At 57.3% G+C, this 57671-nt stretch carries 45 protein-coding genes and 1 pseudogene (1 of these 46 running past the window's edge); 22 read left to right on the top strand and 24 right to left on the bottom strand.

The features are described 5' to 3' along the window. Positions 1-1690 carry the start of an FAD-binding and (Fe-S)-binding domain-containing protein gene (locus JMF94_RS00230; RefSeq protein ID WP_240823225.1) on the bottom strand. Its footprint begins 1862 nt before the window's first position, so 1690 of the gene's 3552 nt are visible here — the first part of the coding sequence; it begins with the start codon at positions 1688-1690; its stop codon lies off the left edge, out of view. Between the two features lie 452 nt (positions 1691-2142). Between JMF94_RS00230 and JMF94_RS00225 the strand changes: the two genes are divergently transcribed. After that, positions 2143-3033, top strand: a complete 891-nt coding sequence (locus JMF94_RS00225) for a hypothetical protein (RefSeq protein WP_240823224.1) — start codon at positions 2143-2145, stop codon at positions 3031-3033. A 410-nt stretch (positions 3034-3443) separates the two neighbouring features. On the opposite strand, the gene JMF94_RS00220 is transcribed toward JMF94_RS00225, so the two are convergent. Beyond that, complete coding sequence (locus JMF94_RS00220; protein WP_240823223.1) at positions 3444-3965, bottom strand: hypothetical protein; 522 nt, start codon at positions 3963-3965, stop codon at positions 3444-3446. Between the two features lie 272 nt (positions 3966-4237). Here JMF94_RS00220 and JMF94_RS00215 point away from each other — a divergent pair, with 272 nt between their 5' ends. Continuing rightward, complete coding sequence (locus JMF94_RS00215) at positions 4238-4918, top strand: hypothetical protein (protein ID WP_240823222.1); 681 nt, start codon at positions 4238-4240, stop codon at positions 4916-4918. 485 nt (positions 4919-5403) lie between these two features. Here the strand turns inward: JMF94_RS00215 and cydB are convergent, their stop codons facing one another. Both cydB and JMF94_RS00205 read right to left on the bottom strand, forming a co-directional pair. Beyond that, on the bottom strand, positions 5404-6429 hold the full coding sequence (gene cydB, locus JMF94_RS00210; protein WP_240823221.1) for a cytochrome d ubiquinol oxidase subunit II: 1026 nt from the start codon (positions 6427-6429) through the stop codon (positions 5404-5406). 2 nt (positions 6430-6431) lie between these two features. Then, a complete protein-coding gene (locus JMF94_RS00205) occupies positions 6432-7748 on the bottom strand; it encodes a cytochrome ubiquinol oxidase subunit I (RefSeq protein WP_240823220.1) in 1317 nt (438 codons plus the stop codon). Between the two features lie 310 nt (positions 7749-8058). On the opposite strand from JMF94_RS00205, the gene htpG reads away from it, so the two are divergent. Beyond that, positions 8059-10035, top strand: coding sequence for a molecular chaperone HtpG (gene htpG / locus JMF94_RS00200; RefSeq protein WP_240823219.1), 1977 nt, complete (start codon positions 8059-8061; stop codon positions 10033-10035). A gap of 107 nt (positions 10036-10142) precedes the next feature. Here the strand turns inward: htpG and JMF94_RS00195 are convergent, their stop codons facing one another. From JMF94_RS00195 to JMF94_RS00185, 3 genes are all read right to left on the bottom strand, one after another. Further along, positions 10143-10853: a flagellar motor protein MotB gene (locus JMF94_RS00195; RefSeq protein ID WP_240823218.1), complete on the bottom strand. Its 711-nt coding sequence runs from the start codon at positions 10851-10853 to the stop codon at positions 10143-10145. Positions 10854-11023: 170 nt separating this feature from the next. Beyond that, positions 11024-11872 (bottom strand): flagellar motor stator protein MotA, encoded by an 849-nt coding sequence (gene motA, locus JMF94_RS00190; protein ID WP_240823217.1) that lies wholly within the window; start codon positions 11870-11872, stop codon positions 11024-11026. 277 nt (positions 11873-12149) lie between these two features. Next, complete coding sequence (locus JMF94_RS00185; protein WP_240823216.1) at positions 12150-14192, bottom strand: AsmA family protein; 2043 nt, start codon at positions 14190-14192, stop codon at positions 12150-12152. Positions 14193-14536: 344 nt separating this feature from the next. Here JMF94_RS00185 and JMF94_RS00180 point away from each other — a divergent pair, with 344 nt between their 5' ends. After that, entirely contained in the window at positions 14537-16108 is a 1572-nt protein-coding gene (locus tag JMF94_RS00180) for a cobyric acid synthase (protein ID WP_240823215.1), read from the top strand. 9 nt (positions 16109-16117) lie between these two features. Here the strand turns inward: JMF94_RS00180 and JMF94_RS00175 are convergent, their stop codons facing one another. Next, positions 16118-17053: a DMT family transporter gene (locus JMF94_RS00175; protein ID WP_276612799.1), complete on the bottom strand. Its 936-nt coding sequence runs from the start codon at positions 17051-17053 to the stop codon at positions 16118-16120. 169 nt (positions 17054-17222) lie between these two features. Between JMF94_RS00175 and JMF94_RS00170 the strand changes: the two genes are divergently transcribed. The 9 genes from JMF94_RS00170 to JMF94_RS00130 all read left to right on the top strand — a co-directional run bounded on the left by JMF94_RS00170 (position 17223) and on the right by JMF94_RS00130 (position 28570). Continuing rightward, positions 17223-20054, top strand: a complete 2832-nt coding sequence (locus tag JMF94_RS00170) for a response regulator (RefSeq protein ID WP_240823213.1) — start codon at positions 17223-17225, stop codon at positions 20052-20054. Further along, on the top strand, positions 20051-20875 hold the full coding sequence (locus JMF94_RS00165; protein ID WP_240823212.1) for a glycosyltransferase: 825 nt from the start codon (positions 20051-20053) through the stop codon (positions 20873-20875). The genes JMF94_RS00170 and JMF94_RS00165 overlap by 4 nt, the downstream gene beginning before the upstream one ends. Positions 20876-21119: 244 nt before the next feature. Beyond that, the gene (locus tag JMF94_RS00160) at positions 21120-21587 is read left to right on the top strand and encodes a chemotaxis protein CheW (RefSeq protein WP_027180850.1); all 468 of its coding nucleotides are present in this window, start codon (positions 21120-21122) and stop codon (positions 21585-21587) included. A gap of 157 nt (positions 21588-21744) precedes the next feature. Then, the gene (locus JMF94_RS00155; protein ID WP_240823211.1) at positions 21745-22884 is read left to right on the top strand and encodes a DegT/DnrJ/EryC1/StrS family aminotransferase; all 1140 of its coding nucleotides are present in this window, start codon (positions 21745-21747) and stop codon (positions 22882-22884) included. Positions 22885-22911: 27 nt separating this feature from the next. Beyond that, positions 22912-23448 (top strand): GtrA family protein, encoded by a 537-nt coding sequence (locus JMF94_RS00150; RefSeq protein WP_240823210.1) that lies wholly within the window; start codon positions 22912-22914, stop codon positions 23446-23448. Continuing rightward, entirely contained in the window at positions 23445-24419 is a 975-nt protein-coding gene (locus tag JMF94_RS00145; protein ID WP_240823209.1) for a glycosyltransferase, read from the top strand. The genes JMF94_RS00150 and JMF94_RS00145 overlap by 4 nt, the downstream gene beginning before the upstream one ends. A gap of 173 nt (positions 24420-24592) precedes the next feature. Further along, complete coding sequence (locus JMF94_RS00140) at positions 24593-26233, top strand: L-lactate permease (protein WP_240823208.1); 1641 nt, start codon at positions 24593-24595, stop codon at positions 26231-26233. A 204-nt stretch (positions 26234-26437) separates the two neighbouring features. Next, on the top strand, positions 26438-28252 hold the full coding sequence (locus JMF94_RS00135; protein WP_240823207.1) for a KUP/HAK/KT family potassium transporter: 1815 nt from the start codon (positions 26438-26440) through the stop codon (positions 28250-28252). A gap of 42 nt (positions 28253-28294) precedes the next feature. After that, a complete protein-coding gene (locus JMF94_RS00130) occupies positions 28295-28570 on the top strand; it encodes a hypothetical protein (protein WP_240823206.1) in 276 nt (91 codons plus the stop codon). A gap of 264 nt (positions 28571-28834) precedes the next feature. Here the strand turns inward: JMF94_RS00130 and lepA are convergent, their stop codons facing one another. From lepA to JMF94_RS00075, 11 genes are all read right to left on the bottom strand, one after another. Further along, entirely contained in the window at positions 28835-30640 is a 1806-nt protein-coding gene (gene lepA / locus JMF94_RS00125) for a translation elongation factor 4 (RefSeq protein WP_240823668.1), read from the bottom strand. A gap of 293 nt (positions 30641-30933) precedes the next feature. Further along, entirely contained in the window at positions 30934-31335 is a 402-nt protein-coding gene (locus JMF94_RS00120; protein WP_022658958.1) for a F0F1 ATP synthase subunit epsilon, read from the bottom strand. A 97-nt stretch (positions 31336-31432) separates the two neighbouring features. Further along, positions 31433-32854, bottom strand: a complete 1422-nt coding sequence (gene atpD / locus JMF94_RS00115) for a F0F1 ATP synthase subunit beta (protein ID WP_240823205.1) — start codon at positions 32852-32854, stop codon at positions 31433-31435. Between the two features lie 10 nt (positions 32855-32864). Further along, positions 32865-33749, bottom strand: a complete 885-nt coding sequence (locus JMF94_RS00110) for a F0F1 ATP synthase subunit gamma (protein WP_240823204.1) — start codon at positions 33747-33749, stop codon at positions 32865-32867. A 26-nt stretch (positions 33750-33775) separates the two neighbouring features. Continuing rightward, positions 33776-35284 (bottom strand): F0F1 ATP synthase subunit alpha, encoded by a 1509-nt coding sequence (gene atpA / locus JMF94_RS00105; RefSeq protein WP_240823203.1) that lies wholly within the window; start codon positions 35282-35284, stop codon positions 33776-33778. Positions 35285-35287: 3 nt separating this feature from the next. Continuing rightward, positions 35288-35839 carry an ATP synthase F1 subunit delta gene (gene atpH / locus JMF94_RS00100; protein ID WP_192113070.1) on the bottom strand — a complete coding sequence of 184 codons (552 nt, stop codon included), beginning with the start codon at positions 35837-35839 and terminating at the stop codon, positions 35288-35290. Further along, the gene (locus JMF94_RS00095) at positions 35836-36417 is read right to left on the bottom strand and encodes an ATP synthase F0 subunit B (RefSeq protein ID WP_192113069.1); all 582 of its coding nucleotides are present in this window, start codon (positions 36415-36417) and stop codon (positions 35836-35838) included. The genes atpH and JMF94_RS00095 overlap by 4 nt, the downstream gene beginning before the upstream one ends. Before the next feature lie 106 nt (positions 36418-36523). Continuing rightward, the gene (locus tag JMF94_RS00090; protein ID WP_192113068.1) at positions 36524-36943 is read right to left on the bottom strand and encodes an ATP synthase F0 subunit B; all 420 of its coding nucleotides are present in this window, start codon (positions 36941-36943) and stop codon (positions 36524-36526) included. Positions 36944-37369: 426 nt separating this feature from the next. Next, on the bottom strand, positions 37370-38389 hold the full coding sequence (locus tag JMF94_RS00085; protein ID WP_240823202.1) for a glycosyltransferase: 1020 nt from the start codon (positions 38387-38389) through the stop codon (positions 37370-37372). 87 nt (positions 38390-38476) lie between these two features. Continuing rightward, entirely contained in the window at positions 38477-39022 is a 546-nt protein-coding gene (gene aroL, locus JMF94_RS00080) for a shikimate kinase AroL (protein ID WP_240823201.1), read from the bottom strand. Between the two features lie 9 nt (positions 39023-39031). Beyond that, positions 39032-40105: a Xaa-Pro peptidase family protein gene (locus tag JMF94_RS00075; RefSeq protein WP_240823200.1), complete on the bottom strand. Its 1074-nt coding sequence runs from the start codon at positions 40103-40105 to the stop codon at positions 39032-39034. Positions 40106-40304: 199 nt separating this feature from the next. Here JMF94_RS00075 and JMF94_RS00070 point away from each other — a divergent pair, with 199 nt between their 5' ends. The 7 genes from JMF94_RS00070 (at position 40305) to JMF94_RS00040 (ending at position 50361) form a co-directional block, all read left to right on the top strand. Continuing rightward, a complete protein-coding gene (locus JMF94_RS00070) occupies positions 40305-41114 on the top strand; it encodes a dihydroorotate dehydrogenase electron transfer subunit (RefSeq protein WP_192113064.1) in 810 nt (269 codons plus the stop codon). A gap of 175 nt (positions 41115-41289) precedes the next feature. After that, complete coding sequence (locus tag JMF94_RS00065; protein WP_240823199.1) at positions 41290-42216, top strand: dihydroorotate dehydrogenase; 927 nt, start codon at positions 41290-41292, stop codon at positions 42214-42216. Between the two features lie 3 nt (positions 42217-42219). Further along, complete coding sequence (locus JMF94_RS00060) at positions 42220-43350, top strand: hypothetical protein (protein ID WP_240823198.1); 1131 nt, start codon at positions 42220-42222, stop codon at positions 43348-43350. A 2-nt stretch (positions 43351-43352) separates the two neighbouring features. After that, the gene (locus tag JMF94_RS00055) at positions 43353-44438 is read left to right on the top strand and encodes an NAD(P)-dependent oxidoreductase (protein ID WP_240823667.1); all 1086 of its coding nucleotides are present in this window, start codon (positions 43353-43355) and stop codon (positions 44436-44438) included. After that, positions 44435-46435 carry an ATP-binding cassette domain-containing protein gene (locus tag JMF94_RS00050; protein ID WP_240823197.1) on the top strand — a complete coding sequence of 667 codons (2001 nt, stop codon included), beginning with the start codon at positions 44435-44437 and terminating at the stop codon, positions 46433-46435. The genes JMF94_RS00055 and JMF94_RS00050 overlap by 4 nt, the downstream gene beginning before the upstream one ends. Before the next feature lie 121 nt (positions 46436-46556). Then, positions 46557-46964, top strand: coding sequence for a (deoxy)nucleoside triphosphate pyrophosphohydrolase (locus tag JMF94_RS00045; protein WP_209818312.1), 408 nt, complete (start codon positions 46557-46559; stop codon positions 46962-46964). A 340-nt stretch (positions 46965-47304) separates the two neighbouring features. Further along, entirely contained in the window at positions 47305-50361 is a 3057-nt protein-coding gene (locus JMF94_RS00040; RefSeq protein WP_240823196.1) for an EAL domain-containing protein, read from the top strand. An 89-nt stretch (positions 50362-50450) separates the two neighbouring features. On the opposite strand, the gene JMF94_RS00035 is transcribed toward JMF94_RS00040, so the two are convergent. Both JMF94_RS00035 and JMF94_RS00030 read right to left on the bottom strand, forming a co-directional pair. Continuing rightward, positions 50451-51800 carry a sugar transferase gene (locus JMF94_RS00035; protein ID WP_240823195.1) on the bottom strand — a complete coding sequence of 450 codons (1350 nt, stop codon included), beginning with the start codon at positions 51798-51800 and terminating at the stop codon, positions 50451-50453. After that, positions 51797-52954 (bottom strand): glycosyltransferase family 4 protein, encoded by a 1158-nt coding sequence (locus JMF94_RS00030; protein ID WP_240823194.1) that lies wholly within the window; start codon positions 52952-52954, stop codon positions 51797-51799. The genes JMF94_RS00035 and JMF94_RS00030 overlap by 4 nt, the downstream gene beginning before the upstream one ends. Before the next feature lie 226 nt (positions 52955-53180). Here JMF94_RS00030 and JMF94_RS00025 point away from each other — a divergent pair, with 226 nt between their 5' ends. Beyond that, complete coding sequence (locus tag JMF94_RS00025) at positions 53181-54203, top strand: NAD-dependent epimerase/dehydratase family protein (protein WP_240823193.1); 1023 nt, start codon at positions 53181-53183, stop codon at positions 54201-54203. Positions 54204-54458: 255 nt separating this feature from the next. Here the strand turns inward: JMF94_RS00025 and JMF94_RS00020 are convergent, their stop codons facing one another. The 3 genes from JMF94_RS00020 to JMF94_RS00010 are packed head-to-tail and all read right to left on the bottom strand — an operon-like array spanning position 54459 to position 56424. Continuing rightward, positions 54459-55169: a septal ring lytic transglycosylase RlpA family protein gene (locus JMF94_RS00020; RefSeq protein ID WP_240823192.1), complete on the bottom strand. Its 711-nt coding sequence runs from the start codon at positions 55167-55169 to the stop codon at positions 54459-54461. Further along, a complete protein-coding gene (locus tag JMF94_RS00015) occupies positions 55160-56158 on the bottom strand; it encodes a hypothetical protein (protein WP_240823191.1) in 999 nt (332 codons plus the stop codon). Before JMF94_RS00015 ends, JMF94_RS00020 begins: the two co-directional genes overlap by 10 nt. Then, positions 56155-56424, bottom strand: a complete 270-nt coding sequence (locus JMF94_RS00010; protein WP_240823190.1) for a hypothetical protein — start codon at positions 56422-56424, stop codon at positions 56155-56157. Before JMF94_RS00010 ends, JMF94_RS00015 begins: the two co-directional genes overlap by 4 nt. A gap of 569 nt (positions 56425-56993) precedes the next feature. On the opposite strand from JMF94_RS00010, the pseudogene JMF94_RS00005 reads away from it, so the two are divergent. After that, positions 56994-57671 (top strand): annotated as a pseudogene (locus JMF94_RS00005) (sulfite reductase, dissimilatory-type subunit alpha); the annotation flags it as partial.

Below are 57671 nucleotides of genomic sequence, written 5' to 3'. Positions count from 1 at the left end.
GTTCCATATCCGAAATTTCGGTGGCGGCAACATCGCCCGAGGCAGCTTTGGAGGCCTGCGAAAACTCGCGGTTAAAGTCCTTGTCTTCCATGGGGAAGCCCGGCAGACGCCCCACTTCCTGCAAGGCGTAACGGTAGGAGGCCGCCGTGCATTCCAGATTGATCTGCTCGAGGAACAGCGCGAAGTCGGGGATGCGGTCCATGGGGATGACCACGTCCTCGTTCATTTTAAAGCCAGAGGTGCGTTTGGCGATGGCCGAGAGCCTGTGGCGATCTTCCCAGAAGCGTTCGCCTTCCTTGTCATCAGCGGCAACGATGATGTCCACGTTGTCCTGCTGTTCCACAACGCTCACGATGTCGCCCACGCACTTGTCGAGCAGGTAGGGGTCGTCGCCATCCACCTGAAGGATAATGACCGAAATGGGCGAGCCTTCGTATTTCTCGGACTTGCGCTTGTATTCGATGGCCTGCACGTACTTGGCGTTGAATTCCTCCATGGCCGACAGGTGGGCGTAGTCGCCTTCCTGCCGGATGCGGTTGCGCAGGGCCACCAGCTCGCGCACGACGATGGCGGCGGGGTGCATGGAGCGGCCAAAGAATTCAAGCACCATGACGCGGCTGTGCTTGGGCTTGGGGTGAACGATAAAGCAGGCTTCGGTAATGATACCGTCCACGCCTTCTTTCTGCATGCCCGGCAGGCCGCCCAAAACCTTGTTGGTCACGTCCTTGCCAAGGCCCGGCAGGCGGATTTCATCGCCGCGCAGGTGTACCACGTTGCGTACGCCGCCGCTCACGTCCTTGACCACAAAGACGGCGGTTTCGTCAGGCAGAATCTTGTGGCGGGGGTGGTTTTCACGCTCAACGGTAATGATTTCACCCGTGGGCGTGACCATGCGCCACCACAGCAGGTTATCCAGCGTAGTGCCGTATTCAAAGGCGCTGGGTCCGCCTGCATTTTCAGAGATGTTGCCGCCGATGGTCGAGGCCTGCTTGGAAGCAGGGTCAACGGAAAACAGCGCGCCCTCGGTGTCCACCGCGTTGATGACGGCCTGGGTGATGGCCCCGGCCTGACAGGTGACTGTCATGGCTTCAAGGTCAACGGGCCCGATGCGCGTCAGCCGGGTGAGGCTGACAATAACCGTTCGCTTGCGCGCGGGGACTGCACCGCCGGTCATGCCGGAGCCGCCGCCGCGCGGAATGAGCGCAAACTTCATGTCGTTGGCAAGTTTCACAAGCTCGGCCACCTGCTCGGTATTGTCCGGCTCAACCACCAACAAGGGCAGTTCCATACGCAAGTCGGTGGCGTCTGTTGCCGATTCCACCATGGCTGCGGGATTGGTCAGAATGCATTCATCGGGCAAAACGCCGTGCAGGGCGTCCACCAGTTTGGCGCGGAAGGCGGTTTCGGCCTCATGGGCCGACCAGAACATGGTGAGGCCTTCGCTGATGGCCGTGGCGTAATAGTGCGCCAGGGAGACCGATTCTTTGTCATAGCTTTCACGCACGCTGGTGCGCACGGTTTCCGCATTGATAAAGGGGTTGTAGGCCACCAGAAAAAGTTCTTCGGCTATGGCGATGGCCAGGTTGCGCACAGATTCGGGCCATTCTGCAAAGTCATCAATGTTGATGCGCAGAATTCTGTTCACCACATAGTCGGGAGAAATGGAGATATGCGGACCCTTGTGGGGCATGACGTTCTACCTCGTAAAGCTCGATGAAGCTCTTGCGGCGTTGCCGCCGGTCAAATCCGTGAAGACAGGCGGGGCATGCTCAATCCACCCCCTGTTTTCCCGCGCATCTGCGAGCAGCCCAATAGCCGACCATGCCGAACCGATGCCCGTAGTGATGCGGGGTCGGGCGGCATGGCAGTTTGGAAAAAACTCGCGCTCTCGGCAGGCCGCAGGCCGCCGACACTGTTCAAACCCATCGGACAAGCCGAAGGTCTGCAACGCGGGGGAAGCCTTTTCTCTACGTTCTATATTGATGGATGGCAAGTGCGCAGGGCATTGGCCCAAGCCCGGCATACACCATCCCGCCTGTCATAACAGGATTAGTAGTCTTTGACATTTGGCAAGCTGTAGATATTCTTCTGCCAGACGGAGCTTTTTGGGGCCTCCGGGTATTCATCTATGGAGCTATTTGCATGCTTATCTTAAGTTTACAGCCAATTACGGATGTTTTTGACTGGCTTCACTCAGCCTGGGAGCGCGCCGCTACCCAGCGCCGCGTGGCCCTGTGCATCCTCTGGGTATATCTGGTCTCCCTGCTTGGGGTGGAACTCAAGCGCATGGGCATCCTGCCCCCATGGCTGGCCGCGATTACGCCGCACAGCCATTTTTACGCCATCCATCTGGCCTTTACCCTGATTCTGGGGCTTGAGGTCATGAGCCTGATTCTGGCGATCCCAAGTTCCCTTTCGCAATCCATGGGCAAGCAGTTTGAGATACTTACCCTCATTTTGCTGCGTAACGCCTTTAAAGAGCTGGCGCATTTGCCGGAGCCAGTCAGCGTGGTTGACGACCTGCTGCCGGTTATCAGCATCGCGGTTTCCGGCGCTGGTGCTCTTGCCGTGTATCTGTGCCTTGGTCTGTACAAGCGCATAGCACGGCAGCATCTGCATTTTATCGCCACGGCCGATCTGCGCATGCGCTACGTCATGAGCAAAAAAATGCTGGCTTTGGCGTTGTTTATCATTTTTTTGTTCATAGGCTCCCGCGACTTCATGCATTTTGTGAAAACAGGCGAAGACCTCAAGTTCTTTGAAACCCTCTACACGGTGCTGATTTTTGCAGATATCGCCATGGTGCTCATTGCACAGCGGTATATGCCCGCCTTTCACGCGGTGTTCCGCAATTCGGGTTTTGTCATAGGCACATTGCTCATGCGGCTGGCCCTTTCCGCAAGCCCCTTGTGGAGCCCCGCCATCGGTCTTTTCGCCGCGCTCTTTGTGCTGGCCGTGACCTGGGGCACCAACTACTTCACGCCGTTGCGGCATCAAGGCTACTGTGTGCGCGAGGTGGAATCCACCGATTAGAGCCTGTTTACAGGGAAAGCCTGCACGGCGAATCAGCTTCGTAGCGTAGCCCTTTTTTATGGCGCAGAGGTTTTCCCGCAGACGTGCCAGCAGGACATTGTCGGCAATCATTGTTGGCAACGTCCGTACGTTGGTTGGTCAAATTAACGCCAACGCTGCACCATGTAGGTAAATAGGACCCCCCGGTCGTCGAAAGATGATCGGGGGGGCGTGATCGGCTCTACACCAAAGGCGGGGCATAGCGTCTCCGGCCTGAACAACCATTCCTATATTTCCCGTCTTTCAGCCCAACAAAGTATGTAAAGATCAGGATAACGATGATAGGCCAGTGAGCCCGCACCAAGCCAAAAAAAATTTGGTTTAGTTTCCTCGCTTGTTGGGAATACCATGTAAAACTCTAACCCCTTAAACTATAAAACATGAGGCCCAAAAATCCCGGTGACGCTCAAAAGGAGCCAGAGAAAAAAGAATGCGGGGATCAGCGCTGCAAGCAAAAAAAACACGCAAATGGGTACTTTGAACAATAGGGAGGCGCGGCCCTGCAACCTGAAAATGAACACATGCACCAGCAGCAAGCAGACAAACGAGACCGCAGCCCCCTGAACAGAAATAATTGCCGTACTGGCCGTCCAGGCAGTTATTTTCTCAAAACCCGTGAAAGTAGTGATCCACTGGGTACCTTCCGGCCATATTTTGCCTGCACCGCTCAGAAAGAAAACGGTGACATAAAGCCAAATGTTTTTTTGCAGTTTAAACAATGGCAAAAAAAGCATGACTCCAACGGCTCCAATTAACTGAAAAAAATAACCATCGTCCTTGCAAAGCGAAAGCCATCCCAGATAGGTAAAGAGCAACGTGATGAAAACAGGCCAGTATTCTTTCCAGCCAGCCCGCATACCTGTTTTTATTTCCGCGCATGTTGGGAACGTCATGTAAACCCTCAATTGCTGTTCATGTGCTTTGCTCGGTCGGACTCAAACTTTGGCAGAAAAAAATAAGTTTTCATGATTTGCAAAAAAATTCAGCTTTTCTGCCCTGCCATAGCCTCTGCACGAAATCATAACAGTCTGAAAATTTTATTTTTTTACATTTTCAAATACACTTATTTACCAAACTAAAAAGGACAAATAACTACTGAAACATTTCAATCTTACAAAAACGCCCGCCTCTGCTATATCTCCTCCAAACCCTTTAAGGAGGAAACATGGCAGGGAACAATTTCAACGCCAGGAGCATGGGCCACGACGTTTCAGACCAGCCGCGTTTGGGCAACGGCCAATTCACTTTTAAAGGTTCGCCAACAGCAGCTACCATCCCCTTACACAGGCAACAGGCAGCGCTTGAGGCCCCCATGCCTGTTTCGCAAAACGCTCCGCTGGAGGAGCGCATGTATCCGGCCAGAGTTGCTGACGTAGTAAAAAAGCACGCTCAGGGCGACCACTCAACCTTGCAACCGTATTCGCCAGAACCTAATGCGGCTGTTCTCTACTACCGCATGGGGGTGAGTGAGCTTGCCATTCCCAATGGCACAGAGCGGTATGGACAAAGAATTCCATCAACAGATTTACATTATGACCACATGCACTTTGTGGGCAGCGAAGGCAGTAACTTTGGCCTGTCCTTAGGTGGTGTTTTCTCTGAATCACTGCCAGACCTAAACAACTATCAAGTAGAAGCCCCAAAGTACCGCAAGGAATATATTGACCGGGCAAAAACAGATATTGATAACGCGTGGAAGGAACGGAAAATATTGGAGCGATTCAGCCAGGAATATAACCCCTTTATCTACAAGATAACGACCTACAACTGCCAGCACTACTTTGCTGAAGTTCTCCAGCAGGCGCAAAAATACGAAACAAGGGAAAAACCGCTTGTGTTGCCCTAAAAGGCAAAGATCACTGCCAGTGGAAACAGGCTAAATCCCTTGGATAATGGTACGTTACGGGCTTGGGTGCGGCAATAAGAATATTTGTTTCTACATAATCAGCAAACCATAGCAAAGTCCCCGGTCATCTCATGATGCTGGGGGCTTTATGCCTGCCCTTGCGCACGCACCTTAACCAATGCCAACCCTTATTCCCTTTTTGGGGGAGGTTGAACGAGAACTGTGTCCAATCATCATGCTGATTTTTATATGTTGTGCTGTGCGGCGGTTGGCCTCATTTGGGCTCCACTTCGCTTGGAAAATCAATGCAGGGCAAAGCCGAAACCAGCACTCTGATTGAAGAGTACACGCGTTTCTACAGCATTGAACGATCCCGGAAAAGGTTCGGCCAGCTTTCCCCGGTAGAATACCGGGGAAAGCTGGCCGCTTAATCATCGCCACTGGGGCGTTTTAACTGTCTATTGGAAGGGGAGAACAGCCTGGGTTTAGTAGGCGTGTTCGTCCTTGAGATCCTCGTGCGTCACAGGGGAGGAGAAGGTCTTGTACAGCCAGAACTGGTACGCAAGCACGATAGGCACCATGACCAGGGCCACGCCCAGCATGATCTTGAGCGTCAGCTGGCTGGAAGCGCCGTTAAAGGCCGTGACCGTAGCTGCAGGATCAATGGAAGATATGATCATGCCGGGGAACATGCCCGCCACGCCAAAGAAGGTAACGCCAAGAATGAACACGGCGCTGCACGCCCAGGCCAGCCACAGCTTGCCCGCACCCAGCATGACGCGCGCGCCCACAAGGCCCGCCAGCGCCAGCAAGGGCAGAACAAACAGAACAGGCATGGCCAGAAAGTTTGCATACAGCTTGGTGTACATGGCGGTGAGAACCAGAAAGACCACCAGCAGCAACAGCATGACAGGCCACAGGAAGGTGGCCGATGCCACAGCGCGGGTTTGCAGGCTGCCTGTGCTCTTGATGGCCAGCCACAGGGAGCCGTGCAACAGGAACATGCACAAAAAGAACACGCCGCCCGCAAGGCCGTAAATGTTCAGCAGACCAAGCAGGTTGCCGTGGTAAACGCCCTTGACGTCAATGGGAATGCCCATGAACAGGTTGGCGAAAGCCACGCCAAGCAGCACGCAGGGGATCAGGTTGGCAAGAAAGTGCACACCGTCCCACAGGGCGCGCCAGCTGTCGTGTTCCACCTTGTTGCGGAACTCGAAGGAAACAGCCCTGAAAATAAGGGCGAAGAGCAGCAGAAGCAGCGGGGCGTACAACGCGCTGAACATGACCGCATAGGCCTTGGGAAAAGCCGCAAAGGTCACGCCGCCAGCGGAAATAAGCCACACTTCGTTGCCGTCCCAGAAGGGCCCGGCAGCGTTGTACATGATGCGGCGCTCAGATTCGTTTTTGCCCAAAAAGGGCAGCAACGCGCCAAGGCCCAGATCAAAACCGTCCAGAATAAAGTACACGGCCCACAACAATGCCCACAGCACAAACCAGATGGTTTCCAACATGGCTATACCTCCTGGGCGTCAGGGCCCTTGATGGCGTATTTACGCAGCAAGTAAATGTCCAGAAGGCCAAGCAGGGAATACACCACTATGAACGCACCCAGCGAAATGGCGACATTCTCGGCTGGAACTGGCGAAACCGCGTCGGAAGTGCGCATGAGACCATAAACGATCCAGGGCTGGCGGCCAATTTCGGCCACTGCCCAACCCAGCATGATGGCAACGTAGGGCAGGGGGATGTTCCATACCAGCGCCTTGAGCAGCAGGGGGCAGGGTTCGTCCTTCTTGCGTTGCAAAAAAGCGCCCACGGCCAGCAGCACAAACAGGCCAGCCATGGCGATCATGCCACGGAAGCTCAGGAAGGTAGGCATGACCGGGGGGCGGTCTTCCTTGGCAAAGTCTTTGAGCCCCTTCACTTCGGCGTTGGCGTCGCCGTAGGCAATCCAGCTCAGCAGGCCGGGAATGCCAATGGCCTGAACCTTGTTGCCTTCATTGGCTTCGTCAGGCCATGCCAGCAGGTAGAAGGGCACGTTGCGCCCGGTTTCCCAGTGGGATTCCAGCGCGGCCAGCTTGGCAGGCTGCACCTGGGCCACCGTCTTGCCCTGTTGATCGCCAGAAAGGCCCAGCAGCAAAACAAGAATCAGGGTGAAAGGCGCGGCCATCTTGAAGGAGGCCCTGAAAAAGTCCACCTGGCTCTTGCGCAGCAAATGCCAGGCCGAAACGCCCAGCACAAAAAAGCCGCCCAGCGCCCACGATGCCAGCACCGTATGCGCGTACATGCCCCAGGCGTAGCCATTGGTCACTACCTGCCAGAAGTTGGCAAGCTCAGCGCGCCCGATGGTCTCATTGATGGTGTAGCCCACCGGGTGCTGCATAAAACCGTTGGCAAGAATGATCCACAGGGCGGAAAGGTTGCCCGCAAATGCCACAATGTAAATTGAGGCAAGATGCATTTTTTTGCCAACGCGGTTCCAGCCGAAGTGCCACACTGCAAGGAACGTGGATTCCAGAAAAAAGGCCACCGTGGCTTCAATAGCCAGCAGGGAGCCGAAAATATCGCCCACGTATTCCGAGTAGCGGGACCAGTTGGTGCCGAACTGGAACTCAAGCGTGATGCCCGTCACCACGCCCAGGGTAAAGTTGATGAGAAAAAGTTTTCCCCAAAATTTGGCTTGTTTTTTCCAGAATTCGTCTCCGGTGCGCACATAGCGGGTTTCCATCCAGGCGAGAATGACGGAAAGACCGAGCGTAAGCGGTACGAATATGAAATGGAAAAAAACGGCCACAGCGAATTGCAAACGCGAAAGCATTACAACGTCCATGTAGGCCCTCCTTGAATATCCTTCAGGCGAGATAGCTTTTTTCCCATCAAATGGCAAGTAGTTACGAATATCATTTTGCCCGTATGAGTATGAATCCTGCGGGCTTGATGTTTTATCCCCCTTTTATATGAAATATGGGATTGGAATGCCCGTGCGTGCCTGTCGGCCTGTTTTACAGGATGCCGGACGCGCGGCTTTCCCTGCGTTGCCACCAGCCGCGCCGAAAAATGCCGTAAAATTTGGCAAATCCCCCTTGAAAATTCAGTGGGGGATATTATTTTCAACTATATCTTTTTTCAGGAGGTTTGTCATGGCAGAGGCTGGTAAGAATTCCCGCCAATTCCGCGCTGAGGTGCGCAAAGTCCTGCATATCCTCACCAATTCGCTCTATACAAATCGCGAAATTTTTTTGAGGGAACTTGTTTCCAACGCCTCGGACGCGTTGGATAAATTGCGCTATCGCATGAACAGGGGCGAAAGCCCGCGTCTTGCGGATATTCCCCTTGAAATCCGCATCAGTCTGGACAAGGACGCCAAGGTTCTGACCATTGCAGATACCGGCGTGGGCATGACCGCAGATGAACTGGCTGAAAACCTTGGCACCATTGCCAGGTCAGGCTCCGAGCAGTTTTTGGCCGATATTGCGGCTGAAAATGCAGCCAGCGGCAGCGATGCGGCAAAGCCCGAAGCCGGGGAGGAGGGCGAAACCTCCGGTCCTGCGGATGCCGCCAATATTATCGGCCGTTTTGGCGTGGGCTTTTATTCCGTCTTTATGGTGGCCAGCAAGGTGGAAGTTACCTCGCGTCCGGCTTTTGGCGATGATGCCGAAGCCAGCGTTTGGGTAAGCGATGGGCTTGGCACCTTTACCATTGAACCCGCAACCGGGGATGAACCTGCGCGCGGCACGGTCATCAAGGCATGGCTCAAGGACGATGCCGCCGAATTTGCGGAGAAGTTCCGCGTTGAGTCGGTTATCCGCAAGCATTCGGCCTTTGTTCCCTTCCCTGTCCTGGTGGACGGCGAGCGGGTCAACACCCAGCCCGCGCTGTGGCGCGAGCCCAAGTTCTCGGTCACCAAGGAACAGTACGACTCCTTTTACAAAGCCTTGACCTATGACGCCAAGGAGCCGCTGGACACCCTGCATCTTTCTGTGGATGCGCCCGTACAGTTTAATGCCCTCTTGTTCACGCCCGATTCGGCGCAGGATTTTTTTGGTGCCGACCGCGAATTCTGGGGGCTCGATCTCTATGCCCGCCGCGTGCTCATCCAGCACCGCAACAAAGAACTGGTGCCTGAATATCTGGCCTTCCTCAAAGGCGTGGTCGACACGGAAGACCTGCCCCTGAACATCTCGCGCGAGACGCTTCAGGAAAACGTGGTGCTGCGCAAGATCAATCAGGTGCTGGTCAAACAGACCCTGGGGCATCTTGAAAAGCTGGCAAAGGACGATGCGGAAAAATACAGCCGCTTCTGGAAGCTGCACGGCAAGGTTTTCAAGCTGGGTTACCACGACTACGCCAACCGCGAACGCATTAGCGCCTTGCTGCGCTTCAATTCTTCGTCCCTCGCTGATGCGGATGCGCTCACCAGCCTTGATGAGTACATGGCCCGCGCTCCAGAGGGGCAAAAGACCATCTGGTATGTGGCTGCGCCCAACCGGGAGGCTGCCCGGCTTAATCCGCACATGGAGCGCTTCCGCCGCAAGGGTATTGAAGTGCTGTGGCTGTATGAGCCTGTGGACGAATTTGTCATGGACGGCCTTGCCAAGTACAAGGACTGGGAATTCAAGTCGGTGGAAACAGCGGCGGACGATGCCCTGAAAGACTTTGCCGACAAGGAGCAACCAGAACACGAAGCTGCCGCGCCGCTCTCTGACGATGATTCGGCAAGCTTTGACGCCCTGCTTGCCAAGATGAAAGAAATCCTGGGCGACAAAGTAACGGACGTACGCGTTTCTCACCGTCTGGCAGACAGCCCGGCAGTGCTGGTTTCGCCTGATGGCGGCCTGTCATCCTCCATGGAAAAGCTGCTCAAGGTCATGCAGAAGGATGACTCAATCCCTGTGAAGGTGCTGGAGGTCAACCGCGATCATCCCCTGCTGCGCAGCATGTTGCGTATGTTCAAGGCAGACGCGGACGACAGGATTCTGGCCGACATGACGGGCTGCCTGTTTGACTCCAGCCTGCTGCTTGACGGCTACCTCAAGGATCCTCAGGCATTGGCGGCCCGCACGGGCAAGCTGCTTGAAGAGGCTGCCGCCTGGTACACGGAAGTCCGTAAGATATAGCTCTGGCCGGGATGCCGAAAGGCCTCTGCGTCAGCGAAATAAAGAAACGGCCCTTGTGGATTGTCACAGGGGCCGTTTCTGTTGCAACTCACTGGCAGAAAGGCGGGCTAGTACACCACGCTGTACGACATAACTTCTGGCCGATGGAAGAAAAATTCCACCCGTCGGTTCATGGCGCGGCTCTGTTCGTCAATGCCCGGCTTGAGGGGGCGCGTATCGCCGTAGCTCACAGCGCGCATGCGTGTGGGTTTGATGCCCTTTTCAGCAAGAAAATGCACCATGGCCGAGGCGCGCGCGCCTGAAAGCTCCCACGCGGAGGCAAACGGCGGCCTGGCTTCGGTGGAGTCAGCGTGCCCGCGTACCACAAGGTAAAGATTGTATTCGTTCATGAGTTTCAGCACCGCTTCCAGCACCTTGGTGCCTTCGGGCAGCAGGTCAATGCTGCCGGGGCGGAACATGACGTCCGAATTGACGCGCAACTGCACGCCCACATCATCAGCGCTGATGCCCGAGGAATTTTGCGGCACGGCATCTGCCATGAGCATCTGCTTGATTTTTTGCGCGATGGCGTAGTGCGACTTTTCAACCTCGTTGATTTTGAGGTCGCGCGCGTCAATTTTATCCGTGTTCTGGATGAACGGATTGTTTGATATAGGAGACGTGGAGCTGGAGTCAAAATTGCGCTCGCCGCTGAAGTACGCGGCAAGGCCCGCCTTGGTGTCGGGCGGCACCATGCTGAGGATCCACAGCAGAAGGAAGAAGGCCATCATGGCCGTAACAAAGTCGGCATACGCCACTTTCCATGCGCCGCCGCCCATAGGCTTTCTCCTTCGTAGTATTCTGCGCCGGGCCTCGCGCTTTTGCTGACGGCATAAAAATCAGCCGCCCGCGCCCTTGATGCACAAACCATAGCAGGTTTTTACAGAAGGGCAAAATATCTGCGCCCGCACTCCCTGATCAGGGAGGCAGCCAGCCCGTTTGCCCAAGCTTAGCCGCTCTTGAGCCGTTCTTCCATTTCGGCAAACGAGGGACGGAAGGGGTAGGGTATGGCCCTGCGCCCATATTCCACAGCGATCAGCGGCGTTGATCCGCGAATGGCGGCAGCCACGGCTTCCTTGATGGCATTAAAATAAAAATGTTCTTCGGCCACGTAGTTTTCAAGCTTTGCGCCCATGGGGCCAAAGAGACCATAGCAGGCAAGAATACCAAAAAACGTGCCGACAAGTGCTGCCGCGATGTAGTGGCCAAGAACTTCCGGCGGTTCGTTGATCTTGCCCATGGCCAAAACCACGCCCAGAACGCAGGCCACAATACCCATGCCCGGCAGTGATTCGGCCATGTGCGCCACTGCGTGGGCAGGCAAAATACCTTCTTCGCGCATGGTTTCGATATCCACGTCCATGAGGCTGTCAATATCTGCGGGGTCGCCGGTGGTCAGGTACACGCGCAACGTGTCGCCCACAAAGTTCACCAGCACGGTATCTTTGGAAATATTGGGATATTTGCTGAAAATCGGGCTGGATTCTGGTTTTTCAACATCACTTTCAATACTGATCACGCCCTCGCGGTGCATTTTGGAAAAGAGCGCGTACAGCAGGGCAAGGGTCTCAAGATAGTGGTTTTTGCTGGAACCTGGGTCGGCAAACAGGTGTTTGAGGCTTTTGACAACCAGACCAAAGGTGTACTTGGTCTGCGAACCAAAAAACGCTCCAAGGCCGCAACCCAAAATAATGATGAACTCGGCGGGCTGAAAAAGAACGCCCCATTCGCCATGGGCCATGGTGTAGCCCGTGCCGACTGAAGCCGCAACAATGACCAGTCCTATAAGTAAGTACATACTGCCGCCTGTTCGCTCTATGCCTTACCGGGCAAAGAAACCCCGTAAAGCTCGTGTGTTGCCTGGCTGGCGGAATTTTGACCGCTCCGCTCACCACTCGCGCCTTTAAAGCGCGTTCAGGCCTTCTTTAATGCTTAACGCCCGTGATGCTAATAGCTTTAGCCCATGACGCCGAAAAGGCAAGCCCCAGGCAAAATACCTTTACCCGTGAACCGGAGCTGTTTGCCTTGCCCTTTGCCCCTGGCAAGTATCTTTGTCCGGGCCATCGCCATGCCTGTTAGCGGCCCAGGATGCCGCGAACCAGCCCTTCAGCGCCCTTTGCCGCATCCTTGGTGGTGCTCCCGGCTTCCTTGCCCGTTTTCAGCAATGCGCCCGGCAAATTTTTTGCCATATCAAGGGCAAAACGCGGGTCAACACCATACGAAATGTCACTCAAAGGCCCCTTGGCCGTCACAGGAATTGTCAGCCCCATGGTTTTGATGTCCAGAGCCGCATCCATGTACTGTTTGGGCAGGCTGATGCGCGCCTTTCCCGTAGCGTTGAGGGTGGCGGAGGTGACAGTGATGGGGCTTGCGTTGATTTCGCCATCGCGGGCAGTAAAGGGCGCACGGGCCAGATCAAAGCGGTCGGGCAGCGGCCCCCCCTTGCCGGTGAGCGAGGGGATGCTCTTAGAAAGCTCTGCCATGGCCGGAACATGCAGGCGGCGTATTTCCAGCAGCCCGCGCCCGCCAAGGCTTTGGCGAATATCATTGGCGTCCGCGCACTTCATGGTCACGTCCGCATCCAGCGAGGCCTGCCCGTCGGCCAGCTGTCCCTTTCCAAGGGCAACCAGCAGCGAACCAACCTCCACATCTGCGGCTTGCACCTTGAGAGCGCAAGTTTCAGTCGTCATATCCATGGTGCCGGTGGACTTGATAAGCCCGCCGCTGCCAAGGCTGGCGGTTAAGGATGTCAGGGCGTAGCGTCCTTTTTCTCCCTTGATGGCCAGCGCAATGTCTTTTACCTGCAACCCGTCCTTGGTAATGCCAGCCACTTTGGCGCGGATGTCCAGCCCCGGCATGCGCCGTGCGGCTTCCGCATCCGGCTTGGCGCGTTTGCCGCTGATTGCTGCGCCGTCGCGGCCCGCAGGCTTGGTTTCCGCCACATTTTTGCCGGATTCTGCCTGGGGCAGATAGGGATCAAGATTGAGCATGCCGGTCTGCACGTCAGCAGTCACAAGCATGGGAGCGTTTTCGGGCAGGTCAAGGCGCAGACCGCCGCGCATGGAAAGATCGTCGAGTTGCAGAAGCATCTGGCTGAGATTCAGGGCATTGGCGGTATAGCGCACCATTGTTCTGAAGCGCAGATCGTCCTTGGCAGAGGGAGTCGCCAGTTTATGGCCTGCCAGCGCGGCAAGTTTGTGGGGCGAGCCTTCCATCTCAAGAGCGCCGTTGAACGCCAGGGGGGACAGCCCACCTTCGCCGGATGCGCTCACCCGCGCCTGGGGCGTATTGAGCAAGGCCTTGCTCAACTGGAGGTGCAGATCGCTCAGCCGTAACGACCCTTCACAGGTAAACTGCAACGGCCCAGCTTCCTTGGGCAGCGCTCCGGTGAGCGGGGTGACTGTCAGCGCGGTCTGCCGGAAAAGCAACTGAGGGGGCGCGTAGCGCAGGCGGGAAGAAAATGCCAGCGTCCCCGAGATGCTGCTTGCCCCAGGCTTGGCGGCGGGGGCAGATGGTTCGGCGGTGCTGTCACCAAAAACAAAGGCAAAATCGCACTGCACCACGGCTTCCTGTCCGGTGCGCAGATTCTCTACAGACAAGTTTACATCATCAACGCGCAGTGTTTTACCATTTGCGCTTGCGTAGGTCACAACACCCTGACGCAGTACAAGGCGTTTTAGCTCAATGGGAAGGGCTGGCGGAGTCGAAGCGGCGGGCTTGGCTTCATCTGCGGGTTTTTCCGCGTCCGGCTTGGCAGCGGCAACGGCTTTGCCTTCGCGGACTTCAATCATGGGGCTGTTCAGCCGTACTTCACGCACGATAACATTGCCCGTAAGCAGGGGGCTCAACTCCAGTTGGGCCATACCACTTTTGACGGAGATGACCACTCCCTGCCCATCGCTGGCGCTGCCCCAGTGCGCCTGTCCAAAATTGACGCCGGGGGGGAAAAAGGAAATTCCGGGCGGGCTGTCAAACGTTAATGGCTGCCCAGTGGCTTTGGCCGTGGCATCGGCGATCTGCCGCACCACAAAGCCAGCGTCGACCCTGCTGAGCAGAACAGCCGCCGCCACTGCCAGAACCGTGGCGCCACCCAGAATCCATAAAAATACACGCTTCATTGAAACTCCGCAGGTATTTGCGGCCCTGGCGGCCGCGTAAACCGCCGTGCCCTTCAGGGCTGCGGCGGGTATTTGTATGACCACCATTTCTTTTATACGAAAAGCTGGCAAGCAGTGCAAGGCGAAGAACTCGCAGCGCAGCAGGTCAGCTTTGCACTTTGGCGGACTGCACAGGCGCATCGGTTGCGGTAGCTTCCCTCAATCCATATATTGCCGGAAAGATATCATAAAAGACACAGCACTGAACGGGCATTGCCGCAAGTGCAGGGAGGACTACCGCGATGGCGGCCAGACCGGTTCACACGGCACAATCAGGGTCGAGGCGTTTTTTTCCCCCGGCTCTCATGATTCAGGGAACATGCTCAAACGCGGGCAAAAGCCTGATTACGGCGGCTGTGTGCCGCTTGCTGGCGCGCAGGGGGCTGCGGGTTGCGCCCTTCAAGGCGCAGAACATGGCGCTTAATTCCTTTGTAACCAGCGACGGCAAGGAAATGGGCCGCGCTCAGGTCTTGCAGGCCGCCGCCTGCGGCCTTGCGCCAGACGTGCGCATGAACCCGGTGCTGCTTAAGCCCACGTCCAACGTGGGTTCCCAGATCATTGTGCTGGGCGAAGCCGTGGGGCACATGCGCGTGGGCGAGTATCTCGCCTATAAGCCAGAAGCCTGGAAGGCCGTGCGCCGTGCCTACCGCAGTCTGGCCGCAGATATGGATGTTATGGTGCTTGAAGGGGCGGGCAGCCCGGCTGAGATCAACCTCAAGGCACATGATATTGTAAACATGCGCATGGCCCGCTATGCCGGGGCGCACGTGGCTCTGGTGGCGGATATTGACCGTGGCGGGGCCTTTGCGGCCCTGGCGGGCACCATGGCCCTGCTCACCCGCGCGGAAAGAGGGCGGGTGGGGGGCTTTATTCTCAATAAGTTTCGGGGCGACGCCAGCCTGCTGGATCCCGCCCTGTCCATGATCCAGAAACGCACGGGCAAACCCTTTTGGGGTGTGGTGCCCATGCTGGAAAACCTGCGCCTGCCCGAAGAGGACTCCGTAAGCTTCAAGGAAGGTCTGACCCCTGGCCTGTGCCTGGGGCAAACCTCTGGTGCCCCCGGCTTGCTGGATATCGTGGTGCCCGATCTGCCGCATTTGAGTAATGCCACGGATCTTGACGCCCTGCGGGACGAACCGGGGGTGCAGTTGCGTATTGTGCGCCAGGCGGATCAGTGGGGTGCGCCGCATGTTGTCATTCTGCCAGGCAGCCGCAATACCGTGGGGGATCTACGCTTTTTGCGGCGCACCGGACTGGCCGGGCGGGTTCAGGAATTTGCCCGTCAGTGCCTGACACGCGGTACTGGGGCTCTGGTAGGCATCTGCGGGGGATTGCAGATGCTTGGAGTTGAAATAGTCGACCCTCTGCAGATTGAAGAAGGCGGATGCGAGCCGGGGCTTGGCCTGCTGCCACTCAGTACAAGGCTGCTGGCAGCCAAGCGCCTGTGCCGCGCCGCCGGATGGGCGGATGCCTGTGTGACCGGGGCAGAACGCCAGGCCGTGACAGGCTATGAGATCCATCACGGCGAGACCTCCTCCTTGCACGGAAAATTGTCGGATATAGCTGGTGAACCCGCTGCGGGCGATGCCGCGTCTGCCGTCATGCGGGTTGTGATGACCGACTCCGGGGGCCGCCCCGTGGGCTGGGGACGGTGCGATGCTCGCGGCTGTGCCCGTGTGTGGGGCAGTTATCTGCACGGTCTTTTTGACGAAGACGCCTTTCGCCATGCATTTTTGCGTCGTCTGCGGCATGAGGCGGGTTTGCCGTCAGCGCCGGAAACAGCCTACAGCCTCGGTCCTGAGCTGGACAGGCTGGCCGATGCTGTAGAAGCCGCGTTGGATATGCCGGCCATACTCAACGTGCTGCAACTGCCTTGAGCAGAAAAATCATACTGTCGGTTTTTGGGCCAGGGCGTTGCGGCTTATTCCCCGCCATTGGCTCAGCAGTACGCCAAGCACTATAAGCAAGGCTCCTCCATATTGGGCGGGCGGGAGCTTCTCGCCCAACAGGGCGACGCCGAAGAGCAGGGCAAAAACAGGTATGAGATTGGTGTAGGCGGCGGCGCGACCAGCAGAAAGGCGCTTTACGCCAAAATTATACAGACCGTATCCTGCAAAGGTCACAATGCCGCCCAGATAGAAAACGCAGGCCCAAGGAACCCATGTGGGAAAATTCCTGCCAAGGCTGATGAGCGTGTCTGATTCCGGCACCACAAGCGCCAGCAGACAAAAAAATATCATGCCCACAAAGGCCTGAACAGCCGTGATGCACAGGGCGCTGTATACGGTTGAAAGGTGGCGGGCCAGCACGGTATATCCGGCGGCGCAGCACATGGCGATACCCTCAAGAATATTGCCCAGCAGGGGATTGGCGGCTTTTTCGTCCGGCACAGCGGCAAGAGTGAGCCACGTGACGCCGCAAACAGCCAACAAAAAGCCCAGCCACATGCGCAGGCCCGCGTGTTCGCGCAGGGCGACAAAGGCTACTGCCGCCACCAACAGGGGCAGCAGGGATGTTATCATGCCCGCCTGCGAGGCCGTGGTCAGGCGCAGCGCGTGGGTTTCAAAGAGAAAAAAGAGGCAGGGCTCGCACAGTGCCATGAGCGTCAGCGTCCCCAGATTGCCGTGTTCCTTGAGTTCGCGCCAGAGGCGCGGCCACAGGGGCAAAAAAACAATACAGGCCACCAGCATGCGCCCGGCCATGGTTTGCAGGGGGGTCAGGGCGGTCAGGGCGATGCGCAGCACAACAAAGGTGGAACCCCAAAAGGCCATGGCTGTCAGTAAGGCCGCGTGGGGCAATAAATTCCGGGCGGTGGGGGACATGGGGATTTTCAGTTTCTCCAGAATGGTCGCGGGTGATTTTTGCGGCAGCCTATGGTAAGAATGCCAATACTTCAAGGTATGAGGCCATCCGTCAGTCGTGCGGGGGTGTCTGCCTGTCCGGTTCAAGCTTGACGAAGGGCACTGTCCGCTGCCTGCGGGAGCAAGAAGCATGAGCATCAGAACCATTATCAAAACTTCCAACCTCGCGCAGTTGCTGCTTCTTCTGCTGCTTGGGCTTTGCCTGGTATCTCTGGGGCGCGGCCTGAATGAGGGCCGCAGGGTACTCGAAAACTACTACAGGCTTGATTCCCTCCTGGTGGATGTGGAAACCAATACCCGCCAGAGTTACGAAGAAGCCCACGCCTTTATTTTTACGGGCAATCCAGAGCGTTATGCCAAGTGGCAGATGCTGAATCAGGATCGCGTCCACGAGATGCAGGACGCCGCCGGTCACGAGGGAACCTTTGAACATATTGCCCGCACTCTCAATGTGACGGGAGGTCTGCAAGGGCAGGTTCAGGCGCTTCTTGCCCAGCGCAGGCACCTCGACAATCTGCTTGATACCGCCGTGAACATGGCTGTGGGCAATAGCGGGCCGCCCCTGTGGGACAGGGACGGGCTTGACCTGAAAGGCGCGCAGATCTGGGTAGACAGGGTCAATCTGGACAGTGAGGCGCAGCAGGTTCTTTTCAGCGCGCAGGCCCTGCGAGAAGTGCAGTACCGCAGCTTTCTGGAACAGGTGAGCAAACAGGAGTCGCCGCTTGTCCAGATGGTCTGGGCCATGTTTTTTGCCTTGTTGGCCCTGGGAGCAAGCGCGGTTGCCAATATTTATATCTTTCAGAAGAGGGTCGCCAAACCGCTGGGCGAGGTCAGTCAATACGCGGAAGGCGTGGCGGCGGGCGAGGACCCCGAACCATTGAAGCTCAAATACCGGGATGAGCTGGCTGTCATGTTCGCTTCCCTGCAACGCATGAAGGGAACGCTGTTTTCCCGTATCCGCGAATTGAAAGAGGCCGAAAGGCGTGCCCGCAAAAGCAAGCAGCAGGCCGTGCTTGCCCGTGCGCAGGCCTTGTCGTCACTGGAACTCGCCCAAAGGGCCTCACACGTGCAGGAAGATTTTTTGCGCCGTATGAGCCATGAAATCCGCACGCCCCTCAATGCCATCATCGGCATGAGCTATCTGAGCCTGCAAGCTGGCCTCAGCGGCGTGCAGCGCGACTATCTTTCCCAGATCAACAAATCCGGCAGCCTGCTGTTGGACATGGTCAACAGGATTCTTGATTTTTCAAGCATCAACGAGGGTTTGCTGCGCCGCGAAAACCGGGCATTTCAGGTGCCCCGCCTGCTGGAGCTGTTGCGGCAGAGCGTGGCGGGCAGCGCCCTTGAAAAACAGTTGGAGCTGATTTTTACACTGGATCCGGCTGTGCCAGCAGTTGTGGAAGGTGATGAACGGCATCTGGAAGAAGTGTTGCGCATCCTGCTGGACAATGCGGTCAAGTACACCCGCACTGGCTCAGTGGAATGCAGTGTGCAGCTTGCCCACGGCGACCTGGAAGATGGCGGATGCCGTCTGCTTTTTGTGGTGGCCGACAGCGGCCCCGGCATGGATGCTGTTCTTAAGGACAAGCTTTTTGAACCCTTTGCCCTGGGCGATGAGTCGTTGACGCGATCAAACAGCGGCCTCGGCCTTGGGCTTGCGCTGGCGCGGCAACTGGTCAACCTTATGGGCGGGGAGCTTTCTGTGGCAAGCGCACCCGGCAAGGGAAGCCGTTTTTTCTTTGAACTGTCCTTCGGTTGGGTGCAACAGGGCGAAGCCATTACGGAGGCTACCTCCGCTCAGGAAGAAGCCGCCGCTGTTGTGGACAGTGCCCTTGGCGTTGCGACCACGGTGCACCGCACTGTACTTGTGGTGGAAGATAACGATATCAACGCCCAGATCGCCAGCGAGTTGTTGACCCAGGCCGGGCTTGACGTGCGTGTGGCCTCCAACGGTCTTGCGGCGGTTGAAGAGGTTCGCGGCGGCGGCGTTGACCTTGTGCTCATGGATGTGCAGATGCCTGTAATGGATGGCCTTCAGGCCACCATGCGCATCCGCGCGCTGGGTTTTTCACCTGCGGATCTGCCCATTCTTGCCATGACTGCTCATGCCGATGCCGCTTCCCGTCTGGAAGGCAAGAACGTGGGCATGAACGACTATCTCACCAAACCGGTTGATCCTGCCGCCCTGTATGCCGCCCTTGAAACGTGGCTTCCGGGCGGATTGCAGTCCAATCCGCTGACCGCAGATGTTGGCCCGGATGTTTTTTCTGCCGCCGCAGACGCCGAAATCCGTGTTCAGGAGGGCGAGGAACGGCATTCGCTGGACGTTATGCGCGACCCGGCCACAGCCTCTTCAGTCCCGGAGGGGCAGGCGGTCAATGTGGAGGCTGGCCTTGCAACCGTAGGCGGCAACCGCGAATTGTACAGGGAACTGCTGCTGCGTTTTGTGGATCACTACGGCGAGAGCGCCAGAGAGCTGCGCGGCCTGCTTGCCTGCGGTGATCTGCGTGGTGCGGCCCGTTTGGCGCATACGGTAAAGGGCGTTGCCGCCAACCTTGGCGTGGAGCGGGTATGCCGCCTCACGCGGCACATGGAAAACTCTTTGCCCCTTATTCCGCCGAGCGAAGAACTGATGGACGAGTTTGAAGTGTGCATGAACGAGGTGCTGCTGCGCGTACGCTGTCTTGAAGGCGATGGAAGCATGGTCACGGCAGGCACCATGCATCTGGAAGGCGAGCACAGGGACAACCTGCTGGCTCTGCTTGCCGAACTGCCCGAATTGATGGAAACGGACTGGGGAAATGCGGAAAGCGCCCTTGAGCGGTTTATGCCTCTTGTGAACGGCACCCCCTATGCAGAAGACCTGACCGCCATTCTTGCCTCGGTGAAGGACTTTGACAATGCGGCCCTACAGGGGCAGGCGGCAGCCCTGCAACGACGTCTGCGCGGAGAAAGCCTGTGAAGACCGTTTTTTGCCTTGACGACAAGATCAAGTACCTGACCCTGCTCAAGGTGGCGGTGCGGTCATTGCGTGCAGTGCAGGGCAAGGATGCCCCCTGCCTCTGCATCTATGCCGGAAGCGATGCGGCCTTGCTGGCAGAACTCGCTGCGGAAAATATTCCTGTTGCGCGCTATACGCCGCGCCTTGACCCAAGCGGTTTCACGCCTCTGGGGCAGTCCTGCGCCGGATGCTTTCTCAAACTTGAGCTGGCTCTTGTGCCCGAGCTTGCCCAGGACGACCGTGTGCTTTACTGCGATACGGATGTGCTTTTTTATCGCCCGCTGGACGAACTTTTTGCACAACATCCGGCTTACGTGGGTATGGCAAGGGAATACACAGCCCCATTTTATCATCAGCATCAGCAGCTTTTTTATGAATACAGGGGCGAACAGTACACCGTTCCCATGCCTTTTCCCATCTGGACATATTCCAGCGGAGTGGCGCTGTTTAATCTTGAGCGGCTGCGCAAGCGCGATCTGATAGGGCATTTCATGGCTTTTTGCCAGGAAAATGAATCGCGCATCGGCAATCTTGATCAGTCGCTGGTGAATTATTTTTTTGGCAAGCGCATAACGCGGCTGGATGACTGCTGGAACAGCCCCCCCTATAGAGAGGAATGCAGGGATGAAGCACGGATAGTGCATTTTCACGGTCCCAAGCCCTGGGCATATAAACAAACCGACCTGCCTGAACTGTGCATCAATCACTATGACTACATGCGGGGAATCTGGATGGAATACCTAAATCCCCAGGAACGCGCGCTTGTGGAAAGCTGGGCGTAACCCGGCCCGAAAGGATTGTTTTTGTCACCCACTCTGAAGTATTCTCCGCTCTGTCCGATAAGGTTGAAACCGGGGCCTGAACGCTCCAGTTAGCGGGATCGATCCCGGCGCAGATTGCAGCGGATTGCATATGACGAATTGCCGAAAAAGCGGCGATTCATGGGCGGAAAACGCCCGCTTATACCATGGAGGCCATCCCATGACGGATACAATGGACGCGGCGCAAGCGACTAGGCAGGACATGCTGCAAGGTTCCGGACAGGAACATGAAGGCGATCTGCTCCAGCTGGTGACATTCCGCATTGGCGAAGAAGAGTTCGGGGTGGACATCCTTTCCGTTCAGGAAATCATCCGTCTCATGCAGATTACTATGGTGCCCCATGCCGCAGCATTTATTGAAGGCGTAATCAATCTGCGCGGCAAGGTTATTCCGGTCGTCAACATGCGTACGCGCTTCAGCATGCCCGCCCTAGAGCACGATGGCAACACGCGTATTGTCGTGATGGAATTTAACCAGAAAATAGTGGGTTTTCTGGTGGACGGAGTGTCCGAAGTGCTGCGCATTCCCGCCTCCACAGTGGAGCCCGCGCCACCGGTGGTTTGCGGCATTGGCTCCGAGTATATCCGGGGCGTGGGCAAGCTTGAAGACCGCCTGCTCATTCTGCTTGACCTCGACACGTTATTGAGCGACATGAACGCCGATGCGGGTTAGCATGGCGGCCAGGCGCGCACTACTGATTCCGTGCGGACGGCGGACTTTTTAAAGCCCGGCGTCCTGCGGTGTTTTGAGTGAACGACGCGCAGCCTGAAGCCTTCGCCAGCCGTAGCGGCACAGCCGCTAGGGTTATGCCGCCGCAGCAGGAGGCCTTATGTCCATGCGTCTTTCCCGCTCCATTGTGGGTGAAGCTGAAGCCCGCGCCGTAAGCCGTGTAATTACTGAAGACGGCTACCTCGGCATGGGCAACGAAGTGCGTCTTTTTGAAGAAGAAGTCGCCCGCTACCTCGGCGTCAAACCTAGTCAGGTTATTTCTGTAAATACAGGTACTGCGGCCCTGCATCTGGCTGTGGATGCCGTTGCCGCCCAGTGCCGCGTAGACGGAAAGCCGGAAGTTCTGGTACCTTCCCTTACTTTTGTGGCGTCTTTTCAGGCCATTACCGCCGCAGGCTGCCAGCCTGTGGCCTGCGATGTGCTGCCTGAAACCGGCACCATTGACCTTGCCGATGCCGAACGCCGTCTGACCCCCCGCACCATTGCCATCATGCCCGTGCACTATGCCAGTAATCCCTGGCATATTGACGCCATATATGATTTTGCCCGTGCAAAGGGCTTGCGCGTGGTGGAAGACGCCGCCCACGCCTTTGGCTGCAAAAGCAAGGGACGCATGATCGGCAGCTTTGGCGACATGGTCTGCTTCAGCTTTGACGGAATCAAAAATATTACCTGCGGTGAAGGCGGCTGCCTGGTGGCTTTTGATGAGGCCGCCGGAAATCTGGCTTCTGACGCCCGGCTGCTTTCTGTAGCCAACGATGCAAAGCAGCGTTTTGCCGGGGCGCGCTCGTGGGATCCCGATGTGACCCGTCAGGGCTGGCGCTATCACATGAGCAATATCATGGCCGCCATCGGGCGGGTGCAGCTTGGGCGGCTTGAATCGGAATTTATTCCCGCACGCCGCATGCTTACAGCCATTTATGAACAGCGCCTCGCCAATGTGGAGGGCCTTGCCCTGCTGGCCACTGACCCGCAGGACTTTGTGGTGCGCCATATCATGCCCGTGCGTGTTCTGGGTGGCCGCAAAGATGCCGTTAAGGAATTTATGGCGGCACGTGATATCCCCACCGGAGTGCATTACAAACCCAACCACCTGCTTAGCTGCTTTGGCGGGGGCGCGGAGTCGCTGCCCGTGACGGAACAGCTCTATGGTGAGCTTGTGACCCTGCCCCTGCACCCCGGCCTCAGCGCCGAAGATGTGGAGAGCGTGTGCGACGCGCTTGTTGCCGCACTCAAGTAGCGCTCGCCGGTGCGCAGGAGATTTGCCGTGGTTAGCGGCTGGCAGGCTGTGCCGGGTTTCAGATGGCTGGCGGATCTGGTGCGCGGGCTTTTGGCCCGGCGCTGGGTGCGCTTTGGCATTGTGGGCGGCGCGGCTTCCGTAAGCTATTTTCTGCTGGGGCTGTTGTTCGTCAATATGGCAGGTTTGCCCACGCTTGTGGGCAACGCCCTTGCCTATGCGCTCAGTTTTATTGTTTCCTATCTTGGGCAATGCCTGTGGACGTTCCGCGCTGCGGATTCCGCCGCAGGCATTGCCAGCCACCGAACCATGTTGCCGCGCTTTGCGGCTACCCAAGCAGTGGGCCTGTGCTGCAATTCGGCCATTGTCTGGCTGCTGGTGCGGCTTGGGGTTCCTTATGCCTGGGCCATGCCTGTTGCTGTCCTGACCGTGCCTGTCATGGTTTATGCGCTGTGCAAGGTCTGGGTATTCAGAACGCAGGCTTCATTCGCTCCCGCTGGCGCAGGGCAAAGCCCGGCCCAACAGACATCCACACCACCCACCGCGCGCAATGAGGATAAAGCATGAACGCCCCCGCAGTTTCGGTCATCATGAATTGCCTGAACAGTTCCCGCGATCTGCGCGAAGCCATGGACAGCCTCATGGCCCAGACATTCACGGATTTTGAGGTTGTTTTCTGGGACAACTGCTCAACTGACGAAAGCCCGGCCATTGCCAAAAGCTATGGCGAAAAGGTGCGCTACTTCCGGGGGGAGGGCATTGTTCCTCTGGGCGAGGGGCGCAATCTGGCCCTGGCTCAGGCCCGTGGGCGGTATCTGGCCTTTCTTGACTGCGATGACGTGTGGCGTCCTACCAAGCTGGAACGCCAGGTGGCCCTGTTTGAAGGCAATCCGCGTGTGGGCCTGGTTTGCACGGATACGGAAATTTTTGACGGCAAGCGTGTGTTCAAGAGGCTTTTTGCCGAAACGTCCCCTGCGCGGGGCATGGCCTTTGCCGCATTGATGGAACGCCAGTGGATTTCCATGTCGTCCGCCATGGTCAGCCGCGAGGCTCTGGCAAGCCTTTCGCCCGATAAAACACCATCGGGTGAAGGTCGCAACGGGGAGTGGTTTGACCAGAGCCTCAACGTGTGCGAGGAGGCCGATGTTTTTTACCGCATTGCCCACGATTGGGAGCTGGACTATGTGGATGAGCCTCTGACCCTTTGGCGGGTGCATGGGGGCAACACAACCTTTCGCAAATTTGGTCAATTTGCTGATGAAACATTGCGTATCCTTGAGAAGCACCGGGTGTTGTACCCTGGCTATGATCAGGAATATTCAGGTCTTGTCACGATGATGACCCGCAGGGCGGGTTTTCAGAAAGCTGTTGCCCTGTGGCGCGAAGGGCACAACGCCGCCGCCCGGCAGGCCATAAAACCCTGGCGAAATAGCGGCCGCAAATTCAGAATTTTCTGGTGGGCAAGCTATCTGCCAGGAATTTTTTTTGACGTTGCCGCCCGCCTGTATTTCGCGCTGCCAGCCAATTTGCGACAGTAGTAGTAAGTTTTGTCTCGACTTGGATAGGGAAACATATTGTATTTTTTGCTGAAAGATTATATTCGCACTCAAAGGTCTTAGTGGGGGGAAAGAGGTAGCATTTCTGGGTCGCACGGAAGGGACTCGCTCTGCTCAAGCCCCCTAGCAACACATAACAGTTGAGGGTCTGTTATATGGCTTGGACACAAGTGTATGATCCGGTTGGCGGAGCAGTAGTTTCCGCCCTGCTGGCAGGTATTCCCCTGATCAGCCTTTTTTACATGCTGGCCGTGCGTCGTGCTAAGGGGCATTACGCCGCGGCTCTCGCTGTGGCTCTTTCTTTCATTCTGGCGGTTGCCGTGTGGGGCATGCCGTTCGGAACAGCGCTGGGCGCATTGAGCTACGGCGCGGCCTTTGGTCTCTTCCCCATCATCTGGATCGTTATCACGGCGGTCTGGGTGTACAACATGACTGTGGAATCGGGCGAATTTGAATACATCAAAGAATCGCTCGCGCGTCTGACAGACGACCGTCGTTTGCAGGCCATCTTTATCGCCTTTGCCTTTGGTTCCTTCATTGAAGGTACCGCAGGCTTCGGCACCCCTGTGGCGATCACCGCCGCCATGCTGGTGGGCTTGGGCTTCCGCCCCCTGTACGCCGCTGGTATCTGTCTGATTGCCAACACCGCGCCCGTGGCCTTTGGCGCCATTGGTATCCCGATCATCGTCGGCGCCCAGGTCTCCGGCATTCCTGAAATGCACGTGAGCCAGATCGTTGGTCGTCAGCTGCCCTTCCTGTCCGTGCTTGTGCCCCTGTGGCTCTGCGTGGTCATGTGCGGCTTCAAGCGCGCCATGGAAGTGCTGCCCGCCATCATCGTGGCTGGCGTGAGCTTCGCCGGTTCGCAGTACCTGTTCTCCAACCACCACGGCGCAACCCTGCCCGATATCATGTCGGCTCTTATCACCATCGTTGCGATGGTGCTGTTGCTGCGCGTGTGGAAGCCCAAGACCGTGTGGCGTTTTGAGGGCGAAAAGGAAACCGTGCTGAGCGGCGCGGCCCCTTCCACGGGCATCGTGCTTCGCGCGTGGCTGCCTTACATCGTTCTGGCCGTCATGGTGTTCTTGTGGGGCCTGCCCCAGTTCAAGAACATGCTGAACGCCGTGCCCGGTTCGGTGCTCAAGTTCTCCTGGCCCGCTCTTGACGGCATGGTGCACAAGGCTGCTCCCATTCTGGCCGCCGGCAAGGATCCCAACTACCCCGCAGTGTTTACGTTCAACTGGCTCTCCGCTGGTGGTACGGCCATTCTGCTGGCTGGTTTCTTCTCCGTGCCTTTCATGCCTGGTTATTCGTTTGGCAAGGCCGTCAGCTGCCTGTTCCGTACCATTCATCAGCTGCGCTTCCCCATCCTGACCATCGCCATGATTCTGGGCCTGGCTTACCTCATGAACTTCTCCGGCATGAGCTCCACCCTGGGTATTGCCTTTACCCTGACTGGCCCGCTGTTCCCGCTCTTCTCGCCCCTTTTGGGCTGGTTGGGCGTGTTCCTGACCGGTTCGGACACCTCTTCAAACGCCCTGTTCTGCGGTATGCAGCGCTCCACGGCTGAAGTGGTGGGCATGGATCCGGCCTTGGCCGTTTCCGCCAACTCTTCCGGTGGTGTTACCGGTAAGATGATTTCGCCCCAGTCCATCAGTGTGGCAACCGCTGCCACCAATCTGGTTGGTCATGAAGGCGACCTCTTCCGGTTTACGCTTGGGCACAGCTTGGCCATGACGGCCTTTATCTGCGTGCTCACCTACCTGCAGTCCAACGTGCTGCATTGGATGCTGCCGTAAACTTGGTTTTCCTTCCGTAATGTGGCGCCGCCCCGCAAGGGGCGGCGTTTTTGCGTTTATGGGGAGGGACGAGCTGTTGCAAAGACAGAGCGCAGCCGCACCCCCACAAGAGAACCAGCAAACCCTTATGAGCCGCGCTTTCCAAGCTGTCTTGCCAGCCGCCCTTGTCTGCTTTATGGTGCGCTGCAATGCTTGGAGGACTACATGGATTCGCAGCAGATAACGTTTTCTTCAATCGTCAAATCACTGGGCCTTGTGTTTGGCGATATCGGCACAAGCCCCATATATACGCTGGCAGTTATATTCATGCTGACCGAGCGCACAGAAGACCATTTTATTGGCATTCTTTCGCTGATTATCTGGACTTTGCTGCTGCTTGTAACCGTGGGATATGCGTGGCTGGCCATGAGCCTGAGCAAGGGCGGCGAGGGCGGCACCATTGTGCTGCTTTCCATCCTGCGGCCCTTGCTGCGTTCCGGCAGAAAAATCGGCTTTGCTTCGGTTATGGCCTTTGTGGGCGTTTCGCTGCTCATTGGTGACGGGGTCATTACCCCGGCCATTTCCATCCTTTCAGCGGTGGAAGGCCTGACCCTTGTGCCGGGCCTTGAGGAAACCCCCAAGGTAGCGATAATTGGCGTTGCACTGGTATTTACAACCCTGCTTTTCGCCGTACAGAAAAAAGGCAGTGGCGCAGTGTCTGGCGTGTTTGGCCCGATTATGGCGCTGTGGTTCGGCGTGCTGGCAGTTTCAGGCATAGCCTCCATTACGCAGGCACCTCAGGTGGTCAAGGCGCTGAACCCCATATATGCCATCGACTTTATGGTACACAATGGAATTGCGAGCTTTTTTGTACTTTCTGAGGTTATTTTGTGCGCTACAGGCGGCGAGGCTCTCTATGCGGATATGGGGCACATGGGGCGTAAACCCATCATTGCAGCATGGGGCATTGTTTTTGTGGCTCTGGTAGCCAGCTATATGGGGCAGACCTCGTTTCTTATCCGCAACCCTGATGCCGGGAACGTGCTCTTTGAATTGATCAACAGCCAGGCCAGACATCTGTATATTCCGTTCTTGATACTCAGCCTCATGGCCACGGTCATTGCTTCACAGGCCCTCATAAGCGGCTTGTTTTCCATCATGTATCAGTGCATGGCAACGCACATCATGCCCTTGTTCAAGGTAGACTTTACCTCAAAAGAGCTGCACTCGCAGATATATATCAATTCAGTAAATTGGGCTTTGTATGTGGCAGTGGTGCTTGCCATCTGCGGTTTTGGCGAATCCCACAAGCTTGCTGCGGCATACGGCCTTGCCGTTACCGGCACCATGTCCATAACCGGCGTATTTATGGTCTGGATTTTCCATTTGCAGGGGCGGCACTTCAATTCCGTCATTGCGGCCATAGTCTGTGTGCTTGATTTCATCTATCTCTTTGCGAATTTTTATAAATTTCCGCACGGCGGGTACTGGTCAATTCTTATTTCCCTTATTCCTCTTACTGTTATTCTTATCTATACCCGTGGGCAGAGGGCTGCGTATCAACGCATGCGCCCCATGGGCAAGGAGCAGTTCCTGGAAAAATTTGCCGAAGAAAAGGCCAGGGGTTGCGCCATACGCGGTACAGCCATATTTTTTCTGCGCAGTCTGGACAAGGTTTCGCCCTACATAGTCAAGACCATGTTCAGCAATGGCATCATTTATGAACAGAACATCATGCTTTGCATTGGCCGTACCAATGAACCCATTGGCGTGACATGGCATTTTGATGAAGATCCCGCTGAGGGTATTCGTGTATTTGAAGTTGCTGCAGGCTATATGGAGGTAGTTGATATCTACCAGATATTGTCCGAAGCGGGCATCAAACCACGCGTAATATTTTATGGTGTGGAAGACATCCTCACCAGTTCGCCCGTGTGGCGCATTTACGCCATCATCAAAAAACTGGCGCCATCGTTCGTGCAATTTTACAAAATGCCTGTGCATGCCGTGCACGGGGTTATCAGCCGCATAGACATGTAGCTTGGGCGCTTTGACCAAGCATGCTTACAAGGAAGACTCGCCATGCAGAAAGATCCATTGGTTGGCAGCGGCTTGCTTATCTTGTGCCTGCTGGCAGGTTGCCTGGCATGCGGTTGCACCCCTAGGGAGCGGCCTCCCCTGACATTTGATGATCAGCAGGCCTTGGCAGCCAATCAGCAGTGCCGGGCAGAAGCCACACAGATGAACAATGAGTGGCGCGGCGATACCAGCTACTTCCCTTGGCGTGCCTATTACGACATGTGTATGAAGCGCTTTGAGATCAGTGATGCGGAAATGCGCAAGCTGCTTCTGCCGTAATCATGCCTGTTGCAAGCCAGCCATGACCACACAAGAAAGCCTGCGTTGCTGTATTGACCGTTTTGGTAAGAGACAAAAAGTGCGGCTCTGGTTCGCCCTGTGAGCCGGTTTTTTTAATTTTTGATAGATGGGTGTGTGCTGGCGTTGTCACGCTTGGAAGGGCCGTTTATGGCCCAATTGGGCCGTAGTGGCTGCGGGACATGCTGCGATGCAAAAAAGAAGGGTGGCTCGCATGAGCCACCCTTCTTTTTTGCATTTCCAAGTCTATTCATCGCCCACTTTGAGGGCAGCGAGAAACGCTTCCTGAGGCAACTCGACGTTACCCATGCGCTTCATACGTTTTTTTCCTTCCTTCTGCTTCTCAAGCAACTTGCGCTTACGCGTGATGTCGCCGCCATAGCACTTGGCCGTCACGTCCTTGCGGAAGGCTGACACGGTTTCGCGGGCAATGATCTTTTGCCCGATGGCTGCCTGAATGGCTACCTGGAAAAGCTGGCGGGGAATGCTGCGCTTGAGCTTGAGCGCCAACCCGCGTCCGTAGGTATATGCGCGGTCGCGGTGAACGATGACGGCAAGAGCGTCAACGGTTTCACCATTGAGCATGATGTCGAGGCGCACGAGGTCAGATTCTCGGTAGTCCAGCGGGTGGTAATCCATGGAGGCGTAGCCGCGCGTGGCAGACTTGAGCCGATCGAAAAAGTCGTAAACAATTTCTGCGAACGGCAACTCATAGGTGACTACCACGCGGTTGGTGGCCAGATAGTGCAGATTTTTCTGCATGCCGCGCTTTTCTTCGCACAGCTTCATGACGTTGCCCACGTAATCGTTGGGCACGTGGATATCCATGTTCACATACGGTTCGTAAAGTGCGCGTATCTTGGTGGGGTCTGGCAGGTGGCTTGGGTTGTCAATCTGCAAGGTCTTGCCATCGTTTGTGTCCACCTTGTAGACCACAGAAGGCGCGGTGGCGATGAGGCTGACCTCAAATTCGCGCTCCAATCGCTCCTGAATGATCTCCATGTGCAGCAGGCCAAGAAAGCCGCAGCGGAAGCCAAAACCCAGAGCCTGAGATGTTTCCGGCTCAAAGGAGAAGGCCGCGTCATTGAGTTGCAGCTTTTCAAGGGCGGTTTTCAGGTTTTCGTATTCGTCAGACTCTGTGGGATACAGACCGCAGAAAACCATGGGCTTCACTTCTGTAAAGCCGGGAACAGGTGTTGTGGCAGGGTTTTCCGCCAGTGTGATGGTGTCGCCAACGCGCGCATCGCCCAGATCCTTGATGGAGCCGCACATGAAACCCACTTCGCCAGCGTGAAGCTCGTTCACGTCCGTGGCTTCGGGGGAGAACACGCCAAGGCGCAGCACTTCGTATTCCTTGCCGGTGCTCATCAGGCGTACCATGTCGTTACGCTTGATAGCGCCGTCCATAATGCGGAACAGAATAACTACGCCCTGATAGCTGTCGTACCACGAGTCGAAGATGAGCGCTTTGAGCGGAGCCGCCACATCGCCCTTTGGGGGGGGGAGCCGGTGCACAATGGCTTCAAGAACCGCGTCAACGCCCATGCCTGTTTTGGCGGAAACTGGCATGGCCTCGGAGCAGTCAAGGCCGATACTCTCTTCGATTTCGGCCTTCACGCGTTCAACTTCGGCGCTGGGAAGGTCGATCTTATTGAGCACAGGCACGATTTCGTGGTCGTGATCCAGTGCAAGATAGACGTTGGCAAGCGTTTGCGCTTCAACGCCCTGAGTGGCATCAACAACCAGCAGCGCACCCTCGCAGGCAGCAAGGGAGCGCGAAACTTCATAGTTGAAGTCCACGTGCCCAGGGGTATCAATGAGGTTCAGTTCGTACATTTGCCCGTTCTGGGCTTTGTACGGAATACGTACGGACTGGGCCTTGATGGTGATGCCACGCTCCCGTTCCAGGTCCATTTTGTCCAGATACTGCTGGCGCGCCTCCCGCTTGCTGACAACCTGGGTCAGTTCAAGAATGCGGTCGGCCAGGGTGGATTTGCCGTGGTCGATGTGGGCGATAATGCAAAAATTGCGGATATTTTCCTGATTGGGCATGGTCATGTCCTGGGAAACTGGATGGGTTGGCGGCGAATTTTCCACGTTTGAACCTCTTTCAATATCCAAGATTCGTGCGGAAGTCTATTTTTTGTAGGGTGCGAATTCTTGGCAGAATGTCGATTTTAGCCTGAACACTGCATACGTTTAGGATGCCAGGTTGGGCAGATGGAAATGCCGAAGAGGGGGGAGGTGTAACAGGCCGGTCGCATGAAATTCAAGAAAAAAGCAAAGCCGCAACAGCGCGGAATTTTCCACGCCGTTGCGGCACCACAAATCTGAAAATTGGTCGCTCAGCGGAGCTGGGCCAGTTGCAAGCGCACAACTGCGCGTTGCAGAGCGGCTTCAGCGCGGACAATGTCCACCTTTTCGTCATGGCTGGCAATGCGCTTTTCAGCGCGTTCCTTGGCTGCCATGGCGCGCGCGGTGTCAATGCTGTCCGCCAGCTCTGCCGATTCGGCCAGCACTGTGAGCACGTCGTTGTTCACATCGGCGAAACCGCCAGAGATGAAAACGTGCCCATCCTTGCCGTCAGCGCGGTAGCGCAGGCCGCCGATCTTCAGGGCAGAAAGCAGGGAAACGTGCTTGGGCAGCACGCCGAATTCGCCCTCAATTCCAGGGCAGACGGCCATTTCCACTTCGCCGCTGACCACGGTTTTGTCCGGCGTAACCACTTCAAGTTGCAGCGTGCCCATAGGTACTCCTTCGCTCCTGATATACGCAGATGGCCGGGTTCGGGTCGCGCCTCATGCAAGGCGCGACCCAGAACCTCAAAGCGTTGCGATTAACGCCTTACTTCTCTTCCTGCAGCTTGCGCTGTTCGTACTTGGCAACGGCCTGTTCAATACCGCCCAGCATGTAGAAGTCGCCTTCCGCCATGTGGTCGTATGCGCCGTCCAGAATGCCCTTGAAGCCCTTGATGGTGTCTTCAAGCTTCACATACTGGCCAGGGGTGCCGGTGAAGGTTTCGGCCACGTGGAAGGGCTGCGAGAGGAAGCGCTGAATGCGGCGCGCACGCGCAACGGTCAGCTTGTCTTCGTCAGACAGTTCGTCCATGCCGAGGATGGCGATGATGTCCTGAAGTTCTTTGTACTTCTGGAGCACCATCTGCACACGACGGGCCACCATGTAGTGATCTTCGCCCACAACGTTGGGGTCGAGGATGCGCGAGGTGGAGTCGAGCGGGTCCACGGCGGGGTAGATGCCAAGTTCTGCGATCTGGCGGGAAAGCACGAGCGTTCCGTCCAAGTGCGAGAACGTGGTGGCCGGGGCCGGGTCGGTCAAGTCGTCAGCAGGGACGTAAACGGCCTGCACCGACGTGATCGAACCGTTGTTGGTCGAGGTGATGCGTTCCTGCAAGGCACCAAGGTCAGTACCCAGGGTGGGCTGATAACCCACGGCCGAAGGCATGCGGCCAAGCAGAGCGGACACTTCGGAACCAGCCTGCGTGAAACGGAAGATGTTGTCGATGAAGAGCAACACGTCCTGATGTTCTTCGTCACGGAAGTATTCCGCGCAAGCAAGGGCCGTAAGGGCCACGCGGGCACGGGCTCCCGGAGGTTCGTTCATCTGACCGTACACAAGCGTGGCGCGTTCCAGAACGCCTGCGTCCTTGAGTTCGTGGTACAAGTCGTTGCCTTCACGGGTGCGTTCACCGACGCCCGCGAAAACCGACGAACCGCCGTGCTGCTTGGCGATGTTGTTGATCATCTCCATCAGAATAACGGTCTTGCCCACGCCGGCACCGCCGAAGAGGCCCATCTTGCCGCCCTTGGGGAAGGGAACAAGCAGGTCAACGACCTTGATGCCGGTTTCAAGCAATTCCACCTTGGTGTTCAGATCCGTAAATTGCGGAGCCGGACGGTGGATGGGATAGTGTTTTTCAGCATTGACCGGACCCAGTTCGTCAACGGGGCGACCGATGACGTTCAGGATGCGGCCAACGGCGGCCTTGCCTACGGGAACCATGATGGGGTTCCCGGTGTCGACCGCATCCATGCCGCGGACAAGGCCTTCAGTGGCGTCCATGGCGATGGTACGAACGACGTTGTCGCCCAGGTGCTGCGCAACCTCACAGATGAGGCTGGGAGCATCGCTATTGTTCGGGTTGGTTATCTCCAGGGCGGTGAAGATACTCGGCAGGTTGCCGTCGCTGAACTCTACGTCCACCACGGCGCCGATAACCTGAACGACTTTACCGATGTTTTTGCTCATGTTTGGCTCCTTAACCCTTCAGCGCTTCAGCGCCGCCGACGATGTCGATGAGGTCGCTGGTGATGGAAGCCTGCCGCGTCTTGTTGTAGAGCCGCGTCAGCATGTTGATCATCTCGTTGCAGTTACGGGTGGCGTTGTCCATGGCAGCCATGCGGGCGGCGTGCTCGCTGGCCGAGGTGTCCAACATGCCACGGTAAACCTGCACCTTGACGTAGCGGGGCAGAAGCTCCGCCAACAGCTTTTCTTCCTGCGGCTCGTACACGTATTCGCAGCGGGGCGTTCCGGCCACTTCTGCCACTTCTTCAGCTTCCGGCGTTTGCAACGGCAGAAGGCGAAGGGTGCGGGGCGGCTGGCTGCCCATGGATACGAACTCACCGTAGATCAGCCACACTTCGTCGAATGCGAAGGTTTCGTAGCCGTGAATGACTTCCTGCGCCACAGAGCTGGCAAGAGCGAAGTCTATGCTCCCCATGCGGTCGCCATAGGCTGTGAAGATCTTGTGTCCGGCAGAACGAACGGCATCGCGGCCTTTACGTCCCACACAGGCAAAGCTGATCTCCATTCCAGCCCCGGCTTTTTCGTTCGCCAGGCGCAGAGCGGTGGCGATGATGTTGCCGTTAAAGCTGCCGCACAGGCCACGGTCGGATGTAACCAGCACAATGGCGCAGTGTTTCTTTTCCTCATGCTCTGCAAGCAGGGGGTGGGCATTGCCCTCCACCTTGCTCGACAGTTCGGCGAGCACGTCGCGGTATTTGGCCGCGTACGGCCTGAAGCGCTCGATGCGGGTCTGGGCGCCGCGCAGTTTCGCCGAAGCCACCATGTTCATGGCCTTGGTGATCTGCTTGGTCTTACCGACCCCCACGATCTTCATTTTTACGTCTTTGAGTGAAGGCATGCTTATCTCCCGTATGGAGGGGGCCCCTAGGCCTTCCAGCCCTGCTTGAAGGCGGTAATGGCCTCGGTGAGCGCTTTTTCCACAGCCTCGTCAATGACTTTCTTATCTTTAATGGCGTCAAGCACGTCCTTACGCGTATCACGCATAAAGGTGAGCATGTCGTCTTCAAACTTGCGGATCTGTTCCACCGGCACGTCATCCATGTGACCACGGGTAGCGGCGTAGATGGAGGCGACCTGCTCATGCGAGGGCATGGGCTTGTACTGGGGCTGCTTGAGCAGTTCCACCAGACGTGCACCACGATCAAGCTTGGCCTTGGTGCCTTTGTCCAGATCAGAGCCGAACTGGGCAAAAGCCGCGAGTTCGCGATACTGGGCAAGGTCAAGACGCATGGTACCAGCGACCTGCTTCATGGCCTTGATCTGCGCTGCGCCACCCACGCGGGAAACCGAAAGGCCCACGTTAATGGCCGGACGCACACCGGCGTTGAAGAGGTTGGGTTCCAGGTACACCTGACCGTCGGTGATGGAGATCACGTTGGTGGGGATGTACGCGGAAACGTCGCCCGCCTGGGTTTCAATGATGGGCAGAGCCGTCAAAGAACCGGCGCCAAGGCTGTCGTTCACCTTCGCGGCGCGTTCAAGCAAACGCGAGTGGAGGTAGAACACGTCGCCGGGGAAAGCTTCACGTCCCGGGGGGCGACGGAGCAGCAGCGACATCTGGCGATAAGCCACGGCCTGCTTGGAAAGGTCATCGTAAATGATGAGGGCGTGCTTGCCGTTGTTGCGGTAGAACTCGGCCATTGCGCAGCCGGTGTATGCCGCAATGTACTGCAAGGGCGCGGGATCGGACGCCGTGGCTGAAATGATGGTGGTGTATTCCATCGCGCCGTGACGGCGCAGGGTGTCGGCCACCAGAGCCACGGACGACTTCTTCTGGCCGATGGCCACGTAGAAGCAGTGAATGTCCGTTTCTTTCTGCGCCAGAATGGCATCAACGCAAACGGCGGTCTTACCGGTCTGGCGGTCGCCAATGATAAGTTCGCGCTGTCCGCGACCAATGGGAGTCATGGCGTCAATGGCCTTAAGGCCAGTAGGCATGGGCTCATGCACGCTCTTACGCGCGATGATGCCGGGGGCCTTGATTTCCACCGGGCGCACTTCCGTGGCTTCGATGGGGCCAAGGCCGTCGATGGGCTCACCCAGGGGGTTGAGCACACGACCCATAACGCCGTCGCCCACAGGCACGGAGAAGATCTTGCCGGTACGCTTGACCGGGTCGCCTTCCTTGATGCCCACGTCCGAACCGAGCAGAGCCACCCCGACGTTGTCTTCTTCGAGGTTGAGCACCATACCCATGATGCCGCCGGGGAATTCCAGCAGTTCCATGGACATCGCGTTCTTGACCCCGTAGACACGGGCGATACCGTCACCGACATAGAGTACGGTGCCAGTTTCGCTCATTTCGACGCGCTGCTCGTAGTTTTGGATTTGATCCTCAATGATCTTGCTTATCTCTTCCGCTTTGATCTGCATGTGCTATTCACCCCTCTTGAATGTCTCCCGAAGGATTCCCAACTGCGCGCGCAGACTTGCGTCCAGCACCCGGTCACCCATTTTGAGCACCATACCCCCTAGTATGTCTTTGTCCACGGCAAAGGTCAGCTCAATATCGGTGCCCGCTTTCTGTTGCAAGGTATCCTTGAGCTTAGACTTTTTGTCTGCGGAAAGTTGTACTGCGGTTATGCATTGGCCACGGATGATACCCTTGGCCTCGTCCAGCAGTTTGCCGTACCACGCTGCAATCTCGCTCAGAAAGGCAAGCCTTTCCTTATCTGCAAGCAGAAAGCAGAAGTTGCGCATGGTTTCGTCAGCCTTGAGCTTGGTCAGCAGTTTGTCGAGAACTGCCTTCTTTTCGCTTACGCCGATAACAGGGCTTTTCAGGGTAAGGTCAAGCCCAGGCGCGGCGGCAAGCATTTCACCAAGAGACGCCAGGCAATCGCCACGCGAGCTCAGGGCTGCATCCCCATCCTTTTTGCCAAGCGCAAAAATTGCGTTGGCATACCTGCGTGCAACCACGGTGTTAATCAATGGAGCACCACCTTGTTAAGGGAGTTGGCGATAAGCTTGTCGTGTTCGGCCGCATTGAGCTTTGAGCTCAGAGCTTTCTCGGCGGCGTTCACGATCTCATCGGCAATGGAGGCGCGCACTTCAGCAAAGATCGCGCGGCCTTCATTTTCCGCCGTAAGGCGCGCCTGCTCCACAATCTGAGCGGCCTGGCGGTGAGCCTCTTCCACAATGCCCTGCTTGAGGGCTTCGGCCTGCTGGCGGCTCTCGGCCAAGATGGCCTCGCGTTCAGCATTAAGGTTGGCAATGCGGGTCTCTACCGAGGCCAGCTGCTCCTTGGCCGTCTTGCGACGTTCGTCAAGATCGTCCAGCGCATTCTTGATGCCTTCGCGGCGGTTCTTAAAGAAACGCTTGGCCAGCCCGCCAACGAAGTACCAGAGGATGCCGGCAAAAATTACGAAGTTGAGCACGCGCCAGCCGAAGTCGCCCCAACGCGGCGCTGCATGCCCTTCAGAAGCCATGGCTCCCGCAGGAATGACCACCAGCGCGGCAAAGGCAATAACGAGCGGCAGGATAAACCCCGCGTGTTTCCATCTGCTCAAAGCCCACCCCCTCTGTTCGATAATACCGATTCGAAAACAGTTCCCAATGAAGCCGCAACGAGAGCGTTGCGGAACGGCCCGCAAAGGCCTGAGTCAGCGCCGCTTGCTAGCCCTTGATGAGGCGGTCAGCCAGACGGGTGGAAAATTCACCCACCTGCTTGCGCAACGCAGCAAGGGTTTCCGCAGCCTGTGCCTGCAGCGAGGCGCGGGTTTCAGCCAGAATATCGCGGGCGCTTTGCTGAGCTTCGCCCACCAGCTTCTGCTGTTCGGCCACGCCTGCGGCGCGGCCAGCCTCACGGTTGCTGCCTGCGTCCTGACGGGCGCGGGCCAGTTCGGCCTCATAGTTGGTGAGCCGTTCGCCAGCCTGGTACTCGAAAGAACCGGCTTCCTCGGCCATGTCATCCATGACGCCGTTGCGCTTTTTGATGATTTCGCGGATGGGGCGAATCAGGAGGATGTTAAGCACATAAATGGCGATAAAGAAATTCGCCAGCTGAAAAAGAAGAGTGACGTTTAGGTCCAGCATGCCGCATCCTCCATGTGAATTGCGGATTGAAGGAGTTGAAAATACATAAAGCCCTTGCAAGATATCTGCTCAGCCCTGTTATGTCAAAGGGTATTGGTGACAAATTTCGCAAACTCCGCAATTTTTTTTTCACAAGCCTTGTGCTCAAGGCTGCGGGAAGTGTAAAACAGTCTTTATAACGTTTGTTTTGCACTACTGCATCAACTCCGTGTTGTCTGTGCGTCAATATTGGCTGTTTAAACAAACAAATAAAGTGCTCGACTGGTTGTGGCAGCGCGTGAAGCAGAGTCTTGTGTAATAAAGTGTGCCGTAGTTGCAGTATTGCAGTGGGCGGCGCGCGCTACTGAGTGAAAAGAGCTTGCGCAGAAAGACACAAATGAATGTTAAACCAGATTTAACAGGTCTGCATTATTAAAAAAGGATACATCAAACCAGGAGCCACTCCTGCTGCTCATGCCCTGTTTGCGAAAGCCACAGGCCAGCCTCTTCAGCTGCGCCGTGGGCCGTAAGAGCATTGAGAATTAGGCAATGCCCGGGCTTGGGCAGCGCACTGCGTCCCAGAACAGGAACGCCGTTTACGCAGTTGCCGATCTTTCTGGGATCTATATCAATGTAAGCAGCTGGTCTTGGGCCCAACATCCACAAGGGGGCCAGGCGTTGCCGGGCTACACGCCCGCCGCCGATTACCCAGACATGAGGATGAAAGGGGTTGTGTTCCTCAAGCCAACGGGCCAGCCACCGTGCCCGCAGCCAGTCGCAGGCGGTGCGCGCGTATCTGCTGTCTGCCCGGGTGGCGCGGGTGGGGGCGTCATTCCACACCAGCATTTCGTGCGGCAGCTTTTCCATCACCGCGCCGTGGTGGAGCCAGCGCAGCCATAGCTCCCAGTCTTCGGCGAAGTCGCCGTCACGGTATGCGCCCCATTTGTCCACGCATTTCCTGCGAAACATGACCGAAGGATGGCACAAGGGCGTATCCCGAAAACGCGCGCGGCTGATCTGGTCATGTGTGAGCAGGCTGTTCTGCCAGTCCACAAAGTGGGCAAAGCCGTGTGCTGTTGCGCGGTCTCCGCCAAAAGCTACGCAGGTTGCCGAGACGTTGAGTTGCGGATTGTTGAAAAGATGCGCCGCCTGCGTGGCAATGCGCAAGGGCTGCGCCGTGTCATCCGCATCCATGCGCGCTATAAACGAACCGCGCGCCACGGCAAGGCCTGCATTAAGCGCTGCCACAATGCCGCCGTGTGGCAGGTGCAATACCCGTAATCTGTGACCGCAACGAGCGGAGTTGACCCAGTATTTCAGAACCTCACGGGTGTCGTCGGTTGAGCCATCATCAGCAACAATAATTTCGAATTCGGGCAAGGGTGCGTCAGGGGCGGGGTGCTGTTCGAGCAGGCTTTGCAGGGTTGCGCCCAGCGTGTGGGCCGCATTCCAAGCTGGCAGGACCACAGATACAAGCGGGGCGGTCAAAGGGGATGAAATGCGATCAGTAGCAGTCATTGAAGGCAATCATTGAAGACAGGGGGGAATGTGCGGTCATGCCTTCGCGTAATCCTGCGGTTTCCGCTCCTGCCAGAGCTGCTCTATGTGTCGGCAGACAGCGGGCATGGGCTGAGATGCGTCAACTATGTGGTGGGCGGCCTGTTCATAAAGATGCCGCCGCTCGTCCAGAATCTGGCCGATTTCCTCAATGAGTCCCTTGCCGGTCAGCGAAGGGCGCTGACTGTTGACAGGGTTGCGGCACAGCCTTTCGGCAAGGATTTGCACCGGGGCATCGAGAAAAATGACCATGCCGCGCTGCCGCATGAGGAGGCGATTTTCTTCCGCCAGCACCATGCCGCCCCCGGTGGAGACAACACAGCCAGCGGGGTGCGCGTCCGACACTTCCTGTAAGGCCAGACTTTCCCGGCTGCGGAAGCCGGGCCAGCCCTCTGCAGCCACAATCTGCTCCACAGTAAGGCCCGCCCGGTGCAGCAAATGCTGATCGGTGTCGGCAAATGGCAGGCCGAGGCTTCTGGAAAGCGCCTTGCCTATGGTGGTTTTGCCCGAAGCTCGCGCACCCACCAGAAAGAGAATGCTCATGCCGCCTCCTTAGAGGATCCTGACGCCGTCTTCTTCGACCAGTACGGTGTATTCCCAGCGAATGCCGCCCCATTTGGGGTAGTAGAGGCCAGGTTCAACGGTCACAACCATGCCAGGTTCCAGAATGCCCTCAGCGCGTGGCGAAAGGCTGGGGGCTTCGTGGGTTTCAAGGCCCACACCGTGCCCAAGGCCATGAGTAAAGGCATTGGCGACGCCAGCTTTGGCAAAAACATCATGTGCCAGCGCATAGGCTGCGCGCAAAGGCATACCGGGGCGCATGCCCTCTATGGCCGATGTCTGTGCCTGCCGGGTGAGGTCGAGCGCACGGCGGAACTCGTCAGTGGGTGCAGTGCCCACCCAGAAAGTGCGGGTCTGGTCAGAGCAGTAGTTCTCAACGCGGCAACCCACATCGACCAGAACCGGGCAGTTGTCTGTGACAGCATCCTGACCTGGGATGGCATGGGGCAGGGCGGCGTTTTTACCCACGGCCACAATGTTGGCAAAGGCAAGCTCCGAAGCGCCATTTTCACGAAAAAAGCGCTCGATGAGCCAGCTTATGTGGGCCTCTGTGCGTCCCGGCTCCAGCTGGCTCTCAACCCATTGCATCAGCTTGTGGTTGAGCGCAAAGGATTTTTCCAGCGCTGCGATTTCGCAGGGTTCCTTGATGCGGCGCAGGCGCTCGACCATGCCGTCAGCCGCTTCGAAATACAGGCCGGAGGCAGCGCCATTCAGGTCGCGGGCAAAGGCCAGACTGACGCCGTTAGCCTCAATGCCTATGCGGCTGCCGCAGCGCCTGAGCAAACCGTGCAGTTCGCGCGCTGCGCTGCCGCCATATATGAAGATGCGTTCGCGATCCCAGATGCGCGAGGCGGCGTCCAGATAACGACCGTCTGTCGCCAGCCAGTCGTGCCCATCAGACGTGATGACAAGCCTGCCTGCGCTTTCGTTAAACTGTGGATCATGCAGTTCAAAACCGGAAAGATAAAACCTGTTGGCAGCCTGGCTGACGAGCATTGCGTCAAGCCCGCGCATGCGCATGGCGCGCCGGAGGTTTTCACGGCGGGAAGCGAAAATGTCACTCATAAAATTCTCCTGCGCGTACTATACTCAGCGTGGGGCTGGCTGAAAAGGTTAAATTTAACGGGGTTGAACCGGTCGGATCATGGTGGCCTGAGGAGCCAGGAGAATAGACAATTGATACATTTCTTGTATACATTAGCAAAGAGGCTTGGAGTAACGCGGTCAGTTGACCTAGAACCTAACTAGGACTATAATTATAGCCATGTCACAAACATCTTCTTGCGAGCTTGATGTTCTCGATCTTGTGCCTTTTGGGCAGACCGGCAACGAAAGCCGCTTTTTTGCGTTGCGCCTCTCCCGCCCCGAGTGGACTCGGTGGCGGCCAGGGCAGTTTGTCATGATCCGGCCCCGAAATTTCGGGCTGGATATCCCTTGGGCGCGTCCCCTTGGCATCTGCCATATGACCTCCCGGCATATGATCTGCTTTTTCCAGGTGCGCGGTAAAGGCACGCGGCGCATGTCCGAGCTGCGCTCCGGCGACAAGGTGCGCGTGTGGGGGCCGCTGGGCAACGGGTTTGCCGTTGAACCGGACACCCCGACCCTGCTGCTGGCAGGCGGCATGGGCATAGTGCCCTTTGTGGGCTACGTGAGCGAGCATCCCAAACCGTGGAATGTGTCCATGTTGTTTGGCCACCGCGAGCACATCAGCTGCTATCCTGTGGACAGCATCAACGAGCATGTGCCGCTGGACAGCCTGCGCGAAGCGGAATCCGGCGATCTGGACGACTTTATTTTTACCATTCAGGAGCGCATGAGCGAATACGCCGAGCAGAAGGGTCTTGTGCTTGCCTGCGGGCCTACGCCCTTTATGCGCACCGTGCAGAAATTTGCCGCCGAGCTTGGCGTTCGCTGCCAGGTTTCGCTTGAAAACCGCATGGCCTGCGGCGTGGGCGCGTGCCTTGGCTGCGTGACCAAAACCACAGAAGCCTGGCCGGTTGAAGCAAAGCGCGAAGGGCTGGTGCAGGTGTGCAACCACGGCCCGGTATTCTGGTCGGATCAGGTAGAACTGTAGGTTTTGCCTGCGCTTCCTTGATTCCTGAAACGACGTTAACACCCGCATGCGGCATCCCTTACGGCCATAGCGCGCCGCACCGGCGAACTGGCGGTCGCGTGGGGATGCGCGGGCCTGTCTTGCCGGGCGAAGCCACGCACAAAATGCCGGATGCCGGCAATCTGGAGAAAGCGGCATGGATCTTTCCGTCACACTCAAGGGGCAGACGCACGATCTGACCCTTAAGAACCCTGTGCTCACGGCTTCAGGCACCTTCGGCTACGGGCTGGAGTTTGCCTCTTACGGCGATCTTGCCTCGCTTGGCGGTCTGGTAGCCAAGGGTCTTTCCCTGTTGCCGCGCCAGGGCAACCCCACGCCGCGCATTGTGGAAACCACCGCAGGCATGCTCAATGCCGTTGGTCTGCAAAATGACGGAGTCGAGGTTTTCTGCCAAGACAAGCTGCCCCGCCTGCCCTGGCAGGAAACAGCCGTTATCGCCAATATTTACGCCGGTTCGGTGGATGAATTCGCCGAACTTGCCGCCCGTCTCAATGCTGAGGAAGGCGTTGCCGCCCTTGAGGTGAACGTCTCCTGCCCCAACGTCAAGGAAGGCGGCGTGCTGTTTGGACAGGATCCGGCGCTTGCCGCCCAGGTTACGGCTGCCGTGCGCCGCGCCGCGCCGGGCAAGCACGTTATGGTCAAGCTTTCGCCCAACGTGACGGATATCGCCCTTATGGCCCGCAGCGTCGAAGACGCGGGCGCGGACAGTATTTCGTGCATCAACACACTGCTCGGCATGTCTGTTGATCTGAACAGCCGCAAGCCCTCGCTGGCCAACGTGGTGGGCGGGCTTTCCGGCCCAGCCATCAAGCCCGTGGCCCTGCGCTGCGTGTGGCAGGTGGCCCGGGCCGTGAATATCCCCGTTATCGGTATTGGCGGTATTGTCACCGCCGAGGACGCACTGGAATTTTTACTGGTGGGCGCGCGCGCCGTGCAGGTTGGCACGGGCAACTTCATGCGGCCCGACTGTGCCTTTGCCCTGGCAGAGGAACTCCCCGCCCTGTGTGAAAAGCTGGGCATTGAAGACCTGGGCGCTTATTGCGGCAGCCTGGATTTGGACTAAATCATGTCGCTTACCGTTATCCCCGCCCGCTCCAAGCAGGAATTTGACCAGTTCATGGATTTGCCGTGGAGCTTGTACGAGCGTGGCTCCCTGTGGACACCTGGCCTCAAGAGTCAGGATCGTGAACTGCTCACGCCCGGCGAGCATCCCTTTTGGGAAAGCGCCCGCCGCGAGCTCTTTCTTGTGTTGCGTGATGGCCGCGCCATTGGCCGCATAGCCGCCATTGTGGACGAAAAGTACAATGCCTATGCCAATGAAAAGTGCGGAGCCTTCGGCTTTTTTGAGTGCGCCAATGATCCAGAGGCCGCCCACGCTCTGCTGGATGCGGCGCACGGCTGGCTGGCCAAGCAGGGCATGCGCTTTATGCGCGGGCCGCTGAATCCCTCGGCCAACTATACCTGCGGCCTGCTGGTGCACGGCTTTGACCTTGCGCCCACCATCATGATGCCCTGGAATCCGCCGTATTACGCAGAACTGCTCGAAACGTGGCATCTGCGCAAGGAGCAGGACCTTTTCGCCTATCAGATTGAACGCTCGCGCCTTACGCCGCCGGAATGGCTCAGTGAGGAGGTGACGCGCCTCAAGGCCGAAGCGCGCTTTACCTGCCGCACCTCCAGCAAGGCCACACTGGCGGAGGATATCCGCGCCATGCTGGAGCTGTACAAGGTGTCCTGGGCCAAGAACTGGGGGTTTTCTCCTCTTTCTGACGGCGAGGCGGAGCAGCACGTCAAGGAACTCAAAAGCGTTCTTGATCCGGAATTTTTTGTGCTGTTCTTCCACAATAACCAGCCAGCCGCAGGCATGGTTGCCCTGCCGGACATGGCCCCGCTCTTGCGGCGGCTCAACGGCAAGCTGGGCATCTCGGCATTGTGGCACTGGTGGCAGTCCCGCGCGGAAATTCGCGGCGGCTACCGCATCATTCTTTTTGGTATTCGCGAAGAATTCCGTCTTATGGGTCTGCCCTTGCTGCTGCTCGACTTCATGCTGGAAAAGGCGCGTCAACACCCGCATTTTCAGTGGGTTGAGGGTTCCTGGGTGCTGGAAGACAACACGCCCGTCAATGATCTGCTCGAAGATTTTTCGGGCCAGCTTACCAAGCGTTACCGCATCTATCGCAGGGAGATTCAGTCGTGACCATGACTGAAAGCGCCGTATATACGCCGCATCTGGCGGGTAAAAAAGTGCTGCTTACGGGCGGCACTGGTTTTGTGGGGCGGCATCTGCTGCCGCAACTGCTGGAAGCCGGAGCGCAGGTCACCTGCCTCACTCGGGCTGCCTCGCGCACCGGGCATCTGCCTGCGGGCGTGGAAACAGTCCAGGCCGATCTGAGCACGGGTCAGGGGCTTGCAGAAGCCCTGCACAGCAAGGATGTGGTCATTCACATGGCAGCCCTGCTTTTTGGCCTTGGCTGGCAGGATTATCTGCGGGCCAACGCCCTTGCCGCCCGCAGCATGGCCAACGCCATTACAAGCCTTTCCCGAGAGGGAAAGCTGGGTGCGGACTTTCGTTTTGTGCTGGTTTCAAGCCTCGCGGCAACCGGCCCTTCCGGCACGGCCCCCGGTGTGGACGATGCCACGCCGCCTGCGCCGGTTTCCGCCTACGGCTGGTCAAAAATGCTGACAGAGCAGGTACTTGGGCGCGCTCTTGGGCAAAGCCTCGTAACACTGCGCCCCCCCATCATCTATGGCTCGGGCGACAAGGGGCTGCTGCCAGTATTTCAGGGGGTTATGCGTGCCCATGTGGCCGTGAGTCCTGGCTCCGGGCGTGAATTTCCGGTCAGCGCCCTACATGCAGACGACATGGCTCAGGCCGTGCTGTGCGCTTGCAGGCCCGAAGCCAGCGGCGTGTATCATCTGAGTGACGGCGAGGCCTATACCATGTCCGGCTTTTGCCGGGTCATGGGCGCAGCGGTGGACAAGGCCCTTGGCCGCGCACCCCGCAGCGTGCGCATAGTTCGCATGCCTTTGCCTGTCATGGCTTGTACTGCCGGGCTGTCCACGGCCTTTGCCGTGGCTGCCGATGCCGTGTCCCGCCGCCTTTTGGGGCGTGGGCTGCGGCGCGCCCCGGCCTGGAATCTGGACAAATACCGTGAAGCCCGTCAGGCCGGGTGGCTGTGCGACAACAGCCGCATCTGCCGCGAACTGGGCTTTGCGCCGCGCGTGAGCCTTGAGGCAGGCATGACCGAAGCCATCGACGGCTACCGCCGCGAGGGCTGGTTGTGAAGATCACCATACAGGAACTTTCCAAGGCATTTGGCGGACGGGACATTCTCAGCAACTTCTCGCTGGAAGTGGATTCCGGCGTGCGGCTGTGCGTTTGCGGGCCCAACGGTACAGGCAAATCCACCTTGCTGCGCCTTTTGGCCGGGGTGGAAAGCCCTGACGGCGGGCGGGTAATTCTGCCACGTGGCTGCCGCCTGGGTTTTGTGGAGCAGGAGCTTTCAGAGGCATCCCTCGAAACGCCGCTGCTGACCTACGTGCTGGACGTGCTGCACGACTGGAGCGATTTTTGGGCCGAATGGGAAGAAGCCGCCGCCAGCAAGGACGAGTCTCGTCTGACCTCCCTGATGCACCGTCAGGGCGAGCTTGAGGCTCTTTACGGTTACAATCCCGAGCACCGGGCCAAGGCCGTGCTTTCCGGGCTGGGCTTTGCCGAAAACAAGTGGAACCGCACCTTGCGCGAACTCTCCGGCGGCTGGCGCGAGCGCGCCAAGCTGGCCCGCGTGCTTACCGCCGGCGCCGATGTGCTGCTGCTGGACGAACCCACCAACCATCTCGACGTGGAAGCCGTGGAATGGCTGGAGTCCTTCCTTATGGACTTCAGCGGCGCGCTGGTATTTGTGGCCCACGACCGTGTGTTCATGGACAATGTCGGCACGCACGTTCTCTACCTCGGGCTGTCCAAGCCCGTGTTCCGCAAGGCCACCTACACGCAGTTTCTGACACTTCAGGACGAATACAACGCCCAGCGTGAGCGTGAAGCCCGCGCCCTCAAGGAAGACCTTGACCGCAAGATGGCCTTTGTAGAGCGTTTTCGCGCCAAGGCCACCAAGGCCCGTCAGGCGGGTTCCCGGATGAAGATGGCCAAAAAGCTCGAAAAAGAGCTGGAAGACTACAGACCGGAACCCAAGCGCAAAGAGCTGAATTTCAGCTGGCCCGAAGCTCCGCATTCAGAAAAGATTGTTCTGTCTGCTGCGGACCTGGAATTTCATTTTGGCGACGGCAAAACCATGTGGCCGCCCCTGACCCTGACCCTGTTCCGTGGGCAGCGGGTGGCGCTGGTGGGGCACAACGGCTGCGGCAAGTCCACCTTGCTCAAGCTGCTGGCCGGTACGCTGGAGCGGTGCGGCGGCAATGTGGTTACAGCATCGCAAATGCGCATGGGCTACTATACCCAGCATCAGATGGACACCTTGCGGGGCGATACCACAGTGCTTGGCGAGATCCGCCGTCTTTCAGATCCGCGCACCACTGAAGAAGAACTGATGAGCGTTCTCGGGCTCTTCATGCTGGGGCAGGATTATTTTGAACGGCAGGTGAGCGCCCTTTCAGGCGGCGAAAAAAGCCGCCTTGTGCTGGCAACGCTGTTTTTGAAGCGCTGCAATTTTCTGCTGCTGGACGAACCCACCAACCATCTTGACCTCGAAAGCCGCGAAGCCCTGGTGAGCGCGCTACAGAAGTTTAACGGCACCCTGCTCATGGTGGCGCATGACCGCTGGCTGCTTTCGCAGGTCGGGGCCGAAGCGTGGGAACTCAACGAAAACGGGCTGACCATATTCCCCGATTTTGCCTCGTACGACGAGAACCGCCGTGCCCGTCAGAACGGTTTGGGCGAAAGCCCCCAGAGTGCCGCCAATGCATCGGGCAACAACGCCCGGCAGGCGGACGCGCCCGCCGCGCAGCCTTTGTCGCGCGATGAACAGAAGCGCATCAAACGCGAGCAGGCCGACAGGCGCAATGCTCTGCACAAGGAGCTGAAGCCCCTGCAAAGCCGTTACGAAGCACTGGAAACAGAGCTTGCCTCGGTGCTTGACCAGCAAGCCCTTGTGGAAGGCCAGCTGGCCGACCCGGATGTGTACGCCGACCACGCCCGTTCCAGCGATCTGCTCAAGACCTTTGAATCGTGCAAACAGCGTAGCGAAGCCATTCTGGAAGAAATGACCACACTTGAAGAAGGCATGACGGCTGTGCGGGAGAAGTGGAACGTGGAGCAGGATTGACCGACAGGTTTTGCTGGCACCCCCACAAAGGCGTTGCGTGACGTAACAGCTTGGTGCAATAGTATAAATACGTTTTCACCCAAAACTGCTCCAGGGCCGCGCGCCCGGTGTGGAGAGTGGCATGCAACATATAGAAGTAGCTGCGGGCATCATCTGGCGGGGCAAGAGGTTTCTGGCCAGCCAGCGCCTCAGCGACAAGCCTCTTGAAGGGTACTGGGAGTTTCCCGGCGGCAAGCTCGAAGCCGGGGAAAGTCCCGAAGACGCCCTCAAACGCGAACTGGCTGAAGAGCTTGGCGTGGGCGTGCGTCAGGCCGTGTTCTGGAAAAGCCTTGACCATGAGTATGTGGAGCGCGGCTTCAGTGTTCGGCTGTATTTTTTTCATGTCACCGAATTTGTGGGCGAACCCTGTGGCGAAGAAGGGCAAAATCTACGGTGGGTCGAGCCGCAGGAAGCCTTTGCCCTCGGCTTTTTGCCTGCCGATGCCGTGGTGCTTGAAGAACTCATAGCGAGGCAACCGAGCATTCTTTGATAATTTTGTGATGTGCATCCACTGCGCAGTAAATATTTTTTGTTTCGGCCCGCCTATGGCGGGCTTTTTTTATGGGCAGGGAAATTAGGGTGCAACGGGCGGTGGAAAAGTTCTCCGCAAAAAGGTAGCCTGAGATCAGTATTTATCGAAACCGCCACTGCTCACTGCTTTTTCCAAAAAATTCGGGAGAGGCTATGCGAATGCTGACAGCGGAACGGCGGGCTACGCCCTGCAAGCCCGGCCGCATCATTTTATCCCTTCCCACACGCTGTTGGCGTGCAGCCCCGCATGTCGCTCAGGAGGCTTGCCTTGGCAGGCCCGCACACCGGGCAGGTGATCTATGCGTATAAAGCAGCTTTCCTTTATTGTGTGCGCCGCCATAGTCGGGCTGTTCGTGCTTATTTCCTATGTCACGTCCGAATTGGTGGTGGTGCGCGGCGTGGATGCCATTGAGAGCAACAGTTCCGCCGAAAAAATGAAACAACTGCGCAACCACATCCATGCGCAGGAAACACAGCTAAGCCATATCGCGGTGGACTGGGCATGTTGGGATGATGCCTACAGGTTCATACAAGACAATAATGATGAATTTGCCCGAACCAACCTGCGGCAGCAGATGCTGGCAAAGTTGAATCTGTCGTCCATTGCCTATGTCAGCAGAGATGCCGCAAACGTTCACATGGTTGAAGACGATGCGGACTGGCGCAAGCCTGATCTTGCAGACGAGGCACAACGTCTTTACGCGCAACTGGTCAACAGGCTTGAGGGCAGTTCAGAAGAAGGCCTTGCAGGGATCATTATGCTTGGTTCTGTGCCACACATTATTGCGGCCCAGAAAATACGCGATACGGCCATGCTCCTGCCCGCCAACGGTGTGGTTTTCATGACCCGCGCAATTGATGCGGATTTTATAAAGGATGTGGAACACGATACCCTGCTTCGTTTTACCGTGCTGCCGGTGGAAGCGTTCAACAGCCTGCCCGTGGCTGCGGATGATATGAACGCCTTCAAAATAGTGCGCGAAGACGGCAGCATCAATTCATATTCAGTGGTGCGCGATGTTTTTGACTGTGCGGCCTTTTGTCTGCGGCTTGTGACAGGCCGGGAAATTGCCCAGCTTGGCAAGCGCATGTTTTTGCAGAATTTTATTCTGATTGTCGTCACAGGCATGGGCATGTTGATTGCATTTTTGGTGTTTACAGAAAAGCAGATACTCAGGCGCATTCTCTCCATGCAGCGGCAGGCGCAGCATATTGAGAAGAGCAGCGAACCGCTGAAAAAGATTGATATTCAGGGTGATGACGAAATATTTGACCTTTCCCTGAAGATCAACAGCATGATCGACGCCCTGCAATCCAACGAAAAGTTTTTGCAACAGACGCTCGATACTCTTCAGGCTGGCGTAATCACCATTGAACCGGGCAGCCTGAAAGTTCGCAGCATCAATGCTTTTGCGCAACAGTTCATCGGCTTGCCCGCTGATGAAATTGTGGGCAGGCCCTGCCATGAATTTATCTGCCCCGGCGGGGTGGACCTCTGCCCCATGAGCAAGGGCAATCCCAAGGGCGAGCTGCTCGCAGGCCAGCTGACGTCTGTGGACGGCACCATGAAGACCATCGTCAAATCCGTGCGCGCCATTGAGATGAAGGGCGAAGAGATTTTTCTGGAATCGTTTGTGGACATAACGGATCTGGAAACGACACGTAAGGAACTGCAACGTTCAGAAGAGCGGTACAAGACCCTGTTCATGAATACCGGCACGGCAACGGCTGTTATCAGCAGCACAGGGCTGATATTTTTGACAAATACGGAATTTTCCAACCTTGTGGGCATGCCACAGGACGAGATTGAAGGAAAGCTCTTCATAAGCAGATTTCTGGGAAAGGGCGAAGGGCATTCGCCGTTGTCGTTCGGCTCTTCTGCAACACGGGGCAGTGAAAAATATGAAGCAGAAATCCGGAGCGGCATGGGAAAAACCATCAATGTGCTGGTAACCCGGGCAAAAGTTCCAGAGAGCGGCCTGTCTGTCATTTCCCTGCTGGATATTTCGGAACGCTCGGCAATGGAGAGGGAACTGGCCTACAGGGCCAACCATGACCTGCTCACAGGGCTTGCCAACAAGGCTCTGGTGGCAACGCGGCTCATAACCGCCATGCAGGAAGTGCATGAATCCGGGGGCATGGTAGGCGTGCTGCTCATCGACCTTGACCGCTTCAAGCAGGTGAACGACAGCTTCGGGCATTCGCTGGGCGACAAGCTCCTGCGGCAGGCTGCGGAGCGTCTGACGTATCTGGCCCGGCAGGATGACTGCGTGGCCCGTACTGGCGGCGATGAATTTGTCATTGTTGTGGGCAAGGCGCAGGGAAAGGTCCAGCTTGAGGCCCTGGCAAACAATGTGCTGCATTCGTTGAACCGCTGCTTTTACGTGGACGAATATTCCATCTATCTTAGCGCGAGCATTGGCATTGCCTGCTACCCCGGCGACGGCACCACCGTGGAGGCTCTGATGCAAAGCGCCGACCTTGCCATGTACAGAGCCAAGGCCAAGGGCAAGAACACGCATACGTTTTTTACAGAAGACCTCACGGTGGCGGCCAACGACCGCATGGCGCTGGAAACTGAGCTTTTCCGCGCCATGGACAGTGCCGCCTTTGAGGTGCACTACCAGCCCAAGATTGATATCGCCAACGGCGCAGTTGCAGGCTGTGAAGCTCTGGTGCGCTGGAAGCGCGCTGACGGCACGTGGATTCCTCCCTCTGTGTTTATCCCCCTGGCTGAAGAAACCGGGCTTGTGCGGCGGCTCGACATGTACGTACTGCGCAAGGCGTGTCGGCAGCAGAGGGAATGGAGGGAGCAGGGCCTAGGGAATGTCCATATGTCTGTGAACATGTCCGGGCGCAGCATCATTGCTGAAACATTTGTGGATGATGTGCTGGATGTGCTGGGCCGGGAAGACATGCGCCCCGAGCATCTGGGCATGGAAATCACCGAAACGGCCTTTATGTCCAATATGGCTGAAGCGTCGCGGGCCATAGCGGCGTTGAGCGAGCAGGGAATACAGATATATCTGGATGACTTTGGAACCGGGTATTCATCGTTGTACTACCTGCACACCATGCCCATCGCCAGCCTGAAAATCGACAAGTCATTCATTGACGGCATTAACGCACCGCTCAATGCCTCCAACGAACTTGTCAAAACCGTGCTGACTCTCGCCTCCGGTCTTGGCATGGCAACAGTAGCCGAAGGGGTTGAAACGAGGGAACAGATTGATTTCTTGGCAGAAAATGGTTGCAGTATCATTCAGGGGTATATCTTTTCGCAGGCGCTCAGCGGCAGCGATTTTGCAACCTATCTGAGAAGTTCCGCTGAAAGTATCGCGGAAGTAATGGCTTAGTTCCCCTTTTTTCAAGGTCGTAAAAAGCCCCGCAGGATTATCCAGCGGGGCTTTTGTCATTTTAGTTGCTATGCGCTTTCAGTCTCGGACTATCGTGCTCCCTTAGGGAAGAGCACAACGCCGACCGTCTTGAACACGATATTTATATCCAGGAGAATGGACATGTTCTTGATGTAATACAGGTCGTATTCCAGTTTGCGGCGGGCATCGTCTTCTGACGCGCCGTAGGGATAGCACACCTGCGCCCAGCCGGTGAGACCGGGTTTAACCGTATGCCGCAGGCTGTAGTAGGGGATGGTTTCCTTGAGCTTGGTCACAAAGGCCATACGCTCGGGGCGCGGGCCGATGAAGCTCATGTCGCCCTTCAGAATGTTCCATATCTGGGGCAGTTCGTCTATGCGCACCTTGCGGATGAACTTGCCGAACCTTGTCACGCGCGCATCATGGGCGCTGGCCCATACGGCTCCGTTCTTTTCAGCATCGGCGCGCATGGAGCGGAACTTGTAGACCGTAAATTCCTTTTCAAAAAGGCCCACGCGATCCTGTTTGTAAATGACCGGGCCGGGCGATTCCAGCCGTACCACAATGGCGGTCAGCAGCATGATGGGTGCTGCGGGAATGAGCAGGAGCAATGAAATCAGCACATCGAGGGCGCGCTTGAGCCTGCGCAACGAGCCGCGCGTGTTCAGCGAAAAGCCTTCGGTCTGCAACAGCCACTCATCGTTGATCTGCGAGAGTGGCAGGCGCTGCACCACGTGCTCGTAAAAACTGCGGATATCCACCACCATGCTGCCGCGCAACTTTGCTTCCAGCAGATCATGGGCGATGTCGTCGTCAATGGGCGCGTCAGGCAGCAACAGGATCATGGTCGCCTGTTTTTCTTTGGCAATGTCCAGTGCCATGAAGGGGGCACCAAGGCAGGGCCCGGCATCCGGCCCCTGATCGCGCTCGCCGACATAGCCAAGAATCTCGGCCTTGGGCAGGCCCTCTGCCAGCAACTGGCGCACCTTGCCCGCGCGGTCCACCCCTACCAGCAAAATGCGCAGCGGATGGGTGAGCCTTTCGGCATTGAGGTGGTAAATCCAGCGCCAGCCCAGTGAAAAGGCCAGTGAAAGGGCAAAAAGCATGGCCACGGTTTCGCGGTCAAAACGCCAGTGCTGAAAGGCATAGGATGCGGTAGCCGAAGAGACAATGCCTAGCAGGCAGGCTACCAGCACACGCCCCACGGTTTCCTTGAAGTCCTCGTTGCCAACGCTGTACGCATCAAGGATGTAAAAAAAGAGCATGTAAAAGAAGATGGTAAAGAGCGTAGCGCCCGTATAGTCGTGAAAAATGCTCAGATCGGATTCGACCGTCAGAAAGCCGGAAATGCTGAGAGCCAGCAAAATGCATATCAGATCCAGAACCTGCATCATGGCCATGCGGTATGTGCTTATCATAGGGTATCCTCAATGGCGGGCGCACGCATGTCTACAAGAATGCGCGCTGCCACTTTTTCTGCGTCAAATTCACTCAGGGCCAGTTCGCGCCCGGCCTGTCCCATGCGGGCAATGCTTTCAGGGTTGGTGATAAAGGATTCCATGGCGCCTGCCAGCGCCTGCGGGTTGCGTATCGGCACAAGATAGCCGTTGACGCCGTTGCGCACAACCTCGCGGCAGCCGGGGGCGTCAGTGACCACTGCGGGGCGGCCCATGCTCATTCCCTCCATAATAGAGGTCGGTGTTCCCTCACGCCAAGAGGGCAGCACAAGCACATGGGCGGCAGCCACATAGGGGCGTACATCGCGTGTTTCACCAAGGTATTCTATGCAGCCCTGATTCTGCCATGCATCCATCTGTTCCATGCTCACGCTGCCAAGGCCTTTTTCCGGCGGGCCGAGCACCTGAAAGCGGGCATCAGGGTACCGGGCCTTGAGCAACCGTGCGGCTTCAGCATATTCCGGCAAACCCTTGGCTTCAAGCAGCCGCGCCACCAGCAGAAAAACGGGCGAACCGCTCAGACGGCCATCGGCGGAATAGTTGGGGAAAGGGCTGGGGGCAAAGCGCTTGGTATCCACTCCGGTGCCGCGCGCCGTAAGCACGCGCGCATTGCGCCCGAGGATGCCCGATTGGCGGAAAACCTGTATGTCGTCCTGATTCTGAAAAAAAACGCCTTCCGCGCCCGAAAGCGCCACGCGGTAGAGCAGGCGGCCCAGAAGGTTGACGCATTTCTTGAAGAAGGAATCAGCCTCAAAGGCATAACCAAGGCCGGTGATGGTGGCATAAACGTGGGGAACCCCAGCCGCTCTCGCCGCCATGCAGCCGTAGATCACAGGCTTGATGGTGGAGGCGAAAAGCAGGTCCGGCTTTTCGTCCCTGAAAAGGCGGAACAGCTCACGCGTGGTGCGCAGGTCGCTCAGGGGGTTCAACCCCTTTCTGTCCAGCGAATAGTGTCGCAGGCGCGCGCCCTGAGCGGCCAGTGCTGCTTCAGCATCGGCATCGCCTGGCGGGGCGCAGCAAACTACCTCGTGCCCGGCCTTGCGCATGTGCCGGATCAATACACTCCAGAAGTTGCTCATGGCTTTGGTCTGGTTGCCCAGAACAATGATCTTCATGCTCGGCGCTCTCCCTTGTTCGGCGCTTGCCCTGCGGGCTTGTGTCGCATGCGCAAGCCTATAGCACTACAACCGTGTTATGAAAAGGGGAGAAGCTTTTGCATATATAGGCGGCGCAGGCCGCTGCGGCTTTACAGTCGCGCTGCTACAGGGTAAAAGAGGGATGGTTCTGCTGCCCGGGAGTATGCCTTGGCGCAGGCCGGAAATCTGAAAACAGGACGCAAAAATGAGCGCGTATTCCGATCTTACCAAATCCATGACTGCCCAGCCTTCGCGTTGGCTTATCACCGGCGTTGCGGGCTTTATTGGCTCCAACCTGCTGGAACATCTGCTGAAACTTGGGCAGACCGTGGTTGGTCTGGACAACTTTCTTACCGGCTACCAGAAAAATCTGGACATGGTGCGCGACATCGTTGGCCCAGAAGCGTGGAGTCGGTTTAGCTTCATCGAAGGCGACATTCGCGATATCGACACCTGCCACGCCGCCTGCAAGGGTGTGCAGCATGTTCTGCACGAAGCGGCCCTTGGTTCTGTGCCGCGTTCCATTGACGACCCGTTGTTGTCCAACAGCTGCAATATCACCGGTTATCTGCACATGCTTGTGGCAGCGCGCGATGCGGGCGTGAAGAGCTTTGTGTACGCCGCGTCTTCCTCCACCTACGGTGATTCGCCCGAACTGCCCAAGGTGGAAGACAAGATCGGCAGCCCGCTTTCCCCTTATGCTGTCACCAAGTACGTGGACGAACTGTATGCAGACGTGTTCAACCGCTGCTATGGCTTTTCCAGTGTTGGCCTGCGGTATTTCAACGTGTTCGGCCAGCGTCAGGATCCTTACGGCGCGTATGCCGCTGTTATTCCTCAGTGGTTCGCCAGCCTTATCAAGAAGGAAACCGTTTTTGTGAACGGCGACGGCGAAACCAGCCGCGACTTCTGCTATATCGACAACGTTGTGCAGGCCAATCTGCTTGCCAGCTTTGCACAGGGCGAAGCCACCAACAAGATTTACAACGTGGCCTTTGGCCAGCGCACCACCCTGAATGAGCTTTTTGACCTCATCAAGGAAGAAGTGGCCCGCCACAAGCCCGAAGTCATGAGCGCCGAATGCGTGCATCGCGACTTCCGTGCTGGCGATGTGCGGCACTCCCTTGCCGATATCAGCCGCGCGGAAAAGCTGCTGGGCTACGGCCCCCAGTTTGACGTGCGCCAGGGCCTGCGCCTTGCTGGCGACTGGTACGCAGCCAACCTGTAGCAGTCAGCCACATTCCAGAAATATGAAACCCCGCGCAAGCGGGGTTTCTTGTTGTCCAAGACTAGAGTTAATTTGAAAGCTGCGCAGGAGCGGTTGTCGCAAAAATTGTTTAGGGACAATGTATAATTGATTTTTTTGTTCTCTGGCAAGGAAGATAAGCCTTTTTTACGAAGGAGTGTACATGAGAGTACTCGACCGGAGTAAAAAAGGCTTTCTGACGCAGCCAGAGGGCAAAAGAACAATTATACACTGTCCCTAATTGTCGCCCACTACAAAAGCGCCGGGATACATGGCGCGGAAAATATCAAGCTCTTGCTGCGCTCCGAAAGAATCGGGCCACGGCCCCACCTGCACATTCCACATGTTGTTGCTGCCGTATATGAGGCGTCCGCGTTTGCCGGTCTGGGAAAGGATATTGATGAGGTTGTCGGCGTTCACTCTGTCGGCAAATGCCCCAACCTGCACATAAAAAGCCCCGGTGAGGTCGCCGTCTTCTTTCATGCGTTCAACGCCGCCCATACTTTGAATGCGCACCCGCGCCGTTCCGGGGCCAAGGATATTCAGGCGGCTGGCCGCAGCGCGGGAGAGGTCAATGACTCGGTCGTCCACAAAAGGCCCACGGTCGTTGACGCGCACAATGATGGAGCGCCCGCTGCCCATATGGGTGACGCGTACCTTGGTGCCCAGCGGCAGCAGCTTGTGGGCCGCCGTCATGGCGTACTGATTGTAGGTCTCGCCATTGGCCGTAGTTTTGCCGTGGAACCCGGGCCCGTACCATGAGGCCGTGCCTTCTTCCACAAAACCGTTGGCTGACTTGAGGGGATAGTAAGTCTTGCCGCGCACTGTATAAGGGCGGCTGCCGGGAACCCCGCCCTTACGCCAGGAGCGTGAACCGCAGCCACTCAAAAGCGCGGCGCAAAGCAGGGCAACAAGAAAAACAAGGAGCGGTCTGACCGTCATGCACATCCGCGCCCCTGACCGCTCAGATAGGGCAGGCAGGGGAGTGTGTTCTTTTTGCCGCAGGCGGCGCACAGGCCGGAACAGTCGGCCTCAGACGCGGCGGCGCATTCCAGTTCATGCAGCAGGGCAAGGCCTTCCTGCCCCAGACTGCCACGATCGCGTGCTCGGGCGAGCAGGGCCAGCGCAGGGTTGCGGCGGCCAGCATTGAGAAAATCCCTGGCAGCCAGAAGGTAGAGGCGCTCCCTGTCATTGCCGAAGAGCGAAGCCAGAAGGTGCTCGTAACCTGCGCCAAAGACCTGGCGGGCAAAGTCTTCCTCGGTGGCAAGCCAGCGCGCCAGATGGGCGTTGTGCCGTTCGACCGCCAGATAGCTCGTGAGAAGCCGCAGCCCGTGGGCCAGAACGTGCATGATGCGCGACAGTTCGCGTGAGGAGCTTTCAGAAGTTTGGCCGCCAAGGCCGCGCAAGGGGTTGTACATGTCTGCCGTGACCCCGGGCCTGCGCGAAATTTGTATAAGACGATTGGCGTAGTGCTGGCCCTGAAAGGCGTCTTCCTTCAGTTTGGCGCATTCGTGAAAGGCATAGCCGATGCACCAGTCAATGAGAGTTTCAAAAGCCTTCTGGGCATGAGCGCCACCGGGCAGCACATTGTCCGCATGGCGGCGCAGGGCAGTGATCTGCGCCATCTCTGCAGTATTGCCGTTGTCATCGGCGGGTTCTTCCGGCAAAAGCAGCTCCAGCGGCGGCATGCCGCCGGGGGCCATGGCCTCTATGCCGGGGCTGTTGCGGAAAAGGTGATGGGCCGTATCCTTGAGCCGCCAGAAAACGCCCTTGCGCATGGCCTCGCCCAAAAGGTCGCGCAAGGCCGTGTAAGAAACGGCTCCGTCCACGTCAAAGCGGCGGCGTTGGTCGGCCAGCAGGCTGTAAACAGTGCAATAGTCGCGCACCAGATCGCGCACGAGAAAATCGCGGTTGGCCAGCAGCCAGCGTCCGTTCACGCTTCGTCCTCCTGGAGAAGGGCACGGGCCACGGCGATGTCGTACAGCAGCAGGGGGTCAGAGTCGGCATTGCGTTCTTGCTGATACATGCGCGCGGCACTGCGCACCACAGCCATGCTCAGCCATGGGTGACGTTCCCACACTTCGGGATGGTCGGCGCGCCAGAGGCGAAATTCAACCTCGCCGTCAGGCCCGCGGCGCACGTAGACGCGCGAAAGGGCATTGCCCGCCTGCGGGTGATAGTACAGTCCAAGTTCGTCTTTCATTATAATGCTAACCCTTGCGGATATGGCCATGCGAGGCCTTTGTTGGTGCGGCGCATCCGCACATTCCATTTTGATCATACGCGCAAGAAAGCACTTTGCCAAGGCTGTGCGGCATTGTTGTGAAAAATAGTACAATATTTAAGAAAAAAGTTGCTTTTTTACGTAAAAAAATGCCTCCGCGCCTCGCCTAAAGTAATGATTTTGGCATGCTGTGCTCACGTGCATTGTGTCGCAAAGCCTTGATCGCCGGGTATTCTTGCGCCTTTTGCGTATATCATGCCGCCCCGGTTGTCATTAAGTGGAAAATGGGCTAATCAGTGTTTTGACCGCGTTGCGGCCTGACGGTCGGTGGCCCTTGCACGTCCGTTATCCGCGATCCCTTGGGGCGTCCCGATTTTACGGGGCGGGCGCATGCAGGTTTTACCTTCATGCGTGTGCTGGGGGGAGTATCCCGCCATGCACGGGCAGCGATTTCGCGCCTGTACCCCGGATTGCCGCACCGGATCGCCGCAGTTGACCGGCACGTCACGCAAGCGCGTGATACAAACAAACCATGTGGAGGTATGGCAATGGCGAAACATGCAACCCCCTTGTTGGACCAGCTTGAAAGCGGCCCTTGGCCGAGCTTTGTGTCCGACATCAAACAGGAGGCGGCCTCTCGGGCCCAGAATCCCAAGGGTCTTGATTATCAGATCCCTGTGGACTGCCCTGAAGACCTTCTGGGTGTGCTTGAGCTTTCCTACAACGAAATGGAAACACACTGGAAGCACGGCGGCATCGTGGGTGTGTTTGGTTACGGCGGCGGCGTTATCGGCCGTTACTGCGACCAGCCCGAAATGTTCCCCGGCGTGGCGCACTTCCACACCATGCGTGTGGCGCAGCCTTCCGGCAAGTACTACCACAGCAAGTTCCTGCGCGACCTGTGCGATATTTGGGATCTGCGTGGTTCCGGTCTGACCAACATGCACGGCTCCACCGGTGACATCGTGCTGCTCGGTACCCAGACCCCCCAGCTGGAAGAAATCTTCCACGAACTGACCCACAAGATGAACGTCGACCTGGGTGGTTCCGGCTCCAACCTGCGTACGCCTGAAGCCTGCCTTGGTCAGTCGCGCTGTGAATATGCCTGCTACAACACGCAGGACATGTGCTACACGCTGACCATGGACTATCAGGACGAACTGCACCGTCCCGCCTTCCCCTACAAGTTCAAGTTCAAGTTCGACGGTTGCCCCAACGGCTGCGTG

This window comes from Desulfovibrio sp. UIB00 (assembly GCF_022508225.1).
Classification (GTDB): Bacteria; Desulfobacterota; Desulfovibrionia; order Desulfovibrionales; family Desulfovibrionaceae; genus Desulfovibrio.
Note: the sequence above shows the minus strand (reverse complement) of the source record. Positions and strands in the feature narration are given on the sequence as shown.

Bases quoted from the DNA above. Each gene is read 5' to 3' on its own strand.
- JMF94_RS00140 (WP_240823208.1), top strand. From the start codon at position 24,593: ATGGCTTGGACACAAGTGTATGATCCGGTTGGCGGAGCAGTAGTTTCC.
- JMF94_RS00170 (WP_240823213.1), top strand. From the start codon at position 17,223: ATGAGCATCAGAACCATTATCAAAACTTCCAACCTCGCGCAGTTGCTG.
- lepA (WP_240823668.1), bottom strand. From the start codon at position 30,640: ATGCCCAATCAGGAAAATATCCGCAATTTTTGCATTATCGCCCACATC.
- JMF94_RS00090 (WP_192113068.1), bottom strand. From the start codon at position 36,943: ATGCTGGACCTAAACGTCACTCTTCTTTTTCAGCTGGCGAATTTCTTT.
- aroL (WP_240823201.1), bottom strand. From the start codon at position 39,022: ATGAGCATTCTCTTTCTGGTGGGTGCGCGAGCTTCGGGCAAAACCACC.
- JMF94_RS00135 (WP_240823207.1), top strand. From the start codon at position 26,438: ATGGATTCGCAGCAGATAACGTTTTCTTCAATCGTCAAATCACTGGGC.
- JMF94_RS00195 (WP_240823218.1), bottom strand. From the start codon at position 10,853: ATGGGCGGCGGCGCATGGAAAGTGGCGTATGCCGACTTTGTTACGGCC.
- JMF94_RS00055 (WP_240823667.1), top strand. From the start codon at position 43,353: ATGACTGAAAGCGCCGTATATACGCCGCATCTGGCGGGTAAAAAAGTG.
- JMF94_RS00180 (WP_240823215.1), top strand. From the start codon at position 14,537: ATGATTCAGGGAACATGCTCAAACGCGGGCAAAAGCCTGATTACGGCG.
- cydB (WP_240823221.1), bottom strand. From the start codon at position 6,429: ATGTTGGAAACCATCTGGTTTGTGCTGTGGGCATTGTTGTGGGCCGTG.
- JMF94_RS00030 (WP_240823194.1), bottom strand. From the start codon at position 52,954: ATGAAGATCATTGTTCTGGGCAACCAGACCAAAGCCATGAGCAACTTC.
- JMF94_RS00145 (WP_240823209.1), top strand. From the start codon at position 23,445: ATGAACGCCCCCGCAGTTTCGGTCATCATGAATTGCCTGAACAGTTCC.
- JMF94_RS00120 (WP_022658958.1), bottom strand. From the start codon at position 31,335: ATGGGCACGCTGCAACTTGAAGTGGTTACGCCGGACAAAACCGTGGTC.
- motA (WP_240823217.1), bottom strand. From the start codon at position 11,872: ATGTACTTACTTATAGGACTGGTCATTGTTGCGGCTTCAGTCGGCACG.
- htpG (WP_240823219.1), top strand. From the start codon at position 8,059: ATGGCAGAGGCTGGTAAGAATTCCCGCCAATTCCGCGCTGAGGTGCGC.
- JMF94_RS00225 (WP_240823224.1), top strand. From the start codon at position 2,143: ATGCTTATCTTAAGTTTACAGCCAATTACGGATGTTTTTGACTGGCTT.
- atpD (WP_240823205.1), bottom strand. From the start codon at position 32,854: ATGAGCAAAAACATCGGTAAAGTCGTTCAGGTTATCGGCGCCGTGGTG.
- atpA (WP_240823203.1), bottom strand. From the start codon at position 35,284: ATGCAGATCAAAGCGGAAGAGATAAGCAAGATCATTGAGGATCAAATC.
- JMF94_RS00110 (WP_240823204.1), bottom strand. From the start codon at position 33,749: ATGCCTTCACTCAAAGACGTAAAAATGAAGATCGTGGGGGTCGGTAAG.
- JMF94_RS00065 (WP_240823199.1), top strand. From the start codon at position 41,290: ATGGATCTTTCCGTCACACTCAAGGGGCAGACGCACGATCTGACCCTT.
- JMF94_RS00020 (WP_240823192.1), bottom strand. From the start codon at position 55,169: ATGTGCATGACGGTCAGACCGCTCCTTGTTTTTCTTGTTGCCCTGCTT.
- JMF94_RS00045 (WP_209818312.1), top strand. From the start codon at position 46,557: ATGCAACATATAGAAGTAGCTGCGGGCATCATCTGGCGGGGCAAGAGG.
- JMF94_RS00075 (WP_240823200.1), bottom strand. From the start codon at position 40,105: ATGAGTGACATTTTCGCTTCCCGCCGTGAAAACCTCCGGCGCGCCATG.
- JMF94_RS00220 (WP_240823223.1), bottom strand. From the start codon at position 3,965: ATGACGTTCCCAACATGCGCGGAAATAAAAACAGGTATGCGGGCTGGC.
- JMF94_RS00205 (WP_240823220.1), bottom strand. From the start codon at position 7,748: ATGGACGTTGTAATGCTTTCGCGTTTGCAATTCGCTGTGGCCGTTTTT.
- JMF94_RS00040 (WP_240823196.1), top strand. From the start codon at position 47,305: ATGCGTATAAAGCAGCTTTCCTTTATTGTGTGCGCCGCCATAGTCGGG.
- JMF94_RS00035 (WP_240823195.1), bottom strand. From the start codon at position 51,800: ATGATAAGCACATACCGCATGGCCATGATGCAGGTTCTGGATCTGATA.
- JMF94_RS00175 (WP_276612799.1), bottom strand. From the start codon at position 17,053: ATGTCCCCCACCGCCCGGAATTTATTGCCCCACGCGGCCTTACTGACA.
- JMF94_RS00155 (WP_240823211.1), top strand. From the start codon at position 21,745: ATGTCCATGCGTCTTTCCCGCTCCATTGTGGGTGAAGCTGAAGCCCGC.
- JMF94_RS00060 (WP_240823198.1), top strand. From the start codon at position 42,220: ATGTCGCTTACCGTTATCCCCGCCCGCTCCAAGCAGGAATTTGACCAG.
- JMF94_RS00010 (WP_240823190.1), bottom strand. From the start codon at position 56,424: ATGAAAGACGAACTTGGACTGTACTATCACCCGCAGGCGGGCAATGCC.
- JMF94_RS00025 (WP_240823193.1), top strand. From the start codon at position 53,181: ATGAGCGCGTATTCCGATCTTACCAAATCCATGACTGCCCAGCCTTCG.
- JMF94_RS00215 (WP_240823222.1), top strand. From the start codon at position 4,238: ATGGCAGGGAACAATTTCAACGCCAGGAGCATGGGCCACGACGTTTCA.
- JMF94_RS00130 (WP_240823206.1), top strand. From the start codon at position 28,295: ATGCAGAAAGATCCATTGGTTGGCAGCGGCTTGCTTATCTTGTGCCTG.
- JMF94_RS00185 (WP_240823216.1), bottom strand. From the start codon at position 14,192: ATGAAGCGTGTATTTTTATGGATTCTGGGTGGCGCCACGGTTCTGGCA.
- JMF94_RS00070 (WP_192113064.1), top strand. From the start codon at position 40,305: ATGTCACAAACATCTTCTTGCGAGCTTGATGTTCTCGATCTTGTGCCT.